Source organism: Streptomyces sp. NPDC017979 (assembly GCF_044328175.1).
Taxonomy (GTDB): Bacteria; Actinomycetota; Actinomycetes; order Streptomycetales; family Streptomycetaceae; genus Streptomyces.
Genome location: NZ_JBIRGU010000001.1, coordinates 1,255,517 through 1,310,718 on the forward strand (window position 1 = coordinate 1,255,517; position 55,202 = coordinate 1,310,718).

At 72.3% G+C, this 55,202-nt stretch carries 54 protein-coding genes (2 of these 54 running past the window's edge); 27 read left to right on the forward strand and 27 right to left on the reverse strand.

Annotated features, from left to right (window positions below; all coding sequences use genetic code 11):
* From mqnE to ACH4E8_RS05455, 6 genes are all read right to left on the reverse strand, one after another.
* Positions 1 to 1,013: the 5' portion of an aminofutalosine synthase MqnE gene (gene mqnE, locus ACH4E8_RS05430; RefSeq protein ID WP_398444511.1), read on the reverse strand. It extends 151 nt beyond the left edge of the window; 1,013 of the gene's 1,164 nt are visible here — the first part of the coding sequence; its start codon is at positions 1,011 to 1,013; the stop codon falls past the left edge of the window.
* 268 nt (positions 1,014 to 1,281) lie between these two features.
* Positions 1,282 to 1,737: an Lrp/AsnC family transcriptional regulator gene (locus ACH4E8_RS05435; protein WP_398444513.1), complete on the reverse strand. Its 456-nt coding sequence runs from the start codon at positions 1,735 to 1,737 to the stop codon at positions 1,282 to 1,284.
* 149 nt (positions 1,738 to 1,886) lie between these two features.
* Entirely contained in the window at positions 1,887 to 2,531 is a 645-nt protein-coding gene (locus ACH4E8_RS05440; protein ID WP_398444763.1) for a UbiX family flavin prenyltransferase, read from the reverse strand.
* Positions 2,532 to 2,711: 180 nt separating this feature from the next.
* The gene (locus ACH4E8_RS05445) at positions 2,712 to 3,272 is read right to left on the reverse strand and encodes a Uma2 family endonuclease (RefSeq protein WP_398444515.1); all 561 of its coding nucleotides are present in this window, start codon (positions 3,270 to 3,272) and stop codon (positions 2,712 to 2,714) included.
* A 44-nt stretch (positions 3,273 to 3,316) separates the two neighbouring features.
* A complete protein-coding gene (gene mqnP, locus ACH4E8_RS05450; protein ID WP_398444517.1) occupies positions 3,317 to 4,270 on the reverse strand; it encodes a menaquinone biosynthesis prenyltransferase MqnP in 954 nt (317 codons plus the stop codon).
* Positions 4,270 to 5,715 carry a menaquinone biosynthesis decarboxylase gene (locus tag ACH4E8_RS05455; RefSeq protein WP_398444519.1) on the reverse strand — a complete coding sequence of 482 codons (1,446 nt, stop codon included), beginning with the start codon at positions 5,713 to 5,715 and terminating at the stop codon, positions 4,270 to 4,272. The genes mqnP and ACH4E8_RS05455 overlap by 1 nt, the downstream gene beginning before the upstream one ends.
* 88 nt (positions 5,716 to 5,803) lie before the next feature.
* Between ACH4E8_RS05455 and ACH4E8_RS05460 the strand changes: the two genes are divergently transcribed.
* Complete coding sequence (locus tag ACH4E8_RS05460) at positions 5,804 to 6,169, forward strand: PLD nuclease N-terminal domain-containing protein (protein ID WP_398444521.1); 366 nt, start codon at positions 5,804 to 5,806, stop codon at positions 6,167 to 6,169.
* Between the two features lie 100 nt (positions 6,170 to 6,269).
* Here the strand turns inward: ACH4E8_RS05460 and ACH4E8_RS05465 are convergent, their stop codons facing one another.
* A complete protein-coding gene (locus tag ACH4E8_RS05465; protein WP_398444522.1) occupies positions 6,270 to 6,695 on the reverse strand; it encodes a hypothetical protein in 426 nt (141 codons plus the stop codon).
* Between the two features lie 297 nt (positions 6,696 to 6,992).
* On the opposite strand from ACH4E8_RS05465, the gene ACH4E8_RS05470 reads away from it, so the two are divergent.
* Both ACH4E8_RS05470 and ACH4E8_RS05475 read left to right on the forward strand, forming a co-directional pair.
* Complete coding sequence (locus ACH4E8_RS05470) at positions 6,993 to 7,961, forward strand: helix-turn-helix domain-containing protein (RefSeq protein ID WP_398444524.1); 969 nt, start codon at positions 6,993 to 6,995, stop codon at positions 7,959 to 7,961.
* Positions 7,962 to 7,970: 9 nt separating this feature from the next.
* On the forward strand, positions 7,971 to 8,537 hold the full coding sequence (locus tag ACH4E8_RS05475; RefSeq protein WP_398444526.1) for a DUF1707 domain-containing protein: 567 nt from the start codon (positions 7,971 to 7,973) through the stop codon (positions 8,535 to 8,537).
* 81 nt (positions 8,538 to 8,618) lie between these two features.
* Here ACH4E8_RS05475 and ccsB read toward each other — a convergent pair whose 3' ends face one another.
* The 7 genes from ccsB to hemL form a co-directional block, all read right to left on the reverse strand.
* A complete protein-coding gene (gene ccsB / locus ACH4E8_RS05480; RefSeq protein ID WP_398444528.1) occupies positions 8,619 to 9,701 on the reverse strand; it encodes a c-type cytochrome biogenesis protein CcsB in 1,083 nt (360 codons plus the stop codon).
* On the reverse strand, positions 9,698 to 11,632 hold the full coding sequence (locus ACH4E8_RS05485; RefSeq protein WP_398444765.1) for a cytochrome c biogenesis protein ResB: 1,935 nt from the start codon (positions 11,630 to 11,632) through the stop codon (positions 9,698 to 9,700). The genes ccsB and ACH4E8_RS05485 overlap by 4 nt, the downstream gene beginning before the upstream one ends.
* 13 nt (positions 11,633 to 11,645) lie before the next feature.
* Positions 11,646 to 12,401 carry a cytochrome c biogenesis CcdA family protein gene (locus tag ACH4E8_RS05490; protein ID WP_398444529.1) on the reverse strand — a complete coding sequence of 252 codons (756 nt, stop codon included), beginning with the start codon at positions 12,399 to 12,401 and terminating at the stop codon, positions 11,646 to 11,648.
* Positions 12,402 to 12,438: 37 nt separating this feature from the next.
* Positions 12,439 to 13,038, reverse strand: a complete 600-nt coding sequence (locus ACH4E8_RS05495; protein WP_398444531.1) for a TlpA family protein disulfide reductase — start codon at positions 13,036 to 13,038, stop codon at positions 12,439 to 12,441.
* Between the two features lie 87 nt (positions 13,039 to 13,125).
* Positions 13,126 to 14,382 (reverse strand): hypothetical protein, encoded by a 1,257-nt coding sequence (locus ACH4E8_RS05500; protein WP_398444533.1) that lies wholly within the window; start codon positions 14,380 to 14,382, stop codon positions 13,126 to 13,128.
* Positions 14,383 to 14,800: 418 nt separating this feature from the next.
* Positions 14,801 to 15,508: a histidine phosphatase family protein gene (locus ACH4E8_RS05505; RefSeq protein WP_398444535.1), complete on the reverse strand. Its 708-nt coding sequence runs from the start codon at positions 15,506 to 15,508 to the stop codon at positions 14,801 to 14,803.
* Complete coding sequence (hemL, locus tag ACH4E8_RS05510; RefSeq protein ID WP_398444536.1) at positions 15,505 to 16,821, reverse strand: glutamate-1-semialdehyde 2,1-aminomutase; 1,317 nt, start codon at positions 16,819 to 16,821, stop codon at positions 15,505 to 15,507. Before hemL ends, ACH4E8_RS05505 begins: the two co-directional genes overlap by 4 nt.
* 283 nt (positions 16,822 to 17,104) lie before the next feature.
* Here hemL and ACH4E8_RS05515 point away from each other — a divergent pair, with 283 nt between their 5' ends.
* From ACH4E8_RS05515 to fxsT, 5 genes are all read left to right on the forward strand, one after another.
* Complete coding sequence (locus tag ACH4E8_RS05515) at positions 17,105 to 17,704, forward strand: hypothetical protein (protein WP_398444538.1); 600 nt, start codon at positions 17,105 to 17,107, stop codon at positions 17,702 to 17,704.
* Positions 17,705 to 17,932: 228 nt separating this feature from the next.
* Entirely contained in the window at positions 17,933 to 18,937 is a 1,005-nt protein-coding gene (locus ACH4E8_RS05520; protein ID WP_398444540.1) for a trypsin-like peptidase domain-containing protein, read from the forward strand.
* On the forward strand, positions 18,934 to 20,550 hold the full coding sequence (locus ACH4E8_RS05525) for a hypothetical protein (protein ID WP_398444542.1): 1,617 nt from the start codon (positions 18,934 to 18,936) through the stop codon (positions 20,548 to 20,550). Before ACH4E8_RS05520 ends, ACH4E8_RS05525 begins: the two co-directional genes overlap by 4 nt.
* 45 nt (positions 20,551 to 20,595) lie before the next feature.
* The gene (locus ACH4E8_RS05530; RefSeq protein WP_398444544.1) at positions 20,596 to 21,825 is read left to right on the forward strand and encodes an AAA family ATPase; all 1,230 of its coding nucleotides are present in this window, start codon (positions 20,596 to 20,598) and stop codon (positions 21,823 to 21,825) included.
* Positions 21,822 to 26,681 (forward strand): FxSxx-COOH system tetratricopeptide repeat protein, encoded by a 4,860-nt coding sequence (fxsT, locus tag ACH4E8_RS05535; RefSeq protein ID WP_398444546.1) that lies wholly within the window; start codon positions 21,822 to 21,824, stop codon positions 26,679 to 26,681. Before ACH4E8_RS05530 ends, fxsT begins: the two co-directional genes overlap by 4 nt.
* A 949-nt stretch (positions 26,682 to 27,630) precedes the next feature.
* Here fxsT and ACH4E8_RS05540 read toward each other — a convergent pair.
* Together ACH4E8_RS05540 and ACH4E8_RS05545 are read right to left on the reverse strand one after the other, a co-directional pair.
* On the reverse strand, positions 27,631 to 29,523 hold the full coding sequence (locus tag ACH4E8_RS05540; RefSeq protein ID WP_398444548.1) for an aKG-HExxH-type peptide beta-hydroxylase: 1,893 nt from the start codon (positions 29,521 to 29,523) through the stop codon (positions 27,631 to 27,633).
* Positions 29,520 to 29,726 (reverse strand): hypothetical protein, encoded by a 207-nt coding sequence (locus ACH4E8_RS05545; protein ID WP_398444551.1) that lies wholly within the window; start codon positions 29,724 to 29,726, stop codon positions 29,520 to 29,522. Before ACH4E8_RS05545 ends, ACH4E8_RS05540 begins: the two co-directional genes overlap by 4 nt.
* Before the next feature lie 145 nt (positions 29,727 to 29,871).
* Here ACH4E8_RS05545 and ACH4E8_RS05550 point away from each other — a divergent pair, with 145 nt between their 5' ends.
* Entirely contained in the window at positions 29,872 to 30,204 is a 333-nt protein-coding gene (locus ACH4E8_RS05550) for a CU044_2847 family protein (RefSeq protein ID WP_398444553.1), read from the forward strand.
* Positions 30,205 to 30,316: 112 nt separating this feature from the next.
* Here ACH4E8_RS05550 and ACH4E8_RS05555 read toward each other — a convergent pair whose 3' ends face one another.
* Positions 30,317 to 31,342 carry a GlxA family transcriptional regulator gene (locus ACH4E8_RS05555; protein WP_398444555.1) on the reverse strand — a complete coding sequence of 342 codons (1,026 nt, stop codon included), beginning with the start codon at positions 31,340 to 31,342 and terminating at the stop codon, positions 30,317 to 30,319.
* Between the two features lie 176 nt (positions 31,343 to 31,518).
* On the opposite strand from ACH4E8_RS05555, the gene ACH4E8_RS05560 reads away from it, so the two are divergent.
* Positions 31,519 to 32,427, forward strand: coding sequence for an NAD(P)-dependent oxidoreductase (locus ACH4E8_RS05560; protein WP_398444767.1), 909 nt, complete (start codon positions 31,519 to 31,521; stop codon positions 32,425 to 32,427).
* Between the two features lie 231 nt (positions 32,428 to 32,658).
* Here the strand turns inward: ACH4E8_RS05560 and ACH4E8_RS05565 are convergent, their stop codons facing one another.
* Positions 32,659 to 32,874, reverse strand: coding sequence for a hypothetical protein (locus ACH4E8_RS05565; protein WP_398444557.1), 216 nt, complete (start codon positions 32,872 to 32,874; stop codon positions 32,659 to 32,661).
* Positions 32,871 to 33,128, reverse strand: coding sequence for a hypothetical protein (locus ACH4E8_RS05570; RefSeq protein ID WP_398444558.1), 258 nt, complete (start codon positions 33,126 to 33,128; stop codon positions 32,871 to 32,873). Before ACH4E8_RS05570 ends, ACH4E8_RS05565 begins: the two co-directional genes overlap by 4 nt.
* Positions 33,129 to 33,310: 182 nt before the next feature.
* Between ACH4E8_RS05570 and ACH4E8_RS05575 the strand changes: the two genes are divergently transcribed.
* The 4 genes from ACH4E8_RS05575 (at position 33,311) to ACH4E8_RS05590 (ending at position 36,143) form a co-directional block, all read left to right on the forward strand.
* On the forward strand, positions 33,311 to 33,838 hold the full coding sequence (locus ACH4E8_RS05575; protein WP_398444560.1) for a GNAT family N-acetyltransferase: 528 nt from the start codon (positions 33,311 to 33,313) through the stop codon (positions 33,836 to 33,838).
* A gap of 72 nt (positions 33,839 to 33,910) precedes the next feature.
* On the forward strand, positions 33,911 to 34,651 hold the full coding sequence (locus tag ACH4E8_RS05580) for a Mut7-C RNAse domain-containing protein (RefSeq protein WP_398444562.1): 741 nt from the start codon (positions 33,911 to 33,913) through the stop codon (positions 34,649 to 34,651).
* Positions 34,652 to 34,896: 245 nt separating this feature from the next.
* The gene (locus tag ACH4E8_RS05585; protein ID WP_361530773.1) at positions 34,897 to 35,232 is read left to right on the forward strand and encodes a YnfA family protein; all 336 of its coding nucleotides are present in this window, start codon (positions 34,897 to 34,899) and stop codon (positions 35,230 to 35,232) included.
* 137 nt (positions 35,233 to 35,369) lie between these two features.
* On the forward strand, positions 35,370 to 36,143 hold the full coding sequence (locus ACH4E8_RS05590) for an SDR family NAD(P)-dependent oxidoreductase (RefSeq protein ID WP_398444564.1): 774 nt from the start codon (positions 35,370 to 35,372) through the stop codon (positions 36,141 to 36,143).
* Positions 36,144 to 36,161: 18 nt separating this feature from the next.
* On the opposite strand, the gene ACH4E8_RS05595 is transcribed toward ACH4E8_RS05590, so the two are convergent.
* Entirely contained in the window at positions 36,162 to 37,367 is a 1,206-nt protein-coding gene (locus ACH4E8_RS05595; RefSeq protein ID WP_361956247.1) for an RtcB family protein, read from the reverse strand.
* Positions 37,368 to 37,548: 181 nt separating this feature from the next.
* On the opposite strand from ACH4E8_RS05595, the gene ACH4E8_RS05600 reads away from it, so the two are divergent.
* From ACH4E8_RS05600 to ACH4E8_RS05610, 3 genes are all read left to right on the forward strand, one after another.
* The gene (locus ACH4E8_RS05600; RefSeq protein ID WP_398444566.1) at positions 37,549 to 38,337 is read left to right on the forward strand and encodes a DUF3558 domain-containing protein; all 789 of its coding nucleotides are present in this window, start codon (positions 37,549 to 37,551) and stop codon (positions 38,335 to 38,337) included.
* A gap of 304 nt (positions 38,338 to 38,641) precedes the next feature.
* A complete protein-coding gene (locus ACH4E8_RS05605; protein WP_398444768.1) occupies positions 38,642 to 39,484 on the forward strand; it encodes a DUF3558 domain-containing protein in 843 nt (280 codons plus the stop codon).
* 171 nt (positions 39,485 to 39,655) lie between these two features.
* Positions 39,656 to 41,125: a DUF2637 domain-containing protein gene (locus ACH4E8_RS05610; RefSeq protein ID WP_398444770.1), complete on the forward strand. Its 1,470-nt coding sequence runs from the start codon at positions 39,656 to 39,658 to the stop codon at positions 41,123 to 41,125.
* Between the two features lie 77 nt (positions 41,126 to 41,202).
* On the opposite strand, the gene ACH4E8_RS05615 is transcribed toward ACH4E8_RS05610, so the two are convergent.
* Both ACH4E8_RS05615 and ACH4E8_RS05620 read right to left on the reverse strand, forming a co-directional pair.
* A complete protein-coding gene (locus tag ACH4E8_RS05615; protein WP_398444568.1) occupies positions 41,203 to 42,354 on the reverse strand; it encodes a trypsin-like serine peptidase in 1,152 nt (383 codons plus the stop codon).
* A 168-nt stretch (positions 42,355 to 42,522) separates the two neighbouring features.
* On the reverse strand, positions 42,523 to 42,726 hold the full coding sequence (locus ACH4E8_RS05620; RefSeq protein ID WP_398444570.1) for a hypothetical protein: 204 nt from the start codon (positions 42,724 to 42,726) through the stop codon (positions 42,523 to 42,525).
* Between the two features lie 133 nt (positions 42,727 to 42,859).
* Here ACH4E8_RS05620 and yhfZ point away from each other — a divergent pair, with 133 nt between their 5' ends.
* The 9 genes from yhfZ to ACH4E8_RS05665 all read left to right on the forward strand — a co-directional run bounded on the left by yhfZ (position 42,860) and on the right by ACH4E8_RS05665 (position 51,785).
* Entirely contained in the window at positions 42,860 to 43,807 is a 948-nt protein-coding gene (yhfZ, locus tag ACH4E8_RS05625; protein WP_398444572.1) for a GntR family transcriptional regulator YhfZ, read from the forward strand.
* A gap of 93 nt (positions 43,808 to 43,900) precedes the next feature.
* Positions 43,901 to 44,314: a transcriptional antiterminator gene (locus ACH4E8_RS05630; protein ID WP_398444574.1), complete on the forward strand. Its 414-nt coding sequence runs from the start codon at positions 43,901 to 43,903 to the stop codon at positions 44,312 to 44,314.
* On the forward strand, positions 44,311 to 44,670 hold the full coding sequence (locus ACH4E8_RS05635) for a DUF2620 domain-containing protein (RefSeq protein ID WP_398444577.1): 360 nt from the start codon (positions 44,311 to 44,313) through the stop codon (positions 44,668 to 44,670). The genes ACH4E8_RS05630 and ACH4E8_RS05635 overlap by 4 nt, the downstream gene beginning before the upstream one ends.
* Positions 44,671 to 45,229: 559 nt before the next feature.
* On the forward strand, positions 45,230 to 46,591 hold the full coding sequence (locus ACH4E8_RS05640) for a YhfT family protein (protein WP_398444578.1): 1,362 nt from the start codon (positions 45,230 to 45,232) through the stop codon (positions 46,589 to 46,591).
* 77 nt (positions 46,592 to 46,668) lie between these two features.
* Entirely contained in the window at positions 46,669 to 47,715 is a 1,047-nt protein-coding gene (locus ACH4E8_RS05645; protein WP_398444580.1) for a phosphotriesterase, read from the forward strand.
* Complete coding sequence (locus ACH4E8_RS05650; protein ID WP_398444582.1) at positions 47,712 to 48,839, forward strand: aminotransferase class V-fold PLP-dependent enzyme; 1,128 nt, start codon at positions 47,712 to 47,714, stop codon at positions 48,837 to 48,839. Before ACH4E8_RS05645 ends, ACH4E8_RS05650 begins: the two co-directional genes overlap by 4 nt.
* A gap of 3 nt (positions 48,840 to 48,842) precedes the next feature.
* Entirely contained in the window at positions 48,843 to 50,021 is a 1,179-nt protein-coding gene (locus tag ACH4E8_RS05655) for an alanine racemase (RefSeq protein WP_398444584.1), read from the forward strand.
* Positions 50,018 to 51,214, forward strand: coding sequence for a phosphopentomutase (locus ACH4E8_RS05660; protein WP_398444586.1), 1,197 nt, complete (start codon positions 50,018 to 50,020; stop codon positions 51,212 to 51,214). The genes ACH4E8_RS05655 and ACH4E8_RS05660 overlap by 4 nt, the downstream gene beginning before the upstream one ends.
* Positions 51,215 to 51,329: 115 nt before the next feature.
* The gene (locus ACH4E8_RS05665) at positions 51,330 to 51,785 is read left to right on the forward strand and encodes an NUDIX domain-containing protein (RefSeq protein WP_398444772.1); all 456 of its coding nucleotides are present in this window, start codon (positions 51,330 to 51,332) and stop codon (positions 51,783 to 51,785) included.
* A 55-nt stretch (positions 51,786 to 51,840) separates the two neighbouring features.
* Here ACH4E8_RS05665 and ACH4E8_RS05670 read toward each other — a convergent pair whose 3' ends face one another.
* Both ACH4E8_RS05670 and ACH4E8_RS05675 read right to left on the reverse strand, forming a co-directional pair.
* Entirely contained in the window at positions 51,841 to 52,110 is a 270-nt protein-coding gene (locus ACH4E8_RS05670; protein WP_398444588.1) for a DUF2087 domain-containing protein, read from the reverse strand.
* An 85-nt stretch (positions 52,111 to 52,195) separates the two neighbouring features.
* On the reverse strand, positions 52,196 to 52,519 hold the full coding sequence (locus ACH4E8_RS05675) for a hypothetical protein (protein WP_398444590.1): 324 nt from the start codon (positions 52,517 to 52,519) through the stop codon (positions 52,196 to 52,198).
* A gap of 299 nt (positions 52,520 to 52,818) precedes the next feature.
* Here ACH4E8_RS05675 and ACH4E8_RS05680 point away from each other — a divergent pair, with 299 nt between their 5' ends.
* Positions 52,819 to 53,379, forward strand: coding sequence for a GNAT family N-acetyltransferase (locus tag ACH4E8_RS05680; RefSeq protein ID WP_398444592.1), 561 nt, complete (start codon positions 52,819 to 52,821; stop codon positions 53,377 to 53,379).
* Between the two features lie 12 nt (positions 53,380 to 53,391).
* On the opposite strand, the gene ACH4E8_RS05685 is transcribed toward ACH4E8_RS05680, so the two are convergent.
* From ACH4E8_RS05685 to ACH4E8_RS05695, 3 genes are all read right to left on the reverse strand, one after another.
* A complete protein-coding gene (locus ACH4E8_RS05685; RefSeq protein WP_398444594.1) occupies positions 53,392 to 53,706 on the reverse strand; it encodes a hypothetical protein in 315 nt (104 codons plus the stop codon).
* Positions 53,707 to 53,828: 122 nt separating this feature from the next.
* On the reverse strand, positions 53,829 to 54,194 hold the full coding sequence (locus ACH4E8_RS05690) for a hypothetical protein (RefSeq protein WP_398444596.1): 366 nt from the start codon (positions 54,192 to 54,194) through the stop codon (positions 53,829 to 53,831).
* Positions 54,195 to 54,467: 273 nt separating this feature from the next.
* On the reverse strand, positions 54,468 to 55,202 hold the 3' portion of the coding sequence (locus ACH4E8_RS05695; protein ID WP_398444597.1) for a helix-turn-helix domain-containing protein. The gene runs 513 nt beyond the window's last position; 735 of the gene's 1,248 nt are visible here — the last part of the coding sequence; its start codon lies off the right edge, out of view; the stop codon is at positions 54,468 to 54,470.

A 55,202-nucleotide genomic window follows, 5' to 3' on the forward strand; every position in this document is an offset into this window, starting at 1 on the left:
GTGCCGTAGTTGTCCGCGTCGTGGGTGATCTTGTACTCGACGACCGAGCCGTCCATGTCGTCCGCGCCGTGCTGGAGCGCGAGCTGCGCGGTCTGGACGCCGTGCATCACCCAGAAGACCTTGACGTGCGGGACGTTGTCGAAGAGCAGCCGGGAGACCGCGAAGGTCTTCAGCGCCTCGGCTCCGGTGGCCATGGTGGTGCGGGCCTGGAGGCGGTTGCGGACCTTGCCGTCCTGCATGTCGACGAAGTCGTGCTGGTAGCGCAGCGGGATGAAGACCTGGAAGCCGCCCGTCTCGTCCTGGAGCTCGCGCAGCCGCAGCACGTGGTCGACGCGGTGCCGGGGCTCCTCGATGTGCCCGTACAGCATCGTGCAGGGGGTCTTCAGGCCCTTGCTGTGCGCCAGCCGGTGGATGCGCGACCAGTCCTCCCAGTGGGTCTTGTGGTCCACGATGTGCTGGCGGACCTCCCAGTCGAAGATCTCCGCGCCGCCGCCGGTCAGCGATTCGAGGCCGGCTTCGATCAGCTCGTCGAGGATGTCGGACGCCGACATGCCGGAGATCGTCTCGAAGTGGTGGATCTCGGTGGCGGTGAACGCCTTCAGGGAGACGTTCGGCAGGGCTTCCTTGAGGGCGGAGAGGGAGCGCGGGTAGTAGCGCCAGGGGAGGTTGGGGTGGAGGCCGTTGACGATGTGCAGCTCGGTGAGGTTCTCGTTCTCCATCGCCTTGGCGAGGCGGACGGCCTCCTCGATGCGCATCGTGTACGCGTCCTTCTCGCCCGGCTTGCGCTGGAAGGAGCAGTAGGCGCACGACGCGGTGCACACGTTCGTCATGTTCAGGTGACGGTTGACGTTGAAGTGGACGACGTCGCCGTTCTTGCGGGTGCGGACCTCGTGCGCGAGGCCGCCGAGCCAGGCCAGGTCGTCCGAGTCGTAGAGGGCGATGCCGTCCTCGCGGGTCAGCCGTTCGCCGGCCCTGACCTTCTCCTCCAGCTCGCGCTTGAGCCCAGCGTCCATGTGCCCGCCTCCCATTTTTCTCCGTCCATCGGGCTTAGGCGCTTCCGGTGGATCGTGCTGGGCTCGCGCGCCCTGGCACCATGCCTCTCCGCGGTGTCGTCAGTCGCCAATGCTCCGCATTGACGCCCTCCTCCGCCTTGAGGTCCACGGCACCGGACCCCGCTCACTGATCCAGCCTGAACCACCGGAAGCGCCCTCACCCACGGTACTTTGCCCGGCCGCGACGACCGGGGGTGCCCCCGCCCGCCGCACCGGGCGGGGCGTCCGGTCAGTCCTGCCCGGGCAGTTCGCCGACCCGGTTCTCCCACTTGGTGGAGAGCACGATGGTGGTGCGGGTGCGGGAGACCCCGCGGGTGCCGCTGAGCCGGCGGATGGTCTTCTCCAGGCCGTCGACGTCGCCGACGCGCACCTTGAGCATGAAGGAGTCGTCGCCCGCGATGAACCAGCAGTCCTCGATCTCCGCGAGGTCGCGCAGCCGGCGGGCCACGTCCTCGTGGTCGGCGGCGTCGGAGAGGGAGATGCCGATCAGGGCGGTGACGCCGAGGCCGAGGGAGGCCGCGTCGACGGTGGCGCGGTAGCCGGTGATGACGCCCGCGGCCTCCAGTCGGTTGATCCGGTCGGTGACGCTGGGGCCGGAGAGGCCCACCAGCCGTCCCAGCTCGGCGTAGGAGGCCCTGCCGTTCTCCCGAAGGGCCTGGATGAGCTGCCTGTCCACCGCGTCCATAAGCCTGGAGCCTTCCATTGTTCAGCAATCCAGCGAAGTATCAAAAAGAAACTAAGGCACGCAGGGCGAAACCCCTACGATTCTCCGAAAAGTTCTGGTGATCTGGAGCCGCACGGCCGCACGCCGGCACGGGGGCGGGGTCGGTGGCACTACGTCGTGCCCCGGTCGGCGCGGTACGCCGCCCCCAACTCCCCCTCCCAGCGGCGGTAGAGGGTGTGCGCCACCCCCACCGCGTCCAGCGCCCGCCCGGCGACGAAGTCGACCAGGTCCTGGATGTGGGTGGCCCCGGCGTAGAAGGCGGGCGACGCGGGCAGCACGACGGCCCCGGCGTCGTCCAGGGCGACCAGGTGGCGCAGCGTCTGCCCGTGCAGCGGGGTCTCGCGCACCGCGACGACCAGGGGGCGCCGCTCCTTGAGCGTCACGCTCGCCACCCGCTGGAGCAGGTCCTTCGACAGCCCGAGCGCCACGCCGGCGACGGCCGCGGTCGAAGCGGGCACGATCAGCATCCCCTTCGCGGGATACGACCCGGAGGACGGGCCGGCCGCGAGGTCCCCCGCGCTCCAGTGCCGCACCCCCGACACGTCCACGTCGAAGGTCCGCGGCTTGCCGTCGGCGCCGCGGGACAGCCACTGCCGCAGGTCGTCGCGCCAGTGCGCGTCCCGGAAGGAGATCCCCGTCTCGTCGAGCAGGGTCAGCCGCGACGCCCGCGAGACGACGAGGTCGACGTCCTCGCCGGCCTCGATCAGCCCCCGCAGCACGGCGGCGGCGTACGGCGTCCCCGACGCCCCCGACACCCCCACGACCCAGGGTCGCCGAACGCGCTCACGCGCCGCCCCGCGCACTTCCTCGGGCGCTTCCCCGGGCGCGGCCCCGTGCGCTTCACTCCGTGCTGACTCCACACCGCGAGCCTATCCGGGCCCGATGAGAGCGGCCCCACCGTCCCGGTCGGTCCCGGTAAGTCCCCCGCTCGGCCGTCACTCGCCGGGGTCGACCGGCAGCTTGGAGGTGTCGAAGGCCAGCTTGCCCAGCGACGTCTCCACCGTGACGTCGCCCCCGTAGGGGAAGGCGTCGCGGCCCCGGTACCCCTCGGGGCCGGGGTGCCAGCGGACCCCGACCTCGCCCTTGACCGGGTCGAAGATCAGGTAGTTGGCGATGCCCCGGGCCGCGTACTCGCGGTCCTTGACGACGTAGTCGTTGCGGACGCTGCTCGGGGAGACGACCTCGATGGCCAGTTCGATCAGGTCGGCGGGGTACGCGGAGAGATTGCGGTTCTTCTCGACGGCCGGCATGACGGCGAGGTCGGGGCAGAACTCGTTCGTCTCGCTGAAGACCATCGCCACATCGCTGACCAGGCCCCACTCCGCATCCAGCTGGGACTCCAACAGCATCCACAGGCGCATGATCGTCTCGTTGTGAAACGGCCGCAGCGGACTCATCACGATGTTGCCCTCGACAATCTCTGTCCGATAGCCGGGGAACATGTCCTCGAACCGGCTGAGCTGCGAGTGCAGGCGATCGGTCTGCGACGTCACCATGACAACCTCCCGTGTCCTGCCCTCGATGGTAGGCCGGAGGCTAACTACACGGTCAGACCACGCACCACCAGATCCAGCAGCGCACACACGAAAAGGGTAATTCCGATAAACCCATTGACCGTGAAGAACGCCCGGTTCAGCCGGGACAGGTCGTGCGGGCGCACGATGGTGTGTTCGTAGCCGAAGGCGCCGGCCACGATCACCAGGCCCACCCAGAAGAAGACCCCCGCGTCCGTCGCAAGACCGAACCAGACCAGCAGGGCCGTGGTCACGACGTGGCAGGCGCGGGCGCCGTGCAGCGCCGCGGGGACGCCGAAGCGGGCGGGGACCGACTTCACTCCCTCCACCCGGTCCGCCTCCACGTCCTGCGAGGCGAAGATCAGGTCGAAGCCGCCGATCCAGACGCCGACCGCGAGCCCGAGGATCACCGCGTCCCACGACCACGCGCCGGTGACCGCGAGCCACGCCCCGATCGGCCCGATCGCCTGCGCCAGGCCGAGGATCGCGTGCGGGTAGTTGGTGAACCGCTTGCCGTACGGATAGACCACCATCGGGACGACGGCGAGCGGCGCCAGCGCCAGACAGAGCGGGTTGAGCGCGGCGGCCGCGGCCAGGAAGACCGCGAGGGCGATCAGCGCGCCGGTCCAGGCGGAGCGCACGCTCACCGCGCCGGTGACCAACTCCCGGCCCGCGGTGCGCGGATTGCGGGCGTCGATCTCCCGGTCGATGATCCGGTTGCACGCCATCGCGAAGGTGCGCATCCCGACCATCGCGACCGTGACGAGCCCCAGCTCCGCCCAGTGGACGCGTTCGTCGGCCTGGAACATCGCGGTCAGGGCGGCGATGTACGCGAACGGCAGCGCGAAAACCGAGTGCTCGATCATCACCAGCCGCAGGAACGCCTTGACCTTGCTGCTGCCGGCCTTGTTGCTGCCGCTGCCGTCGTCGTCGGCCGGGCGGGCCGGCCCGGCGTCCGCCGCGTCGGCCGCCGCCGCCATCACAGCCCGTATTCCTTCCAGCGCCGGTCCACCAGCGCCGCCGTCGCCGGGTCGGACTCGACCATGTTCGGCCAGCCGCGGGTGTAGCCCTCCTCGGGCCACTTCGTGGTGGCGTCGATGCCGGCCTTGCCGCCCCAGAACTGCTGGTACGAGGCGTGGTCGAGGTGGTCGACCGGGCCCTCGACGACGGAGAGGTCCCGGGCGTAGTCGGTGTTCCCGAGCGCCCGCCAAGCGACCTCGTGCAGGTCGTGCACGTCGCAGTCCGAGTCCACGACGATGATCAGTTTCGTCAGGGACATCATGTGCGCGCCCCAGATCGCGGACATCACCTTCTGCGCGTGCTTCGGGTACTTCTTGTCGATCGAGACGATCGCGCAGTTGTGGAAGCCGCCCGCCTCGGGCAGGTGGTAGTCCACGATGTCCGGCACGATGATCTTCAGCAGCGGCAGGAAGAAGCGCTCCGTGGCCCGCCCCAGCGGCCCGTCCTCCGTCGGCGGCCGACCGACCACGATCGACTGGAGCAGCGGGCGCTTGCGCATCGTCACGCAGTCGATCTTCAGCGCGGGGAACGGCTCCTGCGGGGTGTAGAAGCCGGTGTGGTCGCCGAACGGCCCCTCCGGCAGCATCTCCCCCGGCTCCAGCCAGCCCTCGATCACGACCTCCGCCTGCGCCGGCACCTGGAGCGGCACCGTCTTGCAGTCGACCATCTCGATCCGCTTGCCCTGGACGAACCCGGCGAACAGGTACTCGTCGATGTCGCCCGGCAGCGGGGCGGTGGAGGAGTACGTCACGGCCGGCGGGCACCCGAAGGCGATCGCGACCGGCAGCCGCTCGCCGCGCCGGGCCGCGACCTGGTAGTGGTTGGCGCTGTCCTTGTGGATCTGCCAGTGCATGCCGATGGTGCGCTTGTCGTGGCGCTGGAGCCGGTAGAGACCGAGGTTGCGGATCCCGGTCTCCGGGTGCTTGGTGTGGGTCAGCCCCAGGTTGAAGAAGGAGCCGCCGTCCTCGGGCCAGGTGAAGAGCGCCGGGAGCTGGTCGAGGTCGACGTCGTCGCCCTGGAGGACCACCTCCTGAACGGGCGCCTCCTTCACCTTCTTCGGCGGTACGTGCACCATCGAGCCGAGCTTGCCGAACGCCTCGCGCACGCCGACGAAGCCGTGCGGCAACTCCGGCTTCAGCAGCCCGCCGATCTTGTCGCTGATGTCCGCGTAGGACTTCAGTCCGAGCGCCTTCAGCAGCCGGCGGTCGGTGCCGAACACGTTCATCGCGAGCGGCATCGACGCCCCGCGCACGTTCTCGAAGAGGAGCGCCGGGCCGCCCGACTTGTTCACCCGGTCGACGATCTCCCCGACCTCCAGGTGCGGATCGACTTCCACCTTGATGCGCTTGAGGTCGCCCTCGCGCTCCAGAGCCCTGAGCAGGGAGCGAAGATCGTCGTAAGCCATGGGCCCAGTATCCGGTACCGGATACCCTGGGGGAGTCACCGGGGCCCTCGCCGGCTCCGCCGCCTCATAGCTGGGGGACCGTACCGCCATGCTCAGGACTCTTCTGCCCCTCCTGGTCCTGGGGATGTGGATCTACGCCTTCATCGACGTGCTGAACACGCCGGAGAAGGAGGTCCGCAACCTCCCCAAGGTGGTCTGGGTGATCATCGTCCTCCTCTTCATGCCGCTGGGCCCGATCGCCTGGTTCATCGCCGGCCGCCCGCGCAAGTCGCCCGCGGGCGGCGGCCTCGCCGCGGCGTTCGGCGGCGCGGCCCGGGGTGGCCGGGGCGGCGGCTGGGTCGCCCCCGACGACAACCCGGACTTCCTGAAGTCGCTGGGCGACGAGGGCAAGAACCGGGGCCGCGAGAAGAAGGACGAGGGCGAGCCGGACGAGGCGAAGGGCGACGAGAAGTAGCAGTCGCGGCCGGGCCCGCTTTCGCCCGGCGTTCTGGCCGACGGGCCCGTCGGTCGCACCGACGGGCCCGCGGCAGAGGGTTGGTGCAGTGTGGCTCGGGTCAGCCGATGTTGGCCCAGGGGGACCAGGCGCTCGTGTGCGAGCCCGCAACGATGCGGATCCTGATCTTGCCGTTCTCACGGAAGTTGTAGTCGCAGAACTTGGACGTCCCTGAGCCGCCGGGGGCCGAGCACTGTCCGTCGGGGGCCCCGGGGTTGTAGTTGAGGTCGTACTGGACGCGGACGCCGCGGCCGTCGGCCCTGGAGTCCTTGACCCAGATCCTGTCGCCCTGGCTGTAGAAGGCGCCACGGCCGACTTCGTGGCCACCGACCTTGTAGATCATGCGTATGTCCTGGCCCGCGAGCGGCTGGACCACCGTCTCCTCGGCGGCCGGACGGGCGTTCCCGCTGTCCGCCTGCGCCGGCAGGGCCGTCGCGCCGACGGCCGCGAGCGCCGCGACCGAAACGGCCGCAGTCCTCAGCTTCATCACAGTTCCCCCATTGAGTGTTTGGGTTCTGGCTGGACAATCCGAACCCCGCAGTCACGGAGCGGAGTTCGGCTGCCCCGGACACGCATCACTCTCCCAAGCAGCCCACCGCCCCCTCCAGAGCGCTCAGTGCCGGATGGCCATGCGATCCGTGCCATGAACCGCGTGTCGTCGCGGACGGGCGTGGTGCGGGCGGGAATCCCGTTCGTACGGTGAATTCGTGGCTCCGTGGCGCGAGGACGCGTCGGACCAGCGGTGCCACAGACGTCATCTGCCAGAGACCGAGGGGGAACGGTCATGAGGACGGTCTTCAGCACGGAGGAACTCGAACCCCGGGAGCAGTTCGACAGTTGGTGTACGAGGATGTCCGAGAGCTTCGCGCCCGCCGAGACCTGGACCGAGAGCCCGGACGAGTTCCCGGCCACGCACAGGTTGCTCGACCTGGGGGCGCTGCGGATCTCCGCGCTCGGCAGCCCGCCCGTGCGGCTGCGGCGCACCCAGCGCCACGTGCGCCAGTCCGCGCCCGAACTCTTCCTCCTCGCCCACGCCAGGGCGGGGGGAGTCGCGATCGACCAGAACCGGTGCCAGGGCGTCCTGGAGCCGGGGCACCTGCTGCTCTACAGCTACTCGCAGACGCACGACGCGCAACTCGCACCCGACGGCCGGACGGACATCGTGGAGCTGACCGTCCCCCGGGCCCTCGTCCCGCTCGCCGCCCCGCAGCTCGATCGGCTCCTCGCCACCCCGCTGTCCACCGCGGACGGCCTGGGCGCGCTGCTGGTGGACGTCATGGAGCGGCTCGCCGACGAGACGGTGCCCGTCACCGCAACGACCGCGCCCCTGCTGGCGCAGGCGACGCTCGCGCTGACCACCGCCTTCCTCACCCACGCCAGCGATCCGCAGACGCCGCCGGAGGCCCATCCGCAGGCGCTCGCCCTGGAGATGCGCGCATTCGTCGACGAGCACCTGCGCGAGCCCGACCTCACGCCGGCGCTGATCGCCGCGGCGCACCACGTCTCCGTACGGACCGTGCACCGCTGCTTCGAGCCGTGCGGGACCACCCCCGCCGCCTACATCCGCGAACGCCGCCTCGAACAGGCGCGACGCGACCTCACCGACCCGCAGTTGCGGTGCACGCCGATCCACGCCATCGCGTCGGCGTGGGGGTTCCCGCGCCCGTCGGACTTCTCCCGGGTGTTCCGCGCCCGCTACGGGCGGCCGCCGAGCGAGTACCGGGCCATGACCGACGGGCGTCCCGCCGCTTAGGGTGAGGCGGTGACGCCCTTACCGGAAGACCCGTCGCAAGAAGACCCGTCGCGGCGGATCGGCGAAGCCGATCGGGACAGCGCCGTGGAGCGCCTGCAGCAGGCGTACGCCGAAGGGTTCATCCCGCACGAGGAGATGGACGTCCGGCTGCACCGGGCCCTGACCGCCGAGACCCACGGCGACCTCGCGTCGGCCCTGCGCTCGCTGCCCGCGCAGGAGCCGGCGCCGAAGTCCACGTCGACCATCGCCGCCGCCGGCGGGCGGATCAAGCGGCGCGGGGCCTGGCGGGTGCCGCGGACGCTGAAGGTCGAGTCGGCGTACGGAAGGGTGCACCTGGACCTGTCGAAGGCGGTCTTCGAGCACCCGGTGGTCGACATCGAGTTGGCCCTCGGCACCGGCCGGGCGAAGATCACGGTGCCCCGGGACGCGACCGTCGACCTGGACGGGCTCCAGACCGGGTGGAAGGACTCGCACTACGTGCCCCGCAGTGGTCGCGACGGTCGCGACGGCCCCACGATCCGGATCACCGGCGCGATGGGCTTCGGCCGGCTGAAGGTCCGCCACGCACGGCGCTGACGAGAGCGCGCCACGAAGACGAACGCCCCGCCGGTCAGCACGACCGAGCGGGGCGTTCGCCGTCGTACGACGGGCGGGGCGTCATGCGTACGAGTGCAGGCCCTGCACGAACATGTTCACGCCGTAGTAGTTCCACAGCCAGCACACGAAGGCGACCAGGCCCAGCACCGCCGCCTTGCGGCCCTTCCAGCCGGCCGTGGCGCGGGCGTGGAGGTAGGCGGCGTACACGACCCAGGTGATGAAGGACCAGACCTCCTTGGGGTCCCAGCCCCAGTAGCGGCCCCAGGCGGACTCCGCCCAGATCGCACCGGCGATGATCGCGAACGTCCACAGCGGGAAGACGGCCGCGTTCACCCGGTACGCGAACTTGTCGAGGGTCGCGGCGGACGGCAGGCGCCCCAGCACGGAGGCGGAGAAGTTGCTCGGCTTCTCGCCGCGGGCGAGCTTGGCCTCGTGGAAGTCGCGGAAGAGGTAGAGCATCGAGCCGACCGCGCCGATGTAGAAGACCGCGCCGCAGATGATGGCCGTGGAGACGTGGATGACCAGCCAGTACGAGTCGAGCGCCGGGACGAGCTGGTCGCTCTCGGTGTAGAAGACGGCGACGGCCAGGCCCAGGTCGGCGAGGATCGTCAGGATCAGCGGCAGGCCGAGCCAGCGGACGTTCTTCTTCGCGACGAGGAGGGTGAGGTACGCGCCGACCGCCACCGCGCCGAAGGTGATGGAGAACTCGTACATGTTCCCCCACGGCACCCGCTGCACGGAGATCGCGCGGGTGATGACGCCGCCCGCCTGGAGGATCCAGCCGAGGGCGGTGAGGGAGATGGCGATGCGGCCGTACAGGTCGCCCTTGAACGTGCCGCCGGCGGCGCCGGGGCCGTCGGGGACGTCGCGGGTGCCGGCCGCGGAGCGGGTGACCACCTTCGGCTTTTCGAGGACGGCGGTGGAGCCCTGCTGGCCGCGCACCTGGACGGTGACGGCGGACGGCCCGGTCGCGGCGGCTTCCGCCGTCAGCGCCGCGGCGGTGCGGCCGACCTTGCTGCGACTGCCGAAGATCCACTCGGCGATGTGCGCGAGGAAGGCGAGGGTGTAGACGGCCATCGCCGAGTAGATCAGGACGTTGCTGATCTCGGCGAAGGTCTCGTTGGTAGCGGCGGCGAGAGTCACTTCTCAGCCCCTTCGGCGGAAACTTCGGTGTGGTGAGGGTCGGCCTTGCCGGCGGATTCCGCGGGTTCGGCGGATGGTGCGGTGTCTGCTGGTGGTTGCGGTGGTGCGTCGGCGTCGGAGGACTCGGACGGTGCCGATGACGCGTCCGGCGCGGAGTCCGACTCTACGTCCGCACCGCCCGCCGACTTCGACCCGCCCTTGGGCTCGGCGTCGGGCTCGGCGCCCTGCTCGGGCTCCGGCTCGGGGTCCGCGGCCGGCGGCGCCTGCTCGTACAGCCGCAGGGCCAGTCCGCCCAGCTCCTCCGGCAGCTTCGGGGACTCGCTGCGGCCCAGGCCGGCCATCTCGACGACCGTGACGCCGTCCTTGCCGGTGGTGACCCGCACCCACACCCGGCGCCGCTGGACGAAGAGGGAGGCCGCGAGGCCGAAGATCGCGGCGACCGCGCCCGTCAGCGCCCAGCCGTTGCCCGGCTGCTCGGAGATCTGGAAGCTGGCCCACTCCTTGATGTCCTTCTCGAAGGTGATGGAGCCGGCGCCGTTCGGCAGCGTCATCGTCTCGCCGGGCAGCAGGAGCTGCTTGAAGATCTCGCCCTTGTCGTCCTTGAACTGCTCCAGCTTGGCGGTGTCGAGCTGGTAGACGTTCTGCGGGATGCCGGAGCCGCTGCTGATGGTGCCGCGGTAGGCGTTCAGCGCCAGGACGGGGAAGTCCAGCCCGGGGAACTGCGAGAACATCGAGCTGACCTCGTGCCCGCCGAAGGTCGGGACGAACCACGCCTTGAAGCCGAGCTGGTCCTTCTTGCCGTCCTTGTCGCGGTAGCCGTCGAGCACCTTGATCGCGCCGGACGAGGTGATCATGCCGTCGACCGGCAGCAGCGGGATCGGGCGCTTGTCGACGACGACCTTGCCCCGGCCGTCCCGGACGGTGACGACCGGCGCGTAGCCGTGGGCGAGCAGGTGGACCTTGGTGCCGTCGACGTCCAGCGGGTCGTTGACCTTGATGACGGCGTCCTGCTCCTTGCCGCCGGGCTTGCCCCAGCGCACGGACGCCTCGAAGGTGCGGGCGGTGCCCTTCTGCGGGCCGGAACGCTCGTAGGTGGCGTCGAAGCTCTTGAGGTCGAACCAGAACGGGTCCAGGTTGTCCTTGTCGTACAGGGCCCCGGAGCGGAAGTCGTCGTACTGGGTGAGCGTGTTGGCGAAGCCGTCGCCCTCTATGACCAGCTTGCCGCCCTCGGACTTGAAGAGCTGGCCGGCGGCGAACGCCAGCAGCATCACGATCAGCGAGACGTGGAAGATCAGGTTCCCGGCTTCGCGGAGGTAGCCCTTCTCCGCGGCGACCGCGTTGCCGACGACGTGCGCGCGGAAGCGGCGCTTCTTGAGGACGTCGAGCGCGGCCTCGCGGACCTGCTCGGGGTCGGCGTCGGTGCGCCAGGTCGTGTACGCGGGCATCCGGGTCAGCCGGCCGGGGGCGCCCGGCGGGCGGCTGCGGAGCTGGCCGACGAACTGCCAGGTGCGCGGCACGATGCAGCCGATGAGGGAGACGAAGAGCAGGATGTAGATCGCGGAGAACCACACCGAGCTGTAGACGTCGAAGAGCTGGAGCTTCTCGAAGATCGGCGCCCAGAACTCGTTCTTCTCCTTCCAGGTCTCGACCTTGAGGTCGTCGACCATGCGCTGGGGGATCAGCGAGCCCGGGATGGAGGCGAGGGAGAGCAGGAAGAGCAGGATCAGGGCGACCCGCATGGAGGTGAGCTGCCGCCAGAACCAGCGGAACCAGCCGATGACGCCGAGGGTGGGGCCGCCGGTGAGCTCCTCGCGGGGGGCGGTGGACAGCTGTGCGCCGGCCGCCTCCTCCTGCCGCGCGTCCGCCCGCTGCGCGTCGGCGTCGGTTGCTTCGTCGTTCTTCGCCGTCTCGGACTGCGCCGGCGTCGTCATCTTGCTCATCGGGTCAGATCCCTACCGTGAAGCCCGTGGACCAGACCTGCATCTGCTGCATCATGGCGTCCCAGACGCCGGTCAGCATGAGGAGTCCGGTCGCGATCATCATGATGCCGCCGGCGCGCATCACCCACACGTAGTGCTTCTTCACCCAGGCGAACGCGCCGAGCGCCTTGCGGAAGGCGATCGCGGTCAGCACGAACGGCAGGCCCATGCCGATGCAGTACGCGACCGTGAGCGTGGCCCCGCGGCCCGCGCTGCCCTGGTCGGCCGCGAGCGTCAGCACCGCGGCGAGCGTGGGGCCGATGCACGGGGTCCAGCCGACGCCGAAGAGCGCGCCGAGCACGGGCGCCCCCAGCAGGCCGGTGGTCGGCCGGGTGTGGAAGCGGAACTCGCGGCGGGTCATCCAGGGCATCGCGCCCATGAAGAAGGCCCCCATGAGCACCATCAGCACCCCGAGGATCTTCGTGAGGATCCCCTTCTCCTCCTGGAGGGTGGCGCCGAAGAAGCCGAAGAGCGCCCCGCCCGAGACGAAGACGACCGTGAAGCCGAGGACGAAGAGGGAGGCGCCGAGGGCCATCCGGCCGCGCTTGGCCTCCGCCAGGTCGGTGCCGCCGATGCCGGTGACGTACGAGAGGTAACCGGGGACGAGCGGCAGGACGCACGGGGAGAAGAAGGAGACCAGTCCGCCGAGGACCGCGATCGGTATGGCGACGACGAGGGCGCCGCCGAGCACGGTGGAGTTGATGTCTGTCGAGGCGAGCACGACTGCTGAACCGGCTGACTCCGCGTACGTCACGGGATCACTTCTCCGCGATCACGGGGTCGACCATCTTGCGCAGGTCCTTCTCGGAGATCGCCTTCAGCGAGCGCGCCGCGACCTTGCCGTCCCGGTCGAGGACGACCGTGGAGGGGATGGCCTGCGGGTGCAGCGTCCCCTTCGGGAAACCGCTGATGATCAGCTTGCCCGCGGGGTCGTAGAGGCTCTGGTACGGAACGCCGTACTCCTCCTCGAACTTGATCGCGTCGCCCTTGGTGGAGTCACGGGTGTTGAGCCCGACGAACTCCACGCCCTGCGCCTTGGTGTCCTTGGCGACCTTGGCGAAGGCGGGGGCCTCGGCGCGGCAGGGCTCGCACCACGAGCCCCAGACGTTCAGCACGACGACCTTGCCCTTGAGGTCCGCGACGTCCAGGGATTCGCCTTCGAGGGTCTCGCCGGCAACCTTCCCGATGGCCTTGCGGTCTTCCTTGGCGACGGTCGAGATGCCGCCGGTGTCGGTGACGAAGTTCGTCTGACCGCCGCCACCGGACGTTCCTCCGTCGGTGCAGGCGGACAGGGTGAGCGCCCCGGTCACCACGAGGGCGGCCGTGAGGGCAGCGCGATGCGCACGGCTGAGGCTCATGTGAAAAGTTTCGCATGGCTGATTCGGCGATCTTTGGGACCCCCCTCGATGCCCGCAAGGACCCCATTGGGCGGGCGGCGCCCCTTATCAAGAAGCCTTAAGAAAAGTGTTCCAACCACCTTCCGGCGCGCGGCCCACATCGAGGGTGCGGAGCTTGGCGAGCACGGCCGGGTCCTGGACGTCGAGCCAGTCGCAGAGCTGCCGGAAGGAGACGAGTCGTACGTCCTCCTTCCCCGCCATGCCGCGGATCGCCTCCTCCACCGCGTCCATGTATATGCCGCCGTTCCACTGTTCGAAGTGGTTGCCTATGAACAGCGGGGCGCGATTGGACTCGTACGCCCGACGGAAGCCCGCCAGGTACGCCCCGGCGGCCTGCTCGCGCCAGCCGGCGCGCTTGGCGACCGCGCCCTGGGTGGCGTTCCCGGACTGGTTGACCATGAAGTTGTAGTCCATCGAGAGCACTTCGAAGGAGCGGCCGGGGAAGGGCACCTGCTGGAGCGGGAAGTCCCACAGGCCGTTGCGCCGGCCGGGCCAGACCTGGCGGCCGCCGGGCGAGCTGGCGTCGTAGCGCCAGCCCAGCTTCTTCGCGGTGGGCAGCAGCCGGTCCTGGCCGAGCAGGCAGGGGGTGCGGCTGCCGACGAGTTCCCTGGCGTAGTCGAAGGGCAGCGGGTCGACGTCGGAGAAGCCGGTGTGCGTGCGCCACTTCGTGACGAAGGACACGGCCTGGTCTATCTCGTTCTCCCAGTCGGCCGGGGTCCAGCGGGCCACGGAACGCGCGCCCTCGCCGCAGAAATGGCCGTTGAAATGGGTCCCGATCTCATGGCCGGAAAGCCAGGCGCGGCGCACTTCGCCGAGTGTCTTCCTTATGTTCGCGTCGGTGAGGTAGCCGATGTCGGAAGCGCCGACGGGGTTGTTCGGCGGGCGGTAGAGGTCCTTCTTGGACTCCGGGAGGAGATAGAGGCCGGAGAGGAAGAAGGTCATTCCCGCATTGCACTCGTCGGCGACCTTGAGGAAGCGGGCGAAGAGCCCGCTGCCGGTCTCCCCCGCGCCGTCCCAGGAGAACACCACGAATTGCGGCGGGGCCTGGCCGGGGGCGAGCGGGGTGGGCGCCGGGGGCTGCCTCGGCTGCTTTCCGGTGTCGGCGGTGGAGCCGTCGCCGATGGGCTTCTCCGGGTCGGTGGGCGCCGGGGTGCGGCTGACGCCGCCGCCCTTCGTGCCGGCGTCCCCTCGACCGCTACCGCTGCCGCCGAGGGCTCCGCAGCCGACGAGTCCGGCGGCCGCGGCGGCCGCCAACCCCGCTCCGATCGCTTTGCGTCGGGTGATTCGCCCGGTGTCGTTGCACATTGCTGATCCCGTCCCCGTGGATTTCTCCGTGTACGGGGTGAGAGGTCACGGCAGAGCCACGGGTTCCGCAAATGCGATGTGTTTTACCCAATGGTGACGAAAGCCCGATCCGGGCACCGCGGCGGGTCACGCTCCCTCGCGCTCCCGCCGTGCGGCGCGCCGTATTGCAGCGCCTGCGGCCCGGTGGTGGGCTTGTCGCGCAGTTCCCCGCGCCCCTGTTTTTGCTCCCCCTGTCAGTCACCTGCGGGCAGGGAGTCTTTAGGGGGTGCCCCGTGCCCGCAGGGCACAGCGGGAGGAACTTGCGCGACGAGCCACCCACCGGGCCGCAGTCGCCATCACCGCACACCGTCGCGGCGGCACCGCGCCCGCCGGGGCAACGGCACGCCGCGACGGCGCGTGCGGGGCCGCCGGGCGCGGGCTACGCGCCGAAGGCTTTGGCCTTGCCCTTCACCGGCTTCGCGCCCGCGCGCAGGTGCGCCGGTACGAGGTCGATCGCCGGCTCCGTGTAGCCCACGGAGACGATCTTGTCGCCTTCGTAGGTGAACGAGGTCAGCGAGGCGAGGGTGCACTGCCGGCGGCGCGGGTCGTGCCACAGCCGGCGCCGCTCGACGTAGCTGCGGACGATCCAGATCGGCAGTTGGTGGCTGACGCAGACCGCCTCGTGGCCGCGGGCCGCGTCCCTGGCCGCGTCCAGCGCGCCCATCATCCGTACGACCTGGTCGATGTACGGCTCGCCCCAGGACGGGCGGAACGGGTTGGTCAGGTGCCGCCAGTTCCCCGGCTTGCGCAGGGCGCCGTCGCCGACGCCGAAGGTCTTGCCCTCGAAGACGTTCGCCGCCTCGATCAGGCGCTCGTCGGTGGCCACGACCAGGCCGTGGTTCTTGGCGACCGGGTCGGCGGTCTCCTGGGCGCGCTCCAGCGGGGAGGCCACGACGTGCGTGACGTCCCGGCCCGCCAGCGCATCGGCGACCTTGTCGGCCATCTGCCGGCCCAGCTCCGAGAGGTGGTACCCGGCGCGGCGGCCGTAGAGCACGCCGTCGGGGTTGTGCACCTCGCCGTGGCGCACCAGATGGACGACGGTCCGCTCGGCGCCCCCGCCCGCGCCCGGGCTCTGCTGCCCGCTCATGCGGTGGCCTCCGCTGCGGCGCGGGCGGCGGCGGGCAGCGCGGCGGCGACCTTCTCGATCGCGCGCTCGTCGTGGGCCGTGGAGACGAACCAGGACTCGAAGGCGGACGGCGGCAGGTAGACCCCGTCGGCCAGCAGGGAGTGGAAGAAGGCGTTGAAGCGGAAAGCTTCCTGCCGCTTCGCGTCCTCGTACGAGCGCACCTCGGCGTCCGTGAAGAAGACGGAGAACATGTTGCTCGCGCTCTGGAGCCGGTGGGCCACGCCCTCCTTGGTGAGCGCGTCCGTCACCAGGGCCTGGATCTGCGCGGAGACCGCGTCCACCCGCTCGTACGCGGCGTCGTCCAGCAGCCGTAGCTGCGCGAGGCCCGCGGCGGTGGCGATCGGGTTCCCGGAGAGGGTGCCGGCCTGGTAGACGGGGCCGGCGGGGGCGAGGTGGCCCATCACGTCCGCCCGGCCGCCGAAGGCCGCCGCGGGGAAGCCGCCGCCCATCACCTTGCCGAAGGTGATCAGGTCGGGCTCGACGCCCTCGACGCCGTACCAGCCGGCCTTGCTGGTGCGGAAGCCGGTCATGACCTCGTCGGAGACGAAGAGCGCCCCGTGCTCGCGGCACAGGTCCTTCAGCCCCTGGTTGAAGCCCGGCAGCGGCGGGACGACGCCCATGTTGCCCGGGGACGCCTCCGTGATCACACAGGCGATCTCACCGGGGTGCGCGGCGAAGGCGGCGCGCACCGCGTCCAGGTCGTTGTAGGGCAGCACGACGGTCTCCCCCGCCTGCGCCCCGGTGACGCCCGGGGTGTCGGGCAGCCCGAACGTGGCGACGCCCGAGCCGGCCGCGGCCAGCAGCGCGTCCACGTGCCCGTGGTAGCAGCCCGCGAACTTGATCACCTTCGCCCGGCCGGTGAAGCCGCGGGCCAGCCGGATGGCCGACATCGTGGCCTCGGTGCCGCTGGAGACCAGCCGCACCTGCTCGACGGGGGCGACCCGGGCCACGATCTCCTCGGCGAGAGCGACCTCGCCCTCGCCGGGCGTGCCGAAGGACGTCCCGCGGGCCACCGCGGCCTGCACGGCCGCCTGGACCTCCGGGTGGGAGTGGCCGAGGATCATCGGGCCCCACGAGCAGACGAGGTCGACGTACTCGCGTCCGTCGGCGTCGGTGAGGTAGGGGCCGCTGCCGGAGACCATGAACCGGGGCGTGCCGCCCACGGCTCGGAAGGCGCGCACGGGAGAGTTGACGCCGCCGGGCGTCACGACGGAGGCGCGGTCGAACAGCGCCTGCGAAACTGGGGCTTCGTATGGATACGACACTTTGGCCACTCTGTCCTGATCTGCGATTCGAGGGTGGGGCGGCCGGGGCCCGACGGACGGTGGATCTCGGCCACTGGTGAGTGCGGAGCGTGGACTGCTCCGTATTACGAAACGGCGTCAGCCTCCTCGCATCTGCGAAACTGGGGCCATACAGGGAAGACTCATGTAATCCATGGTGTCAGAGGCCCCGAGCGTTCCTCACGGACAGGTGTTTCACCCGTCGCCCGTGGGGGAGGTCACTGTCACGATGATCGGGTTGCGCGGCGGGGGCTGCGAGTGGTCGGGTGGAGATATGTATCGCGGTGGCGGACTGGGCGAAGGGACCGACGACCTGGGACCTGAGCCCACCGGGCGGGGCAGGCACCGGCGGGGCGACGCGGATGCGAACGCACGTGCACACGCGCATGCGGACGCGGAAGCGAACGCGAGCGCCTCGGGAGGCAGGAGCGCCCGCGTGGGGGTGACGTACAAGTACTTCGGCGCACCGGACGGCGCCACCGCGGCGAGAGTGCCGATCTCGATGCGCCCGGAGGAGCTGGGCGGCGACGAGCTCGGCATGGGCGGGCTCTTCACCAAGATCAAGCCCGAGACGATAGCCGCGATGGTCCTCACCGGCATAGAAGGCATGCCGCTGCACAAGGTCCCCCCGCTGGAGCTGGTCGTCCTCCACCCCGACTACGCCGTCGTGAAGCTGCCGACGACCGTGGTCGACCCGCTGCGCGGCGTGGGCGTGGAGTCCGTCGGCGCCGCGGCCTTCATCTGGTCGACGGTCCCGGACCGCGGGGGCCCGCGCGATGCGTTCAACGTCTACCAATTGCTGCACGAGTGGCAGGATTTCAGCCATCGCCTGCATGAGGCGGGCCACCAGCCGTACTGCCTGGTGTGGCCGTGAGCCGAGCGGGCGCGGCGTGAACACCCCGACGGCGCCCGGGCCCTGAGCAACGGCGCCGAACCCTGAGCAGCGGCGCCCTCGTCGGGCGGGGGTCGATGGTTCGCCCGGGGCGCAACCGGTAAAGCTCCGGGGTGCACGGAGCTTTACGTGCTTCGGATGCGCCCCGTTCGTACGCTGGCTACGCGGGTGGATGCGTCCGGGGCTGCCCACGGCGGGGGAAGGGACGTGGTGGCAGTGGACGAGGGGGAGCGGGCCGGAAGGTTGCGCGTGCTGTCGGCGGGTGGTGGCGTGTTGGGCGCCGGCATCCTGGTGGGGTCGGGGACGGTGCTGACCTGTGCGCACGTGGTGTCCGCCGACGGGAGCCGCGGGGCGGAGGCGGACCGGTCCTTACGGGTCGACGCCCCGGGCGGTCCGCGGGTCCCGAGCGGGGCGGCGCACGTGGTGCCGGGCGGGTGGTTCCCCGGGCCGTTGGCCGGTGGCGCGGGCGGGGACCTGGCCGTGTTGCGCACCGACTGGGTGCCGCCCGACGGGCTGGCGCCGGCGCGCCTGGGGCCGTGCGGCGAGCCGGACCGGCGCGAGGTCCAGGTGTACGGGCATCCGGCCGGCGCGGTCGACGGGCTGTGGGCGCAGGTGCGGCTGGCGGGGCGCGGCGGACCGCACCGGGAGTGGGTCCAGTTGGAGGGCAGTCAGGCCCACGGCGCCCGGATCGAGCACGGGTTCAGCGGCGCCGGGGTGTGGGACCCGGTGGCGCGGCGGGTGATCGGGATGGTCACCGCGGCGTACACGGACCGGCAGGCGAAGGTGGCGTGGATGCTGCCGATCGAGGCCGCGGCGCGGCTGTGGCCGGACCTGGCGCCGCTCTTGGCACCGCCCGACGGGATAGCCGGCGCGCCGCACCCGGCGCAACGCACGGCGCACCGGGCGCGGTTGCCGTCCGACCGGGACCAGTTCGCGCTGGCCGACGCCCTGTTGCGGGTGGACCAGGTCGAAGAGGACGGCGCGGCCGCGCTGCGCCGCTTGCTGCCGCCGCGCATCCGCGGCGCCATCCGCACCAGTTCCCGCCCGCGGCTCCAGGTCTTCTACCTGGTCCAGGGCTGCGTCGACCACCGGGACGGCAGACGGGCCCTGGTGGACGCCCTGCGGCTGCTGGACGACGCTTCGGCGCCGGCGCAGTGCGCCCTGGAGCTCTTCGACGAGTTGTGGCCGGCGGCTGCGGAAGGCGGGGCCCCGTGACGTCCGCCCGAGGTCCCGTGACGTCCGCCCGGAGATCCTGGGGGCCGCCGAAGATCCTCATCGACGCGCTGGAGGCCCTGCCGTGTCTGGAGGAGCCCGCGCTGCTCCACGAGTGCGCGCGTCAGGTCGGCCGGGCGCTGGGCGTCACGATCGCGGTGCCCGACAGCAGCCGCCGTCGGGTCGCGCTGCTGTTCCTGCTCAGGGAAGTGATGCCGTATCCCGACGGGTTCCAGGTGCTGGGGAGCGTGGTGTCGGCCCTGGAGGGCGAAACGCGCCACATGGCGCGGGTGCGCACCGCCATCGCGCTCGCCGAGGTGCCGGTCTTCCCGCCCGACAGTTGGGAGCGGCTGATGGAGCTGCTCGGCGGGCTGGAGGTGCTCGACATCGTCGGGGCGTTCCGGGCGGCGCTGGGCCTGCTGCCCGAAGACCTGCCGCAGCACTGCACGGAGCCCTGGTCGGCGGTGCTGTACGCGGCCACGCTCAACGCCCGGCCCGGTGAGCCCCTGCCGTGCGTGCTGCTGGTGGAGCTGTTCGCCCGGCTCGCCACGGGCCAACAGCAGAAGGACCTGCTCAACTGGGCGACGGAGCACCGCTTGCAGCCCGACGGCACGGGGCGGACCGTGCTGGCGGTCGGCGGCGACGGCCCGGCCGACGCACTGGTCCCGGTGCCCGCCGACGGCGGCAACGGGGCCGGGGTCGGCGGGACGCCGGACGGCGGTGCCCGCCACGGCGACCACCACGGCAGCACCCGTACGGCCGTCGCCCCGCCCCAGGTCGTGGCGCCCGCCGTGTGGGCCCCCGGCGCCTGTCTGCTGATCCGGCTCCGCCCGCTGCCGGACCCCGACCACGAGGGGGAACTGCTGCTGTCGTACTGGCGGCAGACGGGCGGCCCGGCCCCGTACCCGGTGCGCGGCGGTGATCTGCGGGTGGACGTGGCGGAGCTGCCCGAGCACGTGAAGACCCTGGTGGAGCAGGCGGAGACGGGCTGGGCGTACTTCTGGAAGGAAGACCTGACGCTGGAGTTCCTCTTCCCCCGCGACCTGCTGGACCTCCCGGTCGAGCAGTGGGAGAAGCGGGGCTTCCTGGACGCCAGCGGCACCCTCGGGGAGGACCACCCGGTGGTGCTGCGCAGCCTCGAAAGGATGGAGCGCGCCGACACGCACGGGCGCTGGGCCAAGCGCTGGGACGCACTGGTGGCCGACCGCGGGGGGCCGGTCCACTGGTTTCCGGCCGACGGCCGGGCCCGGCTGCTGACGGATCCACCGCCGGTGGTGGTGGTCCTCAGCGATCCGCCCGGCCGCCCGAAGGGCCACCGCTCCGGCGTCGATGAGCTGGGGGAGTCGCTGCGGGCCGGGGTCCCGATCGTGATCTGGGACCGGCGCGGCGGCATCGATCCCGCGTTCCGCGACGAGTTGCTGAAACTCACCGCTCGGCAAGGGATTCGACAATTACCCGACGCAGTCAGGTCGTTGCGCATTGAGGCCGGGGGCGAGGATCCTGAGGGCGGCTCCTCTATGCTCGGCCGGCACGCAGCACTGCTCTGGGACGACCCGTACCGCCTACCGGGCGAGCGGGGAGACGCGGCGGACACGTCCGCCCAGGGGGGAGGGTAGGACCAGATGCCTCCAGACGGCGGCGCACCCAGGGAGACGCGTCCGATGGGCGACTTACACGCGGCGGGCCCGCCGCCGCACCCGCGGGCGGGCGACGACGGCGGCGGCGGCGGATTCGGGGCGGCCCCGGCCGACCGCGGCACCGGTGACCAGCGCTGGTGGATCTACCGGGGCACGGGAGCGCCGCTGTACGACACCAGCCTGCGCGAACTCCTCCCGCCGCCGCCCCCGTGGCGCCGCTTCACCGGCGGGCCGGTGGTGCCACCGCCGCCGCCCGACGACGAGGAGGTCGAGCGCCGGCTCGGGCGGGTCCCGACCGCTTCCGCCGGCTCCGAACACCTGCGGCGCGAGGCCGACATGGTGAACGCGGCGCTGCTGCTGCGCCGTCCGCTGCTCGTCACCGGCCGGCCGGGCACCGGCAAGTCCTCCCTGGCGTACCGGATCAGCAGGGAGCTGCGGCTGGGACGGGTGCTGCGCTGGCACATCACCAGCCGCACCACCTTGCGCTCGGGGCTGTACGACTACGACGCCATCGGCCGGGTCCAGGACGCGGCGGCGCTGCGCACCCTCACCCCATCAAATGCGCAGCCCGCCCCGGGCGCCGCCGTCGACGCGACCGGCGCCGCTCCGCACGAGGACGAACTCCCCGGCATCGGCGACTACCTGCAACTCGGGCCGCTGGGAACGGCGTTGCTGCCGTACGAACTGCCGCGCGTCCTCCTCATCGACGAACTGGACAAGTGCGACCAGGACTTGGCGAACGACCTGCTCAGCGTCTTCGAGGAGGGGCAGTTCCCGGTGCCGGAGCTGGTGCGCGCCCGACGTCGGCACCCGCGGGTGACGGTGCTGACGGACGATCCGCAGCGCACCGCCGAGATCGTCGACGGGCAGGTCGCCTGCCGGGCGTTCCCCGTCGTGGTGATCACCTCCAACGGTGAGCGGGAGTTCCCCCCGGCCTTCCTCCGCCGCTGCCTGCGGTTGCAGATGCCGGACCCGAGCCGCCCCCAGCTCGTCGACATGGTCATGGCCCATCTGCGGGAGGCGGTGCAGGGGGCGCCGGACCCGACCCGCGCCGACGAGTTGGTGGACCGGTTCCTGCGCAACAGCAGGGAGCGCGGCGGCCTGGCCGTCGACCAACTGCTCAACGCCGTCTTCCTGGCGACCTCGGGACGCTTCCCCGGCGACGACGAGGACGGCAAGGAAACCCTGGAGGACCTGGTGGACGCGCTATGGCACCGGCTCGACGGAGCGGGGGCGGAAACGAGGCCAGGATGACGGCGCCGGCGTCGCCCGCGGAGCCCCCGCCCCCCGTCCACGGCGCGGGGCCGGAGGCGGGGCACGGGTCGGCCCCCGACCGGGAGTTGCCGACCTGGACGGAGCTGGCGGACGCGCTGTACCTGGCGGCCTGGCAGGACGCGGCCGTACCGCTGTTCGACGTGCCGGGGCGGGCGGCGCTCACGCGCGGCGAACGGCCCCGGCAGGACGGCCGTCCGAACGTCGCCCGCGCGCCCGTCGAGGCACGCCCCGAGCACCGGCCCGCCGCGCCCCGGCCGGACGCCACGGCTCCCCCTCCCCTTGATGAAGCCGACGAGGCCGAGCAGACCGAGCAGGTCGAACGGCCCGGGCCCGCCGGCGGCCCACCGCCCGACGACGAACGCCCCCCGGAAGCGTTCGCCGCACCGCAGAAGGCCCCCGCCCGCCCCGCCCCGCCCTCCGAACTCACCTGGGCGCGCGCGGCCCTGAGACGGCCACCCCTCCCCCGCCGCCCCGCCGACGACGCCCGCCGCCCCCTCCAACCCCGGCTCGCGGACGCCCTGGCGCTCGGCAGGGCGCTGCGCCCGCTGCGGCTGACGCGCACCTCGCCGCACGCCCAGGAACTGGACGAGGAGGCGACCGCGGAGCAAGCCGCGCTGACCGGCGTGTGGTCCCCGGTGTGCCGGACCTCACCCGAGCGCCGGCTCGACCTGCTCCTGCTGGTGGACGGCAGCGCGTCGATGGCCCTGTGGTCGCGCACGGCGCACCAGATCGCCGAACTGATGGAGCAGTTGGCGGCGTTCCGCACCGTACGGACGGTGCGCTGGGACCTCGACGACGACGCGGCGGGCACCGCGGCCGCAACCGAGGTCCACGGACGCGCGGGGCAGTTGCTGCTCGCCGTCACGGACGGCGGACACCGCGCCTGGCGCACCGGCCGGGCCGCCTCGCTGCTGCACCGGCTCGGCCGCTCCTCCCCCGTCGCCGTGCTCAGCCTGCTGCCCCAGCACCTGTGGGACCTGACCCTGCCCACGGCCACCCGCACCCGGCTGCGCGCCCCCTCGTCCGCCGCGCCCAACCGTGCGTACGAAGCGGACTGGAAGCACCCGCACGCGGACGCGCTGGGATCGGACCCGTCGGCCGCGGCCGCGGTCCCCGGTGACGGCGCGGCCCCCGTGCCCGTGCCCGTCGTCGAACTGCGGCCGGCGTCGCTGGGCCGGTGGGCCGGGCTGGTGGCGGCGGACGGCGGCGAGTGGCACGCGCTGGCGGCGCTGTGGACGGCCCCGGACGAGGACCTGCGCTCGGCCGTCGTCGGCCCGGTGCCCGCCGCGCTCCCGGACGTCGTGACCGCCCCGCAGGGCGAAGTGGGCGCCGGCGGACGGGCGGAGCCGTCGGCGGTCCAGCGGGCCAGACGGGCCGCGGCCACGGTGCGCCGCTTCCGCGCCGTGGCGTCCCCGACCGCGTACGCCCTGGCGCAGCGGCTCGCCGCGGCACCGCTCAATCTCCCCGTGATGCGCCTGCTCCAACAGGCCCTGCCCGGAGCCCAGTTCTGGAACCTCGCGGAAATCGTGCTGCTCGGCCTGGTGCACCGCAGCGACGAGTCGGCCGACGCCGAGGACGCCCACCGGGTCTCCTTCGACTTCCGGGCGGGCGTACGGGAGGAACTGCTCTCCCGCGGCAGCCGGGTGGAGACGGTGCGCGCCCTGCGCCAGATCGAGCAGCACCTCGGGCCGTGGCTCGACGCGGTGTGGGGGGCGGGCGGCAGTGCGCTGGTGGCGCCGGAGGGCGACCACCCCGACCCTCCGATGGCAGAGCACACCCGCCCGTTCGTGGCCCACCTGTACACCGCCCTGTGCGCGGTGTCCGGCCCGTATCTCGCCCGCGCCAACCAACTGGGACGTATGCTCCAGAGCACCGCTCCCGGGCCGCCTCCGCGACCGGGAGCCACCGGAGCTGCCCCCGCGGCCGAAGGCAACCGGCCATCGGGGTATTCATCCGGTGAAATGTCGTCAAAGCCGAAGAAACCTCCCTCGGACGCGCTAGATTACGGGCCCTGGACGCCTCTTGATCCACATCAGGCGAACACCCCGCGCTCCGCGGCGACTTCACCCCTGACGCCGTCGACCGCGGCCCTGCCCCCCGCCCCGCCGACGCACCTGTCTGTCACCGAACCGACGCCCCCGCCCGCGCAGCCGGAGCCGGCGTCCCCCCAGCCCACCCCGCCCGACCAGTCCTCCCGGTCCGCCGGCTCCCCCCAGTCGACACCGCCGACACCACCGACGCCGCCGACACCTTCCGCGTCCGCCCCGCCCAGCACCACGCCCGCACGTCCACGACAAGGAGGCATCGCCGTGTCTGCCGGTCAGCCCGTTGCCCAGGGGCCGCGAAGCCCGCACGATCCGCCCCGCATCTGGGGGAACGTACCGCAGCGGAACCGGAACTTCACGGGTCGAGAAGTGCTGCTGGACAGCCTGCGAGAACGGTTGGCCGGAGGCGTGGCCGCGGTCCTGCCGGAAGCGCTGCACGGCATGGGCGGCGTCGGCAAGTCCCAGATCGCCATCGAGTACGTGTACCGCAACAGCCGCGGCTACCGACTCGTCTGGTGGATCCCCGCCGAGCAGGAGAACCAGATCGTCCAGTCGTTGATCGAACTGGGCGAGGAGATGGGCCTCCAGGTGGGCTCCGAGCGGAGCGCGGTCCCCGCGGTGCTGGACGCCCTGCGCCGCGGCGAGCCGTACCGGGACTGGCTCCTGGTCTTCGACAACGCCGAGAACCCCAAAGTGGTCAGAAAATACTTCCCCAGCGACGGACCCGGACGGATCATCGTCACGTCCCGCAACTTCCAGTGGTCCACCGACGCCAGCTCGCTGGAGGTCGACGTCTTCACCCGCGAGGAGAGCGTCGCCCTGCTGCGCAGGCGCAGCCCCCAACTCCCCGACGAATCGGTCGACCACCTCGCCGCCGCGCTCGGCGACCTCCCCCTGGCGGTCGAACAGGCCGCCGTCTGGCTGGCCGAGACCGGCATGCCGGTCCAGCAGTACCTGGAGGTGTACGAGCGCAACTTCACCGAACTCATGCAGTCCGAACCGCCCGGGGACTACCCGCTGTCGGTGGCCGCGGCGTGGAACGTGTCGCTGGGCCGGCTGCGCGAGACCCGGCCGGACGCCCTGCACCTCCTCCAGGTCTGCGCCTTCTTCGCGCCCGAGCCCATCGAGTGGGACCTGTTCTCCGCGGTGCGCGGGATCTCCGTGCCGCCCGAGCTCCAGTCCGCGCTGGACGACCCGGTCAAGCTGGGCCGGGCGATCCGGGAGATCGGCCGTTACGCCCTGGCCCGCATCGACCACCGGCAGAACACGGTCCAGATGCACCGGCTGGTGCAGCGCGTGCTGATCGAGCAGATGAACGCGCAGGAACGCGCCACGATGCGGCACGCCGCGCACCAACTGCTCGCCCACGCCGACCCGAGGAACCCCCAGCGCGTCACCTACTGGCCGCGCTACTCCTCCCTCCTCTCCCACGTCCAGGCGTCCAACGCGGTCGAGTGCGAGGAGCCCTGGACCCGTCGGCTCGTCCTGAACGAGGTGTGGTTCCTGCGCGCCCGCGGCGACCACGGGGGCGCGCTGGAGTTGGGCGAGCGCGCCGCGGGGATCTGGCGCGAGCGCCTGGGCGACGACGACGAGGAGGTCATGGCGGTCGACCAGCAGATCGCCCAGGCGCTGCGCGACCAGGGCTCCGACCTCCGGCGCGCCTACGACATGCAGTCCGTGCTCGTCGAACGGTTCCGCCGGGTCTACGGCGATGCGCACGAGGACACCCTCCGGGCCCAGAGCTTCATGGCCGCCCACCACCGCAACCGGGGCGCCTTCAACGAGGCCCGGGAGATGGACCGGCAGGTCTACGAGTCCAGCCAGCGGGAGTTCGGCGCGGACGACCCCGCGACCCTCCTCGCCGCACACAACTACGCGGTGAGCCTGCGGCTGGCCGGCGACGCCGACAAGGCGCTGGACCTGGACTACGACACGTGGCAGCGCCGCATCGAGACGCTGGGCGAGGACCACCTCTACACGCTGACGACCCGGGACGCGTACCTGCTCGACCTCCAGGAACTCGGCCGCTACGAGGACGCGCTCGAAGGCTACGAGGTGCTGGCCGAGGAGGTCTCCGAGAAGCTGGGCGAGACGCACCCCTTCACCACCCTGGTGAACCGCAACCGGTGCGTGTCGCGGCGCAAGCGGGGCGACCACGAGGGCGCCTACGCGCTCTCCCGCCGGTACGTCGAGCTGACCAGCGAACTCTTCGGCACCGACAGCCGCAACTACCTGCTGCTGTCGGTCAGCCACGCCAACGACCTGCGCCAGATCGGCAAGCTCCAGGAGTCGCGCTGGCTGTGCGAGCAGACGTTGGAGACGCACCGCCTGCGGTACGGCAGGGAGCACCCGCACAGCTTCGCCTGCGCGATGAACCTGGCGGTGACCCTCAGGCTGCTCCAGCAGCCCGAGGCCGCGCTGGCACTCGACGAGGAGTCGGTCGAGGGCCTCAGCCGGTCGCTCGGCGCCACGCACCCGCGGACGCTGCTCGCCCGGATGAACCTCGCCAGCGACCACTTCGCCCTCGGCCGCCCGGAGGAGGCCCACGCCATCGACAAGGTCGTGGCCGAGGAGTCGGCCCGGCTGCGCGAGACCCACCCGGCGAACCTGGCGGTCCAACTCAACCTGAGCCACGATCTGAAGGCGCTGCGCCGGACGGAGGAGAGCGAGCACGTGTACGCGGCGGCGGTGAAGCGCTACCGCAGTGCGTTGGGGCCGTCGCACCCGGCGACGACGGACGCGGAGAACGGCCTCCGCGCCAACGCGGACATCGACCTGATCCTCCTGTAGCCCCCGCGCGGGCGCCCCGGGGCGCCCGCGCCCCGCACCCCGGTGCGGCTGACCCCTGCGACCCGGTGGTGGGTTGGCCGCGCAGTTCCGCCCCTATGCCCACAGGGCACGGGTCCAGCGCCCCCGGCCTACCCGCCGTAACCCTGCGGGCACGTTGCTCCCTGCGGCCCGGTGGGGCTTGTTCGCGCAGTTCCCCGCGCCCCTAAACCCCCGTCTACCTGCAGCCTGGTGGGGCTTGTTCGCGCAGTTCCGCCCCCTATGCCCAGAAGGCATGGGGGGACCCCCAGCGCCCCTGATGTGGTTGCCGCCGTCGTTCAACCACCGGTAGTGCGGCACCCCGCTACGCCCGAAGGGCGTGGGGGTTTCAGGAGCGCTGGAGTCCCCATGCCCTCTGGGCATAGGGGCGGAGTTGCGCGGCCGACCCGCCACCGGGCCGCAGGCATGCGATTGGGGGAGCGAATCAGGGGCGCTGGGGGTCCCCCCATGCCTTCTGGGCATAGGGGGCGGAACTGCGCGACCAGCCCACCACCGGGCCGCAGGGGCCAATGTGCCCGCAGGGTTACGGCGGGTAGGTCGGGGGCGCTGGGCCGTGCCCTGTGGGCAGAGGGGGCGGAACTGCGCGACCAGCCCACCACCGGGCCGCAGGGAGCAACGTGCCCGCAGGGTTACGGCGGGAGGGCAGGGCCTGGAGCGGAAGAACGTCGCGTTCGGGCCAGGTCGCACAGCGCCGGCAGGCACCGCGGGCGTGGGGGCTAGTGCCGTGACCGGCAATGTTTGCCCGTGAGGAGTGTCGTCCGGTGCGTGCGATCGCAAGGCGGCCGGAAGCTCTGGTAGCGGTGGGGGTACCTCCCGTGCCCGCAGGGCACAGGGGGCCTACCAGGGGTTTCGGCCAACGCGGCGAGGGCGCGTGCCGGACGGGACGACAGGGCAAAGCTTGCCGGGAGGGGCACTAGTTCGTGAGCCAGGTCGCGAGCTCAAGGGGGGTCGGCGTGGGGGCGCCGCGGGCCGTCAGGGCTCGGCGGACCGCGGCGATCAGGTCCGGGCGGGACAGGAGCGCCTCCGCCGCCGCCCCGCGCACCGGCAGGGCCAGCGCCGCGCCGATCCACGCCTCCGCGTCCTCCGGGGCCCGCGCCGCCCACGCCGCGTGGTGCAGCGCGGCGCGCTCGGCGTCCCCGGCGATCGTCGCGTACTCGGCCAGGCGCACCGGGTCCCCGGCCGCCTCCGCCTGCCGGTACCCACTGAAGAAACGTTTCGGTGAAGACAGCAGGTACCGGGCCGAAGGGCCGAAGGAGTCGAGCCGGATGCGGTCGGGCCGCGGGCGCAGCGTCACGGGCGGCAGGGGCGGCGCCGTGCGCCCCGCCGTCCAGGCCGCGGCGAACCCGTCCGCGACCGACCGTTCGACCTCCAGATGGCGCACCCGCCACACCGAACGTCGCAGCGCGCAGTAGTGCCGGGCCAGCCGACCCGCCTCCGCGTGCACGTCGTCGCCGAGCCAGCCCCGTACGTCCGCGACGACCGCCGCCACGAACAGCCGACCCGCCTCGGTCAGGTCGTCGTCCGACGCGAGCGCCCCGACGCCCTCCAGCACCTGTTCCCTGAGCAGCGCGAACTCGAAGTCCGCGCGCAGCGCCTCGGTCCCGGTCACCCGGGTGCGGTGGCGCCGCCAGAACCGCGCGACGCCGGCGAAGGCGAACACCCCGTGGAGCAGGCCGAGCACCGGTCGCGGATCGCTGCGCCACGGCGCGTAGTGCAGACGGGCCGCGGCCTCGCCCGGCCGGTCGCCCGCCGCCCGCACCAGCGGCACCAGGCCGAGCAGCGCGTTCAGTTGTTGGTGCCGGGCCTCGTGGACCAGGACGGCCGCCGTCTGCGTCGCGTCGTACGGCAGGGAGAGGGTGACCGCGCCGAAGGCATCCGCCGAGGAGGCGCTGGCGACCAGCCCGCCCCGCGCGGTCCGGAACGGCCGGGGCACGAGCACCTTGACCACCGTGGTGACCGCGCGGGCCTCGTCGGGGGACTCCCGCGCCAGCACGTCGTACGCCCGGGCCACCCGGTCCTGCCACAGCCGCAGTCCACGCTCCCCCATCCGACCGGGGGACTTCGGGTACCGGGTGAAGTCGCGGTACGGCGTCACGGTGTCCAACCGCACCACCGCCGCCGCGCCGTCGGTCGGGGCCGCGGCGGGTCCCGGCAGCGGTCGCACCCCGAGCAGCGGGCGCCACCCCGGGGCCGTCGCCGTGGCGGTGCGCGGGAGTCGTACGTCAGCGGTCTCCCCCCGGACGACGGCGCCCCGCCGCCCCACCCGCACCTCCGCCTCGCTCCAGCGGCGCCGGGCGACCGGGCCCGCGACGCCGGCTCCGGGCACCCAGACCATGCCGCGGTGCGCGGGCACCCGCACCACCACGGGCACCCCGGCGCGCAGCGCAGCCGCGGCGGCCAGTGCCTGGAACTGCCCGAGGTCGGCCCAGAGCGGCGCGGGGGCCTTCGCCGGTGGGGCAGATCCGGCCATTCTGCGCAGCAGGCGCAAGGACCAGGCCATGACGGCCGGATCGCTCAGTACCGCCTCGACCGCGTCGGGCGCCTCGCGCTCCACCCGGCACAGCAGGCGCCACGCCCGCTGCCCCGCGGATGCGCCGCCCGCGCTCCGGAGGCCGTGGTGCGCCCCGTCGACGCGCTCGACGTCGTCGAGGCGGTCGAGCAGCGTCCTGATGACCAGAAGGAGTTGGCTGCGCTGCCCGGAACACAGGAGCCGGAGGTCGTCGGCGTCCGCCCGTCCGGTGGCTATCGCGCCCAGCGACCGACGCGAGATCCGGTGCACGTCCAGCGGCCGGGCTCCTGCGGTCACCGCCGACCTGATCCCCGTCCGCGCAGGAACGTCATCTCCACCACGTTGGACTCGCCCTGGGTCCCGAACGCCAGGATGGCCAGGTGGTCGGCGGTTTTCAAGGCGCGCCGCAGCACGGGATCGTCGCTGGAGTGCAGCTCCGTCAAAGAGATTCCGGACAGATCGACGAGGTCGGAACAGAAGTCCTTCGCAGACTCTGCCATACCGTGGTTCCCCCTGAAGTGGTGGTCTGACGGCTCGGGGTGCGCTTCCATGGTGGCTGCATCGGCCCGGTAGCGGAAGACGGCCGCAGGTCATACAGCGAGGTGTCGAAACACGCACGGCGAACGGCTCTACGGAGGGGTGGGGATGACGCGGCTGTTGCGGTTCCAGACGGGTGAGGACGACGGTTCCGTGGTCGTGGAGGTGGCGGATGACGAGCCCGGGGTGGTCGAGGTGTCCCGGCTCGGGACGGCCGTCGCGGATGCCGCGACGTCGTTCGAGGAGGGCGTCGATCGCATCCGGAACGCGGCGGCAAGCGCCCTGGGAAGGCTGCGGTCCATGCCCAGCAGTCCTGATGAGATCAGCTTGGAGTTCGGCGTGCGGTTCAACGCGGAGTTGGGCGCGGTGATCGCCAAGACGCAGGGGGAGGCGCACCTCACGGTGACGATGACGTGGCGCGCGGCGGCGGCCGACGGCTGATCGGCCACGCGCCCGGTTGCCGCCCGCGGGCCGCGGCGGCGCCCCGTCCGCAGCGGCCGTCGGGAGCGCCCCGGACCGGGCGCGCCGGGGCACCGGATCCGGCCACGGCGCGTCAGAGGGGCCCGGCCGGGGAGGTCGGGCAGGTGCGGGGGAAGGCCCGGCGGTAGTCGCCGGGGGTGACTCCGACGTGGCGCAGGAAGTGGTGGCGCAGGTTGTTCGCGGTGCCGAGGCCACTGAGTTCGCCGATCTTCTCGACCGACAGGTCCGTGGTCTCCAGCAGCACCCTCGCCCGGCCCAGGCGTTGGTTGAGCAGCCATTGGAGGGGTGTGGTGCCGGTGGCGGCCTGGAGGCGGCGGTAGAAGGTGCGGGGGCTCATGGCGGCGCGGCGGGCCAGGTCGTGGACCGTCAGGGGGCGGTCGAGGCGGGCGCGGGCCCAGTCGAGCACGGGGGTGAGTCCCTCGTCGTCCTCCTCGGGCACGGACAGGTCGATGAACTGCGCCTGGCCGCCGGGCCGGTGGGCGGGGACCACCATCCGGCGGGCGAGTTGGTTGGCCACCCGGGCGCCGAGGTCGCGGCGGACCAGGTGGAGGCAGAGGTCGAGTCCGGCGGTGAGGCCGGCGCTGGTCAGGACGGAACCGTCGTCGACGTAGAGGACCGAGTCGTCGACCTCCACCTTCGGGTAGCGCCGGGCGAGTTGGGCGGTGTGCATCCAGTGGGCGGTGGCCCGGCGGCCGTCGAGCAGGCCGGCCTCGGCGAGCGCGAAGGCACCGGTGCACAGGGAGACCATGCGGGCGCCGGAGTCGGACGCGCGGCGCAGGGCGGTGATCAGTTCGGGCGGCAGCGGGCGGCCCTCCTCGACGCAGGGGTCGGGCACCGAGGGGACGATGACGGTGTCCGCGCCTTCCAGGCCGTCGAGCCCGTAGGGGGTGCGCAAGGTCAGGCCGACGCCGCTGACGTCCGCGACGCCGGGTTGGCCCACGCCGTCCCGGGTGCCGCACAGCCGCATCTCGTACCAGGGGTCGACCAGGTCGGGCTGGGGCTTGCCGAAGACCGTGCAGGGGATGCTCAGTTCGTACAGGTCCCAGGAGGGGAGCCCGATCTCCTCGGTGGCGACGACGGCGACCGTTCCAGCGCTCATGGTCGAAGGCTAAGCGCTCCCGGGAGGCGTGGCAGGAATTTGGTGGTCGGCGGCACCGGTGTCACTGTCGGCGCGCTTCCCGCGCTGCGATCTTGGTGCGCAGGTGGTCAACCGCCCCCAGATCAGCCGCCCGACGGAGGAGCAGAGCCATGAGTGCCGAAACGACGAGTTCCGAGATGACGACCGCGACTGCGGCCGCTGCTGCGACCGCGCCCGCGCCCGCGCGTCAGGCGGTGACCGTGCTGGGCCTGGGCTCGATGGGTACGGCGCTGGCCGGGGCGCTGCTGGCGGCGGGCCACCCGACGACCGTGTGGAACCGCACCCCCGAGAAGGCCGCGCCGCTGGTCGCCCGGGGCGCGGTGCTCGCCGGGAGCGTGCGGGAGGCGATCGAGGCGAGCCCGCTGGTGATCTCAGTGGTGCTGGACTACCCGGCGCTGTACTCGGCCCTCGCCCCCGCGCTCGACGCGCTGAAGGGCAGGTCGCTGGTCAACCTCTCCTCCGGTTCGCCGGAGCAGGCGTCGGCGGCGGTGGAGTGGGCGCGCCGGTACGACGTGGACTACCTGGACGGCGCGATCATGACGACGCCGCCGGGCGTCGGCAGCTCCGACGTCATGTTCCTGTTCAGCGGGGACCGTACGGTCTTCGACGCGCACCGCCCGGCGCTCGGGTCTCTGGGCGATCCCCTGTACCTCGGCACCGATCCGGGGCTCGCCGCCCTCTACGACACGGCCCTGCTCGGGCTGATGTGGGCGACGATGACGGGCTGGCTGCACGGCACGGCGGTGGTCACGGCGGAGGGGACGAAGGCGACGGACTTCACGGCGGTGGCGACGCGTTGGCTGGGCACGGTGAACAACTTCATCACCCGCTACGCCGGTCAGGTCGACGCCGGCGGCTACCCGGGCGACGACGCGACCCTCGACGTCCAGATCGCGACGATCGACCACCTGCTGCACGCGGCGGAGGCGCGGGGCGTCGACAACGCGCTCCCGCTGCTGCTGAAGTCGCTGATGGAGCGGGCGGCTGCGGCGGGGCACGGCTCGGACAGCTACGGCAGCGTGATCGAGGCCCTACGCACGAGGTGACCCGCGCGTCCCCCGCGCCCCGGGGCCCGGTTCGTCACCGCCGCCCAGTTCCCCGCGCCCCCGACGATACCCCCGCGGGAGCAATGGTCCCCGCGGGCCGGTGGGGGCAGTTCGCGCGGGGCAACGGCGGCTACGCCCAGAGGCGCAGGGAAGCGCGCAGGGCCTTCCGGACACGGCCCAGGGGAACCGCGAGGATGCCGGCCTCGCGTCGAGAGGGGCACGGGTGGCGGGCTAACCCGACGTCACCAGCCGTGCAGCGCCCGCGTCCACGCGTAGCATCGTGCAGATCTCGTAGAGGCTCGACTCGCTCGCGGCCTCCGGGACGTCGAACGTTCCCACCGCCGTGCCGGCCTCGGTCGCCACGGGGACGGGGTGGTCGTACCGACCCGTGTCCTCCACGGCCGCGAGGATCTTGCCGTCGGCGTCGTACAGTGCGGTCAGTCTCATGTGCCACTCACCCAAATCGCGCTGAACCGGTAGATGTTGCCCGACGAGACGCTGATGTCGAAGTGGTCCGTCTGCTGAAGGTTGTTGTCGGACGCAGTGAAGTGCCGGACGATCTCCGTGCCCGCCTCGTTCGCCTGGAACGGGCGCCAGGAGAAGGCCCAGAAGTGCTCGCGTTCGCCGATCGTCCAGGTCCAGTGATCCGTTCCCGGGGACTGGAAGACGTCGGACCAGCGGTGATCGATACCTGGGGACATGCCCTCACCCGACCTTCGTCGAGCCGTTCGCGCCTCGGCCCGGCAAGCGCCGGGCGCGGCGCACGGCGGTGAACAGGACCCCCTCGTTCATCGTCTCCCCGCCGCGGTCGTGATCGCGACTCGGCGGCGGGCGCGCCCGGCGCGGCCGGACGTTGTCAGACCCCGGTCGTAGCCTGCGGAGCATGGAGAGCAGAGCGACGGCGGTGCTGATCGAGCCCTGGTCCGAGGGGGACTTCGATCTGCTGCGGGCGACCAACGCACCCGGGATGATGGAGCACTTGGGCGGGCCGGAGACGGAGGAGAAGCTGCTGGACCGGCACCGGCGGTACGTCGCGCTGAGCGCGGCCGACTCCGGCGCGGGACGGATGTACCGGATCGTGGTGGCGGCCACCGGCGAAGCCGCGGGCACGATCGGCTTCTGGGAGCAGACCTCGACGTCCGAGGGCCTGCCGGTGTACGAGACGGGGTGGGGGGTCCTGGCCGAGTTCCAGGGCCGCGGCATGGCGTCCCGGGCCACGGCCCTGGTGGTGGAGGCCGCCCGCGCCGCCGGTCGGCACCGCTACCTCTTCGCCTACCCGAAGGTGGAGAACGCCGCGTCCAACGCCGTCTGCCGCAAGGTGGGCTTCGAACTGCTCGGGGAGGTCGCCATGGAGTACCCGCCGGGGCACCCGATCACGTCGAACGAATGGCGGCTGGACCTTCGGGCGTAGCGCATCCCCGAAGGGGCCCCGCGGCGGACAATCCGGATGCCGCGCGCGCCCCGGCGGTGCCATGCTGACGGCGTGAACGGACCGCAGATCCACCTCAGCGTCGCCCCCGAGCTGCGCCTTTTCGTCCCGTCGGAGCGCCGCCAGGGCCGTACGACGCTGGTGACCGACGGCTCGTCCTCGCTCGGGCACGTCATCGAGTCCCTGGGCGTGCCGCTCACCGAGGCCGGCCGGCTGGTGGTCGACGGGCGCCAGGTCCCGGTCTCGCACGTGCCGAGCGCGGGCGAGAGCGTCGAGGTGTACGGGGTGGAGCGCCCGCAACGCGTGCCGGGGGCGCCGCTGCGGTTCCTGCTGGACGTGCACCTCGGGACGTTGGCGCGGCGGCTGCGGCTGCTCGGCGTGGACGCGGCGTACGAGAGCGAGGACATCGGCGATCCGGCGCTGGCCGCGCTCTCCGCGCGGGAGCGGCGGGTGCTGCTCTCCCGGGACCGCGGGTTGCTGCGGCGGCGGGAGCTCTGGGCGGGGGCGTACGTCTACAGCGACCGCCCCGACGACCAGCTCCGCGACGTGCTCGGCCGCTTCGCCCCGCACCTCGCGCCGTGGACGCGCTGCACCGCGTGCAACGGGCCGCTGCGGGACGCCGACAAGGACTCGGTGCGCGGCCGGCTGGAGCACGGCACCGAGCGGACGTACGACGTGTTCGCGCAGTGCTCGCAGTGCGAGCGGGTGTACTGGCGCGGGGCGCACCACGCGCGGCTGGTGAAGATCGTGGACGACGCGGTACGGGAGTTCGGCGGCGCACCCGCCCCGCAGTGAGCGCGCGCAAGGCCCGGCCGGCGGCGGAAGGCGTACGGGTCGCCCGGCGCCGGCGCCGGCGCCTCGTGCCGGTCGTTGCGCGCGGGCGCCGCCGTTCCCGTGCGTGCCGACCGTCACGACGACCTCGTCCGGGGGCGCCGTGGGTCCGTGGCTCCAGGTCGGTGACGTGCGCCTCGGCACCGGCCCACACCGGCCCGGTCGCCCGCAGCGCCAGCCGGTCAGGGCTCCCGTGACACGCTGTGCCCATGCTGATCGCCCGTTCCGTCGCCCTGTTCGCCGTCGCCGCGCTCTTCGAGATCGGCGGCGCCTGGCTGGTCTGGCAGGGCGTGCGGGAACACCGCGGCTGGATCTGGATCGGCGCGGGCGTGATCGCGCTGGGCGCGTACGGTTTCTTCGCCACGCTCCAGCCCGACGGCGAGTTCGGCCGCATCCTCGCCGCGTACGGCGGCGTCTTCGTCGCCGGCTCCATCGCGTGGGGCATGGTCGCGGACGGCTACCGCCCCGACCGCTGGGACGTGATCGGCGCGCTGATCTGCCTGGTGGGCATGGCCGTGATCATGTACGCGCCCCGGGCGCGCTGACCCCGCCGGAAAAACCGCAGGCCGGGCCCGCCTGCCGCCGCCTTCGCGCACCCGCCTATCCTGGCCGCGCCCGACGCCCGCCACCTGCAACCCGACGCTTGGCGCCCCACGCCCGCTGACGTACGAGGAGAGCCCGCATGCCCACCCCCGCCGACCGCACCGCCCCCGTCGCCGTCGTCACCGGGGCCAGCAGCGGCATCGGCGCGGCCACCGCCCGCCGGCTCGCCGCCGAGGGCTACCACGTCGTGCTGGCCGCGCGCCGCGGCGAGCGCATCGACGCCCTCGCCGCGGAGCTGACAGCCGCCGGCCTCAGCGCCGCCGCCCACCCCCTGGACGTCACCGACCGGGCCGCCGTCGACGCGCTGGCCGCCGCGCTCGACCGCTGCGACGTGCTCGTCAACAACGCCGGCGGCGCACTCGGCGCGGACCCGGTGTCCACCGGCGACCCCGCCGAGTGGCGCTGGATGTACGAGGTGAACGTGCTCGGCACCCTCAACACCACCCAGGCCCTGCTGCCCGCCCTGACCGCCAGCGGCAACGGCACCGTCGTCGTCCTGACCTCCACCGCGGGCCACGCCACCTACGAGGGCGGCGCCGGCTACGTCGCCGCCAAGCACGCCGAACACGTGCTCGCCGAGACCCTGCGCCTGGAGATCGTCGGCACCCCGGTGCGGGTGATCGAGGTCGCCCCCGGCATGGTGCGCACCGACGAGTTCGCCACCACCCGCTTCCGCGGCGACGCGGCGAAGGCCGCGAGCGTGTACGACGGCGTGGGCGCGCCGCTGACCGCGGACGACGTCGCCGACACCGTCGCCTGGGCGGTCACCCGCCCGCCGCACGTCAACGTCGACCTGCTGGTGGTCCGCCCCCGCGCCCAGGCGTCCAACACCAAGGTCCACCGGGAGCGGTGACCCGTGCCGGCAAGTGCGTCAGCCCTTCACGCAGACGACCTGCTTGAGCTTGGCGACCACCTGCACCAGGTCCGTCTGCCGCTCGATGACCTGCTCGATCGGCTTGTACGCGGCGGGGATCTCGTCCACCACTCCGCTGTCCTTGCGGCACTCCACGCCCCGCGTCTGCTCCGCCAGGTCCCGCTCGGAGAACCGCTTCTTCGCCTGGTTCCGGCTCATCCGGCGCCCGGCGCCGTGGGACGCCGAGTTGAAGGACTTCTCGTTGCCGAGCCCGCGCACGATGTACGAGCCGGTGCCCATGGACCCCGGGATGATCCCCAGGTCCCCCGCGCCGGCCCGGATCGCGCCCTTGCGGGTGACCAGCAGCTCGACCCCGTCGTACGTCTCCTCCGCCACGTAGTTGTGGTGGCAGGAGATCACCGGGTCGAAGCCGACCGTGGCCCGGCGGAACTCCCCGCGCAGCACCTCCTGGAGCAGGCCCATCATCACGGCGCGGTTGTAGCGCGCGTACTCCTGCGCCCAGAACAGGTCGTTGCGGTACGCCGCCATCTCCGGCGTCCCGGCGAGGAAGACCGCGAGGTCCCGGTCGACCAGGCCCTGGTTGTGCGCGAGCTGCTGCGCCGCGCCGATGTGGTGGTCGGCCAGCTCCTTGCCGATGTTGCGCGAGCCGGAGTGCAGCATCAGCCAGACCGCGCCCTCGTCGTCGAGGCAGACCTCGACGAAGTGGTTGCCCGAGCCGAGGGTGCCCATCTGCTGGAGCGCCCGCTCGCGGCGGAACTTCACCGCGTCCGCCACCAGCTCGAAGCGGTCCCAGAAGTCGCGCAGCCGCGCCGGCGACGCGGAGTCGCCGAAGCCGTACACCCCGTCGGCGTCCACCGGCTCCGCGTGCATTCCGCGGCCCACCGGGATGGCCTGCTCGATCCGGCTGCGCAGCCGGGACAGGTCGCCCGGCAGGTCGTTCGCGGTGAGCGAGGTGCGGACCGCGGACATCCCGCAGCCGATGTCGACGCCGACCGCGGCCGGGCAGACGGCGTCCTTCATCGCGATCACGGAACCGACCGTGGCGCCCTTGCCGTAGTGAACGTCGGGCATCACCGCGAGCCCCTTGATCCACGGGAGGGTGGCGACGTTCTGGAGCTGGCGCATCGCGACGTCCTCGACGCCCGCGGGCTCCGCCCACATGCGGATGGGCACCTTCGCGCCCGGTACCTCTACATACGACATGGTTCCCCATTCCCCCGAAAGGCCCTCAAGATCAGTGAAGCGCAAAACTGGAACAAATGCCCGCGAAAGCCCCAGCGGGCCGGCGTTCCCTGCTGCGCGTGCGATACACATTGTTTCCGTCGGCCGTCGTGGTGCGGCAATTGCTTTTCCCCTGGACCCCGTCCGGAAGGAGCCCGGAACCGTGCGACGCAGGACGTACGCCGCCCGCCTCACGGCGGCGACCACCGCGGTGACGGCGCTCTTCGCCGCCGGCTGCACGAGCGACGGCGCCGGGGCGACCGGCGCCGTGGACACCAAGGCGGGCGCCGGCACGACCGCAGCGGCCCAGCCGGGGAAGTACCGCACCCTCCCCGAGCCGTGCGGCTCCGTCGCGGGCTCCACGCTCAAGGACCTGCTGCCGGGCGTGACGGAGCTGGCCGAGGAGCAGCAGAAGCAACTGCTGCGCGGGCAGCCCGTGAGCACGTACGACACGGACCGTCGGGTGGGCTGCGGCTGGGAGGCGAAGTCGCCGGACGCCGTGCACTCGCTGAGCCTGGACTTCGAGCGCGTCGTCTCGTACGACCGGGCCGTCAGCGACGACGACCGCGCGCAGCAGGTCTTCGAGAAGAAGCAGACGGCGGCCGGGGTGCCGCTGGAGTCCGCGGCCGGCGGCCAGGCGTCGAAGCCGACCACGACGTCGTCGGGGCCCCCGGCGAGCGCTTCGGGCGCGACGGACGCAACGGCGCTGGAGCCGCGCGTGCTCGGCGGCCTCGGCGACGCCGCGTTCCTCGACGACGCCGTCGCCACCGCGGGCGCCGGCTCGAACGCCCAGCGCCGCACCGTCAGCGTGGTGTTCCGCACATCGAACGTCGTCGTCACGGTCGTCTACGTGGCCCAGCCGGGCGCCGCCGCGGAGCCGCCGGACGGCAAGGAACTCCAGGAAAAGGCCCAGAGCGTGGCGCGCGACCTGGTCGACGAGTTCGGCCGCTGAGGACGCCGGGCGACCGGCCGCGCGGGGCCGCCGGCAGGCCGGGAGCGGCCCCCGGCAACGCCCGTTGCGCGTACGGTGGCCTCGTCGGCCACTAGAGCGCGACCGTACGAATGTGCGATACGAACGTTGCCCGACCACTGAAGGAACCATGCACCGAACTAGGCCCTTCCTTTCGGATCTTGCTGGGCTCGCGCGCCCTGGCACCGCACCTCGCCGCGTTGTCGTCGGTCGCCAACGCTCCGCGTTGACTTCCTCCTCCGCCTTGCGATCCACGGCACCAGACCCCGCTCCCTCACCCAGCCTGATCCGAAAGGAAGGACCTGGCCCGCGACTCACCCGCATACTCGCCTGCGCCGCCCTTCCGCTCGCCCTCGTCCTCGCCGGCTGCTCGTCGGACTCCGGCGACGGCGACGGCGACAAGAAGGCCAAGGACGACAAGGACAAGAGCGCGTCGTCGTCGGCTTCGCCGGGCGGCGACTCGGCGGGCTCAGGCTCGGGCGTGGAGCAGCCGCAGAACGTGGAGGCGGCCAGGTTCGCGAAGCTGCCGGACGCCTGCGGGTCCGTGTCGAAGCGGACGGTGGGCAACCTGCTGCCGGCCGCCAAGCCGAAGAACGGCACCGCCGGCAAGTCCTCCGACCTGCTGGCCCGGGCCAACTGCTCGTGGAACAGCCTGGACGACAACGGCGTGAAGGGCTCGCAGTACCGCTGGATGGACGTCTCCTACCTGCGGTTCGACTCCGAGCAGGCGCTGAACCTCAGCGGTGAGCAGCGGGCCAAGGACAGCTTCGGCAAGGAACTCGCCAAGGCGCAGGCGACCGAGGGCGCCACTGACGTGAAGACCTCGGCGGCGAGCGGCGTCGGCGACGAGGCGCAGGCGGTGGTCTACAAGCTGCGCAAGACGGACGCGGACTTCTCGTACGCCACGGTCGTCGCGCGCACCGGGAACGTCGTGATCACGCTGACGTACAACGGCACCGGCTACGCGGGCGCGAAGAACCCGACGGTCGAGGAGATCACCAAGGGCGCGGTCGAAGCGACGAAGAACGCCGTGGCGTCGGTGGCCGCGGTCAACAAGGACGCGGGCACCGTGCCCGGCAAGGGCGAGAGCCCCAAGCCGTCAACGTCCGCCGGCACCAAGGCGAGTTGATCGACCGGCGCGCCCGACGCTGAGGCGCGTCCGACCCCCCATGCGGAGCCCGTGGTCCCCCGAGGGACACGGGCTCCGCAGTCATGTGCCACGCTGTGCCCCTGGCCCAACCGGTAGTCGTGTTCAGGCCAATGCCTTGGGTCCAAGGGAAGGAGACCGTGGGTGGCCGCGATGCAGCTGACACGGACGCACCGCATACTCATCGGCCTGGTCGTGGCCGGTGCGGTGGTCATCGCCGGCATCGGTTTCGCCGGCTCGTACGCCGCGGTGCGCGACCTGGCGGAGCGCAAGGGCTTCGGCGACTTCGCGCTGGTCTTCCCGATCGGCATCGACGCCGGCATCTGCGTGTTGCTCGCGCTCGACCTGCTGTTGACGTGGATGCGGATCCCGTTCCCGATGCTGCGCCAGACGGCGTGGCTGCTGACCGTCGCCACGATCGCCTTCAACGGCGCGGCGTCCTGGCCGGATCCGCTCGGTGTCGGGATGCATGCGGTGATCCCGGTGCTGTTCGTGGTGACGGTGGAGGCGGCGCGGCACGCGATCGGGCGGATCGCCGACATCACGGCCGACAAGCACATGGAGGGCGTGCGGCTGACGCGTTGGCTGTTGTCGCCGGTGCCGACGTTCAAGCTGTGGCGGCGGATGAAGCTGTGGGAGCTGCGGAGTTACGAGCAGGTCATCAAGCTTGAGCAGGAACGTTTGATCTATCAGGCGCGGCTCCAGGCCCGGTACGGGCGGGCCTGGCGGCGCAAGGCGCCGGTGGAGTCGTTGATGCCGCTGCGGCTGGCGAAGTACGGCGTACCGCTGGCGGAGACCGCGCCGGCGGGGTTGGCGGCGGCCGGCGTCGATCCGGTGCTGCTGCCGCCGGCGCCGCAGGTCGACGTCGCCGTCGAGGCACCGGCGCCCGCGCCGGCCGCGGTGCCGGTGGTGCTGGAGAAGCGCCAGTTGACGCAGGGACCGCAGCCGCAGCCCCGGCCGGAACCGAAGGCGGCGGAGCAGGAGCAGGAGCCGCAGGCGCGTGCCGCGTCCGCGGAGTCCGCCGAACCCCAGCCGGACGAACCGGAGTACGAGCCGGAGTACGAGGCCGACGAGCGGCAGCGCTACGAGGAGTACCAGCGCTTCCTGGAGTACCAGCGGAACGCCCAAGAGGGCCCCGAGACCAACCCCTGGTTCCGCCAGGGCGCACAGCGCGCTGCGTACGAGGGCGGGTACGACCCGCAGCAGGCGCCGCAACAGGCACCGCAGCAAGTGCCCGTGCAGACGCCCGTCCAGGAGCCGGAGGCGGAGCCGATCCTCATCCCCGCCGGCGCCGGCGGCCGCACCCGCATCCTCGGCGACCCGGACCACGAGCGCCCGGAGGGCCACGTGGAAGAGGAGCCGGTGGAACGGCCGTTGGAGCGGCTGGTCGAGCCGCCCGTGGGCGAGTCGTCGGACGTGGACGCCTTCTACGACCGGGCGTATCCCGTGTACGTCGCGTACGCACACGAGCACGGCGACTACCCGAAGGCCGACGTCCTCGACATACACCTCGGTGACGTCCACGGCATCACCCACCCACGCAGCGCCAGCCTCCTGCGCCAGATCATGCCCACCTTCCGCCAGCGCATGGAGGCGGAGATCGAGGCCGAGCACATCGCGTGACGCGTACGCCCGCGCACCCGTACGGGCCCCGGGCGGCAGTCGCCCGGGGCCCGTACGTCATCGCTGATGAGCAGGCGTCAGGCGCCGGCGTTCACCGCGTCGATCACGTTCGCCGCGCGCACCCCGTGCTCGGACGACAGCAGGTCGTCGTTGATGCGCTGGTTGGTGGTGGCGTCCGCCAGGTAGTGCGAGTTCGCCCCGATGATCTGGATGCCGCTGGTGCTGGACTGGACGGCCATCGGGCCCCCGGACGAGCCCTTGCCCATGTCGCAGTCCATCTTGATGCGGTTGTCGAAGGGGTTGAAGTTGGCGTTGTCCTCGGCGTTGCCGTAGCACGCCATCATGCGCTCGGCGTCGAGGTCGGTCCGCTTGTAGCCCTCGCCGGGGTAGCCGGCGGTGACCGCTTCGGGGTGGTCGGCCGAGCCGAAGGAGTAGCCGAAGCCGCCCATGGCGTCCACGATCTTGCCGTAGGGGGCCAGCGGCGCCAGCTCGGCGGCGGCGAAGTCGGACTCCAGGCTGTCGCCCTGCTCGGTGTAGCCGACGGGCGCGTACTTGGCCGTCACCGTCCAGTCGCCCCAGGGCGTCTGGCCCTTGTTGTACGCCGGCCGGAACATCAGCTTCTTGTGGAACCCGGCCTGGCCGCTGTTGTCGCCCTTGTGGACGCAGTGCGCGGCCGTCCAGATGGTGCTCTTGGTCCGGGTGTTGATGACGGCGGCGGAGCAGGTGGAGAGTTCCTTGCCCTGCTCGTCGTAGATGAACAGCTTGCCGACCAGGTTCATCGGATAGACGCTGGTCATCGGGACGGGCTGGGAAACCGCGATGTCCGCGGCGGCCTTGTTCGCCACCGCCGTCGCGGCGTCGCCGAACGCGGCCCGGGTCGCCCCCGGCCCGCCGGCCGCGGGCCCGACCGCCGGCGCGGACGCCACGATCTCGTTCGCGCCCTTGCGGGACGCGTCGCCGGACGCCTTCGCGGGCGCCGCGGCGGCAGCGGTGGGCGGCGTCATCGGGTTGTCGAGCGCCTTCTGGACCCGCTCCGGGGTCCAGAACGCGCGGATCTCCTCCGGCGTGGAGGTCTCCCGGGAGACCGAGACGCCCAGCTCGCGCGCCGTGGATTCGGCCGGCTCCTGAGCGGACGCGGCGGGGACGAGGGTCCCGGCGCAGACGACGGCGGCGGCGCTGACGGCCAGGGCGCAGCGGCGACCGGCGCGTATGAAAGCGGATCTGTTCAAAGGATGCTCCCCGAGGCGTAAGGCATGAACCTGCCAAACTCTCGCTCAGGGCACCCTTATCACTGAATCGATAATTTCAGCCCCTCCGCACCCCCGGCGACCCCTCCCCACCTCCGGCGATCCCTTCACGTCATGACCGAAAAGTGGACGTCCGGTGCCGCCGGGAGGTCAGGACTTGCGGCGCTTGAGCGCCTCGACGGGGAGCGCGATCGCCAGGCCGACGACCATGATCGCGAGGTACGCGGGCACCGACAGGTCCCACCACCGGTGGAGCAGCCCCCAGGGTTCCTCGCCCCAGATCAGGCCGCCCGCACCCACGCCGCCCTGGACGGCGGTGACCCATCCGACGATCAACAGCACTTCGTTCTTCATGCCTCAACGGTCCCGCGCGCCGGGGTCGCACGCGTCGTGCTCACGACGGAACGGCGGGTCCGTCGAAAGATGCAGTTCCGCTCTCCCGACGTCGACCCTTGTCAGTATCCAGAATCCTGGTTACTGTCCAGGCGTGAACCGTTTTGACGAGCGCTTCCTCACCCGGAACGGCCTCGCCGCCCGACAGCTCGCCGTCCTGTTGCTCCACCAGGAGGCGGACGCCCGACTGCCGCGCGTGCGCGACTTCGCCGAGAAGCTGGGGTGCGGGAACGGCACCGTACAAGCGGCCCTCCAACTCCTGGAGGAGGCCGGTGCGATCGAGACGACCGCCCGCGGCCACCTCGGCACCTTCCTGGTGCGCTCGGACCGCGCCGCGCTCTGGCGCCTGTCCGGCCTCGGCACCCTGCTGGCCGCGATGCCGCTGCCGTACTCGCGGCGGTACGAGGGCCTGGCCACCGGGTTGCGCGGGGCCTTCGAGGCGGCCGGCGCGCCCTTCGCCATCACCTTCATGCGGGGCGCCGGCGCCCGGACCGCGGCGCTGCTCGAAGGCAAGGTGGACCTGGTGGTGCTCTCCCGGTTCGCCGCCGACCGACTGCTGGAGGACCACGCCGCCGGCTCCGTCGAGCTGGTGGCCGACTTCGGCCCCGCGACGTACGTCGGCGCCCACGGCGTCCTGCTGCGCGAGGGCGCGTCGCTGTCGGCGCCCGGGCTGCGGGTGGCGGTCGACCCGTCGTCGGACGACCAACGGATACTCACCGAGCGGGCGTTCGCCGGTCGCGACGACGTCCGGTGGGTGGAGTCCTCGTACATGCAACTGCGCGACCTGCTCGCGCAGGACCGGGCGGACGCGACCGTGTGGAACCTCGACGAGGTGGCGGGCCTGATCGGGCCGGGCGTCGAGGTGCTGCCGCTGGGGGACGAGGTCACCCGCGACCTGGCCCTGCGCAACTCCAGCGCCGCGCTCATCGGCCGTGCCGGCGGCGCGACGGCGCTGGACGCGGTGCGCGACCGGCTGGACCTGTCGCTGGTGACCTCCCGACAGGCCGAGGTGGTACGGGGCGAACGCCTGCCGTCCTACTGACGCCGCCCCGACCAACCGTCAAAGGCCGTATGGAACAGACCAACTGACGGGTCAAAAATACAGAATCCTGTTTACTGTCGAATGAGAGGCCGCATGGACGACCAACTCGCCCGCCGCATCGCCCTCTTCCGGGAAGGCGGTGCCGTACGGCCCGAGGTGGCCGACTTCGTCACCGTCGAGCTGGACACGCTCGCCGCCGAGGGCCGGACCGTCACCGAGGCCACCGCCGGCATGCTGACCAGCCATCTGATCATGGCGCTCACCCGGCTCCTGGACGGCGAGGCCATCGCCGCGTCCCCGACGGACGCGGCGGTCGCCGCCGAACTCGTCGACCACCCGGAGGCCGTGGGCCGCGCCCGGGCCGTCGCCGCCCGCGCCCACCGCGAACTGGGCGCGACCCTCCCCGACTCCGAGGTGAACTTCCTCGGCATGCACCTGGCCGTCCTCGCCGGCCGGCCCGCAGCAGTGCACGACACGGCAGCAACCGACAAGGAGCAGCAGTCATGAGCAGAATCCTCACCGGCGGCGTCGGCAAGGTCGAAGTCGCCGACACGGTCAAGCAGCTCGCGCTGGACGGCGTCGAGGTCACCGTCTCCAGCGACATGGACGCGGCGATGAAGCTCCGCGCCGGCCAGGCCGACTACTACCTCGGCACCTGCCACACCGGCGCCGGCGCGTCCCTCGGCGTCCTCGTCGGGCTGCTGGGCAAGGACGCCTGTCACACCTTCGGCCGCTCCGTCCCGGGCGTCGACCAGGTGGTCGCGCTGCTCGACGACGGCAAGAAGGTCTTCGGCTTCGCGCTCGACCAGATCGACGCCGTCACCCCCGTGCTCACCCGCGCGATCGCCGCGCGCGCGGCGTAGCCCGCCGACGACGCGGTCTCGCCGTGCGGCGCGTTGTGTTGTCTCACCTGCGGGCCGCCTGTGCTGCTCGAACAGGTCCGCCCCCTACGCCCGGAGAGGACCTGGGGGAACCCAGCGCCCCTGACGTATCCGCCGTACCCCTGGAGGAGCGTTGGTCCCTACAGACGCACTGTGGTTACTCGCGCAGTTCCTCGCGCCCCTGACATACCCGCCGTAACCCGGAGGAGCGTTGGTCCCTGCAGGAGCACTGTGGCTGTTCGCGCAGTTCCTCCCCCTGTGCCCTGCGGGCACGGGGGCACCCCCACCTACGCCCAAGGGACGTGGGGGGGGACCCCAGCGCCCCTAAAACACCTGCCCCGCAGGTGACCACAAGGGGAGCGAAACAGGGGCGCGGGGAACTGCGCGACAAGCCACAGACGGCCCGCAGAGACCAACGCTGCCGCGGAGCAACGGCGGATACGTCACACGCGCCGCACCCGCAACGGCGGGACACCGCGCCGCACCCGCACCCGCGGGACACCGCAACCGCACGCGCAGCACCCGCACGAAGGAGTGACCCGTGAGCACCATCCTCGCCGCCGCCCCGGCGAACGCCGGCAGCCTGGACTTCTCGCTGGCGCAGCAGTTGACCGTCATCGCGCTGTGTGCGCTGACCGCCTTCATCTCCCATCTGGCCCTCGCCGTCTTCAACGACGGCGTGCGTCCCTTCCTCCTCGACTTCATCCAGGGGCGCACCACCCGCAGCGCCACCACCGCCGTCTCCTTCGGGCTCTCCGCCGGCTTCATCTTCGGCCTGGGCGCCCCGATGGCCCTGTCCACCGGGGTGCTCAACCCCTGGCTGCTCTTCCTGCCCACGGACATCCTCGGTCTGCTGTCGCCGAAGAAGTGGCTCGCGCCGATCCTGGGCGGCGCGTGGGGCGCGGTCGTCGTCTTCGGGCTGAACGGCGCGAACGACGTCGCGGGCGACCTGCCGGTGGACTTCCTCACGGCGATGCAGCAGATGTCGACGCCGATCCTGTTCCTCTTCACGCTCTTCCCGGTGCTGGCGATCACCAAGCAGTTCGGGCGCGGGTGGGGCGCGGTCGCCGGCGTCGTCGAACTCGCCCTCGTCGTGCTGACGATGAAGGTCTGGCCGAACATGTTCGCCGGGGCGCTGGCGATGGCGGTCGGCGTGCTGATGCTGATCGCGCTCGCCGTCTCCAAGGACCTCAAGCAGCGCAAGCTCGACAAGGAAGCGTCCGCCCACACCCCGCCCGTCGACCCGGCGGTCGCCGCCGACGACCCGATGGCGTCCCTCTTCAGCGCCAGCGCGGCCCGGCTCCGCCGCCATCTGCCGCTGTTCATGCTGTTGGGCGCGGGCGTCGCCGTCCTCGCGCAGAGCCACATATTCGGCGGCGGCGAGGCCACCAGCTTCCTGATCGCCAAGGGCGACTACGCGGAGGCGGCACAGGTCGACTTCTACCGGGTGTTCGGCTTCATCCCGCTGATCGCGACGACGGCGCTGGCGTCCGGGGCGTACGGCATCGCCGGGTTCACCTTCGTGTACCCCATCGGCTACCTGATGCCGAACCCGTACGTCGCAGCGCTCGCCGGCGCCGCGGTCTTCGCGGTCGAGGTGCTGGCGCTGTCGTACATCGGCCGGCTGCTCGGCCGGCTGCCGACGGTGCGGGACTCCTCCGAGCACCTGCGGAGCGCGATCACCGACACGCTCCAACTCGCGATCCTCTTCGGCTCGTTGATGGCCGCGAACGCCATGGGCGGCGGCCTCGGGATCCTCGTCGTCGGCGGGCTGTACCTGCTGAACGAGGCGATGGGGCGGCCGGTGGTGCGGATGGCCGCGGCGCCCGCCGCGGTACTGGTCGGCGGGGTGGTGCTGAACGTCCTGTACTGGCTGGACCTGTTCACCCCGATCAAGAGCTGACGGACGGCCGGCGCGCGCCCCCGCCGGCGCGCGCCGCCCCCGTCCCAGCGGAAGCGGAACAGGAAGGACCCCCGCCCATGCGGCCCCCACCACGAACCGAGCGGCCCGCGCTCCTCCCCCACCTCCAGACCGTCACCGGCCCGCTCCCCCACCACGCGGTCACCGGCCCCGTGCTCCCCCACGAACACCTCGTCCTCGACCTCGACCTGGCCGGCGACCGCGCCGCCGTCCTCGACGCCGAGCACCACGGCCCGGCCGTCGTCACCGAACTCGCCCACCTGCGCGACGAGTACGGCCTCGGCCTGGTCGTCGAGCTGACCTGCCGCGGCATGGGCCGGGACGCCGCCGCCCTGGCCCGCATCTCGCGCGCCGCCGGCGTCCCCGTCGTCGCGGCCACCGGCTGGTACTACGAGCCCTTCCACACCCCCGACGTCGTCGCCAGCAGCGTGGAGCACCTGACCGGCGTCCTCGTGCGGGAGATCTCCGAAGGGATCGCCGGCACCGGCGTGCGCCCCGGCGTGATCGGCGAGGTCGGCAGCCACGGCGAGCGCCCCAGCGAGCCGGAGGCCCGAGTGCTGCGCGCCGCGGCCCGCGCCGCCGTCACCACCGGCCTGTCGGTGGCCACCCACGCCCACCTCGGGCGCGGCGGCCCGGCGCAGCTCGACGTCCTCACCCGCGAGGGCCTGCCGCCGGAGCGGATCAGCATCGGGCACCAGGACCTGCTGGACGACCCGCGCACGCACCGGGAGTTGGCGGCCGGCGGTGCGTACGTCGCCTTCGACACCGTCGGCAAGGAGGGCTACCAGCCGGACGCGACCCGGCTGCGCCTGCTGCTCGCCCTGCTGGAGGCCGGCCACGCCGACCGGGCGCTGCTGAGCTGCGACGTCTCCCGCCACGGCTATCTGCGCACCGCGGGCGGCCGGGGTTACGGCCACCTCTTCGCCGGCTTCCTGCCGGCGCTGCGGGCCGCCGGCGCCGACGACGACCTGCTGGACCTGCTGCTGCGCCGCAACCCCGTGCGCTTCCTCACGGGCGGCGCCGAGCCCCCGCCGAGGCCGTACGACGTCGAGTCCCCGCCCGGACGGTACGGCGACGCCCCACTCCCCACGGAGACCACCCCATGACCACCACCCCCACCCTCCCCCGTACCCACCCGCTGCCGACCGTCGCGCTGCCCGACGCCGTCCAGCGCCAGTTCCGACTGCTGGAGTGCACCGCCGCCCACTTCCGGGGCACGGAGCTGTTCCGCACGGACGCCGGCGTCGTGCCCGGCCTCGGCCGGCCGCGGACCACCGCCCGCGTCGAGGCCGTCCTCGCGGACTTCTTCGGCGCCGAGGACGCCGCCCTGGTGCAGGGCGCCGGCACCGGCGCCATCCGCGCCGTGCTCCAGGCCGCCGACGCGGGCGCCGGGCCGCTGCTGATCCACCGCGCGCCCGTCTACCGCACCACCGCCGTCACGCTGCGCGCCCTGCGCGTCGAGACCGTCGAGGTGGACTTCAACGATCCGGCCGCGCTCGGCGCCGCGCTCGCCACCGGCCGGTTCCGCTGGGCGTACGTCCAGCACACCCGGCAGCGGCTGACCGACTCGTACGACCCCGCCGAAGTCATCGCCGCCTGTGCCGCGGCCGGGGTCCGCACGGTCGTGGACGACAACTACGCCGTGCTGCGCGTGCCGGCCTGCGGCGTCGAACTCGGCGCCGACGCCTCCGCGTTCTCCCTCTTCAAGCTGCACGGCCCGGAAGGCGTCGGGATCGTCGTCGGCGCCCGCGACCTGGTGAAGCGCGTCCGTGACGACAACTACTCCGGCGGCGGCCAGGTCCAGGGCCACCAGGCGCTGGACGCCCTGCGGGCGCTGACCCACGTGCCCGTCATGTGGGCCATCCAGTCGCAGGTCGGCACCGAGGTCGCCGAACGCCTCGCGGCCGGCGAGGTCCCCGGCGTCGCCGAGGTCCGGATCGCGAACGTGCAGGACCGCTGCCTGCTGGTGCGCCTGGACCGGCCGGTGGCGCGCGAACTACCCGATGCCGCAGCGCCGTTGGGCGCCGCGCCCCATCCCGTCGGCTCCAACTCCCGCTACGAGATCGCCCCGCTGGTGTACCGGATGTCCAGCTCCACCCTGGACGACGCGCCCGAGCTCGCCGACTGGACCGTGCGCGTGAACCCCATGCGCGCGGGCGCGGACCAGGTGATCGACCTGCTGCGCCGCGCCGTCGGCCGACTGTCCGACCCCCCGCACTCCAAGGACTGACCCGTGTTCCTCGACACCGTCATCGCCCGCAACCCCGAGCTGGTCGACGTAGCGGCCGCCCTCCACGAACGGGGCGCGATCCCGCCCGACACCTACGTCGTCGACCGCGACGCCGTCGAAGCGAACGCCGCGCTGCTGGCCGCCGAGGCGGAGCGGCTCGACCTGACCCTCTGGTTCGTCGTCAAGCAGCTCGGCCGCAACCCGGAGCTGATCCGCGCCGTCGCCGACCACATCCCCGCGTACGCCGCCATCGACACCGGCGAGGCCCGCACCCTGCACGCCACCGGCGCCGCCCGCCCCGGCAACCTCGGTCACCTGGTGCAGATCCCGCGCCGCGCCCTGCCCGAACTCCTGGCCTGGCGCCCGGAGGCGGTCACCGTGTACGACGCGGCCAACGCCCGCGCCGTGTCGGAAGCGGCCGCGGACCTCGGGCTCGTCCAGGACGTCCTCGTCCGCATCGAGAGCGCGCCCGGCGCCGGCTACCCCGGACAGGACGGCGGCGTGCCGCTCGACGGCTTGGCCGCCTTCGCGCACGCGGTGGAGGCCCTGCCCGGCGTGCGCATCGCGGGCGTCACCGCCTTCCCCTGCCTGCTGTGCGACCCGACGACCGGCGCCCCGCGCCCCACCCCCAATCTGACCCTCGCCGTCCGGGCCCGGCAGGCGCTGGCCGCCCGCGGCCACCACGGGCTGAAGCTCAGCGCCCCCAGCGCCACGTCCGTCGCCGCCCTGCCGCTGCTCGCCGAACACGGCGTCACGCACGCCGAACCGGGCCATGCCCTGACCGGCACCACCCCGCTGCACGCCGTCGATCCGCACCAGCCGGAGAAGCCGGCGTACGTGTACGTCACCGAGGTCGCCCACACCCTCGCCGACGGCCGCCCCGCGGTCTTCGGCGGCGGCTTCTACCCGCGGGCCCGCATCGACAGCGCGCTGCTGCCGCGCACCGGCCAACGGCTGCCGGTCGCCGACGCACCCGCCGAGAACATCGACTACTACCGGCTGCTGGACGCTCCGCCGCCCGGCGCGCCCGCGCCGCGGATCGGCGACACCGCGGTGCTCTCCTTCCGCACCCAGATCTTCGTCACCCGCTCCACGGTCGCCGTCGTCGCCGGCCTGTCGTCCGGCACACCGCGCCTGACCGGCCTGTACGACGCGCAGGGCCGCGCCCTGGAGCCGGCATGAGCGCCCGTGCCGGCCGTACGGTCATCGTGCTGGTCGTCGACGGCTTCGGCATCGGCGCGATGCCGGACGCCGGCGCCCTGCGCCCCGGCGACGTCCACGCCGACACCTGCGGCCACGTCCTGGACTCCCGCCCGCTGCGGCTGCCGGCGTTCGGCGCGCTCGGCCTCGGGCTGCTGTGCCCGCACCCCTCGCTGACGTCGGCCGCCCCGCTCGGCGTCCGCGCGGGCCGCGTGGCCCTGGGCTACGCCGGCGCCGACACGTACGCCGGTCACCAGACCATGATGGGCGCGGACTTCGGCCGCGTCGTGCTCGCCCGGCTCGCGGACCACGTGCCGCAGGTCACCGCGGCGCTCACGGCCGCCGGCCACGAGGTCACCGAGCCCCGCCCCGGCGTCCTCCTCGTCGACGGCCGCGTCCTGGTCCACGACAACCTGGAAGCGGACCCGGGCGTGAACTGGAACGCGTCCGGCCGGCTCGCGGACGTCTCCTTCGACGGCGTGCTGTCCGTGGCCCGTACGGTGCGCGCGATCGCCCCCGTCGCCCGGGTCATCGCCGTCGCCGGCCACTCCGCCTCGCCGCTCACCGCGTACGTACGTCCCGGTGACGGCGGCACCGTCGGCCTGGACACCCCCGCGTCCGGCCTCTACCGCGGCGACGACCTCGCCGTGCGCCACCTCGGCGCCCCCCTCGACCACACCCGCCAACTACCCGACGTGGCCGCCCGCGCGGGCGTCCCCGTCACCCTGATCGGCAAGGCCGCGGACATCCTCGCCTGCGACGCGGCCGTACGGCGCCCCGCGGTGGCGACCGCCGACGTCCTCGCCCACACGGCGAAGGCCGCCCGTGAAGGCGGCCTCATCGTCACCAACGTCCAGGAGACCGACCTCGCCGGCCACCAACAGGACACCGCCCGCTACGCCCGCCTCCTCGAACAGATCGACGCGGGCCTCGCCGAACTGATCCCGATGCTGTCCCCCGGCGACCGGCTGATCGTCACCGGCGACCACGGCAACGACCCCACGATCGGCCACGCGTACCACACGCGCGAGTACGTTCCCGTCCTCGTCCACGCCCCCGAGTCCCGCGAGGTCGAACTCCTCCCGGACGCACCGTCGCTGGCGGACGTGGGCGCAACGGCAGCGGTCGCCCTCGGCCTAAACCCGGATGCCCTGGCCGCGGGCCGCGCGCTGTGAGGGCGCGTGCGAGTCTGCGCCCGCCACCAGGGCCGAAGCACCCCGGCCGGCCCGATGAGGCTCCACATCGCCTCAGGCGGCTAGGTTCCATGCCGTGAACGAGCACCAGGCGAAGATGGCCCACCCTCGGATGGCAGCCGGCGTCCTCTTCTTCGACGACGTCGATCGTGTCCTACTCGTCGAACCTTCCTACAAGGACTACCGCGACATTCCAGGTGGATATGTCGAAAAAGGCGAATCGCCCCTGCAAGCCTGCGTGCGCGAGGTCCAAGAGGAACTGGGCATCGAGCCCCACATCGGCCGCCTGCTCGTCGTGGACTGGGCACCGAATCCGGGCGAGGGAGACAAGGTCCTCTACCTCTTCGACGGCGGCCTCCTCAGCACAGACCGCCGCCAGCAGATCACGCTGCAAGCCGACGAACTCCGCAGCTACGACTTCCACCCGGCCGAACGGCTGCCAGAGCTCACCATCCCCCGTCTCGCGCGCCGCATCACCGCCGGCATCCAGGCCCGTGCGAGTGGCGTGACCGTCTACCTGGAGCACGGCAACTCTCCAGAAGCAGGTTCATAGGCAGCCGCAGCCGTCTCCCGTCACGTGCCGCATCGCTCACGGACCCGCCGTGGCGTCACGCGGCGCGCCAGTACGTGCACCCGTCCCGGTGCCGCCGCAGCTTCCCGGCCTCCACCAGGTCCCGCCGCAGCAGCGCGTAGTCGTCGTACACGGCCGACAGCCGCTCGTTGACCTCCGGTTCGCCGTACTCGGCGTCCGCCTCGAACAGCGTCTCTGCGAGGTGCGTCAGCAACTGCTCCCGCCGGGCCGCCTTCCGCGGCATGGTGACCAGCCGCCCGCCGGAGAACAGGTCCTGCACGTCGCGTCGTCGTGGTGTCTCGTCCATCCGGCGACCCTCCCCCGCCCGCGGCGGTCAGGGCAACGCGTTTTCGGAGCCGCCCGCCCGTCGGCCGGGCGGCTCCGCCCTCACCTCAGGGAAGGACCCGCACCGACTGCGGCCCTCCGCCGTAGGCCAACGCACGGCCCGGCGCCAGGTCAGTGACCCGGGTGTTGCAGTTCGTACCGAGGTACACGCGCACCGTCTTGTTCGTCTCGTTGGACACCAGGCTGGCCCGGATCTGGAGGGTGAGGCAGACGTTGTCGGGCGGGTTGTCGATCCGGAACTCGTCACCGGCGAGGTTGAAGTAGCGAATCGCTCCGGTGGCGGCCTCAGCGCTGCCGGACAGTCCGGTGACCAACACGGCGGCCATGCCGACGGCGAGTCCGACCTTGCGCAGGCGGGCGAGTACGGGCATGGGAAGACCCCTTTCCTTCGCGGGAGCCCCGCGACGTGGCGCGGGCGCCTTGTCCGCAGAGTCCTCCCGCCCCGGCCACCCCCAGAAGTGGTGCGGCACGCGATTACCTCGGGTGGGTGAAGTAGTCACGCAATCGCATTTCCCCGCATGCGCCCCACGCCACGGCGCGCGTGCGACGCGGAGCGGCGCGCAGCCGCCGCGCGGGGTCAGGCCAGCTGGCGCCCACTTACATCGTCGAGTTGCTGTCACAGGCCCCCGCTCGGCTGGCTGTGCGACGCTCCGTGGGTAGGGTCCCGAGCATGCATCCCGTTCACCGCACCGGACCGCGCCTCGCCCTTCGTGAGCTCGAACCCGGCGATGTGGACGGGGTGTTCGCGATCTACGGCAGCCCCGAGGCCACCCACCACCTCAGTTTCGAGCCCCGTACCCACGACCAGGTCGCGGCGATCGTGGCGCGGTCCATCACGTCGGCCCTCGCGGACCCGCGCTCCGAGTACGCACTGGCCGTCGTCGAACGGGAGGGCGGCGGGCTCGTCGGCTTCGGACGGCTCGCCACCGACCCGCACCAGCAGCGCGCCGCCACCTTCGGCTTCGCGCTTCGTCCGGACGTCTGGGGCAGGGGATACGGGGTCGAGACCGTACGGCTTCTCCTCGGCATCGGGTTCGACGAATTGGGGCTGCACCGGGTCTGGGGTGCCCGTTCACCACTGAACGAAGCGTCCGCCGCGACCATGGCCGCCGCCGGGATGGTGGAGGAGGGTCGGATCCGCGAGCACGTCCACAAGGCCGGTAGCTGGCGGGACTCCGTCGTCCACGCCATGCTCGACCGCGAGTGGCGGGCCACGGGTCGGATGCGGTGAGCGCGGCCGGGTCTACACCGGGGGTACGCCGGGGGTGGGTGCCGGTGCCGGTCGTGGTGGGTGTGGTCCCGGGTCCGGTGGCATCTGTGGGGTCGGCTTCCCGTGCTTGCCCGCTTCCAGCCGACGTTCGGTGAGGCCGTAGACCCCAAGCGGCGGGAACAGTTCAACGCGTACTGGATTGCCCTCGGTGGCGCAGGTGTCGCACAACAGGTCGCGAACGCCAGCCGCGCTGCGGATCACGGTGACGGGTTGCCGCCAGCACGCCTCGCACGTCGTGACGTCGGACGCGGTCAGCTTGGCGGCGCTGACGGGGATCAGGGTCCACATGCCGTTCTCCTCCGAGTGGGAGGCCCCGGCCCTGTCGCGGGGGATCGGAAGTCAGGGCCGGGGCCGGTGGGACCCGTGTGCCAGCGCGATGGCCCCTTGCCCGGGGCGCCGGCACACGGAGATCAAGCGCTGTGCCGCGGCTTGCGCGAGGTGTACATGAGCAGCGTCCTGACGTACTCCGCCAAGAGCAGCAGTTCCTCATCGATCCGAATGCCAGGCTCGACCCCGCCCGCGGCCTTCCGCGCACTCGCAACACAGGTCAGCACGTGCTGCCCGTACCACTCCCCGCTCAGGCTGCGCCCGTACTCCTCGGCAGGCTCGGCCAGCATCGTGATGTGGGCCCGCAACCGATCCCGGAGCGCATCAACAGCAGCGTTCGGCGGCTGAGTCAGGCACACCGCGCCCGCGAGACGCACGTCCCGGGTCACGTCCACCAAGCTCACACGCGGGCTCACCGAGTCCCCCGCGCACAGCGCGGGCAGGAACACGGAGGGAACTTCATCGGCTCAGCCGGCACGTCCTTCGCCGCGACGACACTGACCTCCCGCTCCACCGGCCACCGCGTCCCATCCGCACCGACGCGGTACACCCGCATCGTCATCGCGGGCGCAGACGTCACTTGCGGCTGCTGACGCAGGGCGCCTTCCTGCGGGTACTGCTCGTGATCGGCCATGCTCTACCCCACGCTCGTCGTCGACTGGGCCGACAGCAAGCGTGAGGTAGGTGGAGGACGACCAGGGGCACAGTTTGTGCCCCCTCGCTCAGGCAGCCAAGAGACCTAGTTTCACCGCGAGTTCGGCGGCCCGTTGACGTCGCTGTGGGACCTTGCTCTCGGACTCTTCCAGAACGATCATCTTGGCGTAGCCGTTGTACCGGATCGTCTCGGACGCAGCTTCGTGGGCTTGGGACAGGGTCGCCAAAGCTACGTCCGGCTGGCCGTCCAGGTGGTACGCGCGGGCCTCCTCGATGCGGTGGCGGGCGCGGCGCGGGCGGGAGCGGATGGTCGTCGCGTCCGACGCCGCCGACTGTCGTACCGACTCACCGCCGTGCCGCAGTTCGACCGCGACCGTCACCGCGTGCGCGCCCATGATCGCGCGGCCGAAGCTCGTGACCGGGTGGAAGTACTCGGACGGGAGGCGGTCAGCGAGCCTGCCCGCCTCGTCCCAGTACCGCCACGCGGTCCCGGTGTCCGCCCGCCGCGCCGCCGTGTACCCCGCCTCGAACGTCAAGGCACCGGTGATCGCCACCACGTCGTCAGACGCGTCCGGCAACATCGGCTTCAGATAGGCCAACGCCGCCGAAGTGACCGCGTCGGCGGCATCGAAGTGCCCGGGCCCGGCGTCCCGGTGGGCCTGGGCCGACAGCCACGCCGTGACGCCGATGGTGTGGGGGTCCTCCGACTCCTGGGCCGCGACCATGCCGCGCTCGGCGACCCGCCACAGCAAGGAAGCATCCGGCTGGTAGGCGATGAAGAACTGCGAGAGCGAGTAGACCTC

What these genes read in the sequence shown, in the direction of transcription:
- ACH4E8_RS05435 (WP_398444513.1), bottom strand. Translation starts at nt 1,737, where the DNA reads ATGGACGCGGTGGACAGGCAGCTCATCCAGGCCCTTCGGGAGAACGGC.
- ACH4E8_RS05445 (WP_398444515.1), bottom strand. Translation starts at nt 3,272, where the DNA reads ATGGTGACGTCGCAGACCGATCGCCTGCACTCGCAGCTCAGCCGGTTC.
- mqnP (WP_398444517.1), bottom strand. Translation starts at nt 4,270, where the DNA reads ATGGCGGCGGCGGCCGACGCGGCGGACGCCGGGCCGGCCCGCCCGGCC.
- ACH4E8_RS05455 (WP_398444519.1), bottom strand. Translation starts at nt 5,715, where the DNA reads ATGGCTTACGACGATCTTCGCTCCCTGCTCAGGGCTCTGGAGCGCGAG.
- ACH4E8_RS05460 (WP_398444521.1), top strand. Translation starts at nt 5,804, where the DNA reads ATGCTCAGGACTCTTCTGCCCCTCCTGGTCCTGGGGATGTGGATCTAC.
- ACH4E8_RS05465 (WP_398444522.1), bottom strand. Translation starts at nt 6,695, where the DNA reads ATGAAGCTGAGGACTGCGGCCGTTTCGGTCGCGGCGCTCGCGGCCGTC.
- ACH4E8_RS05470 (WP_398444524.1), top strand. Translation starts at nt 6,993, where the DNA reads ATGAGGACGGTCTTCAGCACGGAGGAACTCGAACCCCGGGAGCAGTTC.
- ACH4E8_RS05485 (WP_398444765.1), bottom strand. Translation starts at nt 11,632, where the DNA reads ATGACGACGCCGGCGCAGTCCGAGACGGCGAAGAACGACGAAGCAACC.
- ACH4E8_RS05495 (WP_398444531.1), bottom strand. Translation starts at nt 13,038, where the DNA reads ATGAGCCTCAGCCGTGCGCATCGCGCTGCCCTCACGGCCGCCCTCGTG.
- ACH4E8_RS05500 (WP_398444533.1), bottom strand. Translation starts at nt 14,382, where the DNA reads ATGTGCAACGACACCGGGCGAATCACCCGACGCAAAGCGATCGGAGCG.
- ACH4E8_RS05505 (WP_398444535.1), bottom strand. Translation starts at nt 15,508, where the DNA reads ATGAGCGGGCAGCAGAGCCCGGGCGCGGGCGGGGGCGCCGAGCGGACC.
- ACH4E8_RS05515 (WP_398444538.1), top strand. Translation starts at nt 17,105, where the DNA reads ATGTATCGCGGTGGCGGACTGGGCGAAGGGACCGACGACCTGGGACCT.
- ACH4E8_RS05530 (WP_398444544.1), top strand. Translation starts at nt 20,596, where the DNA reads ATGGGCGACTTACACGCGGCGGGCCCGCCGCCGCACCCGCGGGCGGGC.
- fxsT (WP_398444546.1), top strand. Translation starts at nt 21,822, where the DNA reads ATGACGGCGCCGGCGTCGCCCGCGGAGCCCCCGCCCCCCGTCCACGGC.
- ACH4E8_RS05545 (WP_398444551.1), bottom strand. Translation starts at nt 29,726, where the DNA reads ATGGCAGAGTCTGCGAAGGACTTCTGTTCCGACCTCGTCGATCTGTCC.
- ACH4E8_RS05550 (WP_398444553.1), top strand. Translation starts at nt 29,872, where the DNA reads ATGACGCGGCTGTTGCGGTTCCAGACGGGTGAGGACGACGGTTCCGTG.
- ACH4E8_RS05555 (WP_398444555.1), bottom strand. Translation starts at nt 31,342, where the DNA reads ATGAGCGCTGGAACGGTCGCCGTCGTCGCCACCGAGGAGATCGGGCTC.
- ACH4E8_RS05560 (WP_398444767.1), top strand. Translation starts at nt 31,519, where the DNA reads ATGACGACCGCGACTGCGGCCGCTGCTGCGACCGCGCCCGCGCCCGCG.
- ACH4E8_RS05565 (WP_398444557.1), bottom strand. Translation starts at nt 32,874, where the DNA reads ATGAGACTGACCGCACTGTACGACGCCGACGGCAAGATCCTCGCGGCC.
- ACH4E8_RS05570 (WP_398444558.1), bottom strand. Translation starts at nt 33,128, where the DNA reads ATGTCCCCAGGTATCGATCACCGCTGGTCCGACGTCTTCCAGTCCCCG.
- ACH4E8_RS05575 (WP_398444560.1), top strand. Translation starts at nt 33,311, where the DNA reads ATGGAGAGCAGAGCGACGGCGGTGCTGATCGAGCCCTGGTCCGAGGGG.
- ACH4E8_RS05585 (WP_361530773.1), top strand. Translation starts at nt 34,897, where the DNA reads ATGCTGATCGCCCGTTCCGTCGCCCTGTTCGCCGTCGCCGCGCTCTTC.
- ACH4E8_RS05590 (WP_398444564.1), top strand. Translation starts at nt 35,370, where the DNA reads ATGCCCACCCCCGCCGACCGCACCGCCCCCGTCGCCGTCGTCACCGGG.
- ACH4E8_RS05595 (WP_361956247.1), bottom strand. Translation starts at nt 37,367, where the DNA reads ATGTCGTATGTAGAGGTACCGGGCGCGAAGGTGCCCATCCGCATGTGG.
- ACH4E8_RS05610 (WP_398444770.1), top strand. Translation starts at nt 39,656, where the DNA reads ATGCAGCTGACACGGACGCACCGCATACTCATCGGCCTGGTCGTGGCC.
- ACH4E8_RS05620 (WP_398444570.1), bottom strand. Translation starts at nt 42,726, where the DNA reads ATGAAGAACGAAGTGCTGTTGATCGTCGGATGGGTCACCGCCGTCCAG.
- ACH4E8_RS05630 (WP_398444574.1), top strand. Translation starts at nt 43,901, where the DNA reads ATGGACGACCAACTCGCCCGCCGCATCGCCCTCTTCCGGGAAGGCGGT.
- ACH4E8_RS05635 (WP_398444577.1), top strand. Translation starts at nt 44,311, where the DNA reads ATGAGCAGAATCCTCACCGGCGGCGTCGGCAAGGTCGAAGTCGCCGAC.
- ACH4E8_RS05645 (WP_398444580.1), top strand. Translation starts at nt 46,669, where the DNA reads ATGCGGCCCCCACCACGAACCGAGCGGCCCGCGCTCCTCCCCCACCTC.
- ACH4E8_RS05650 (WP_398444582.1), top strand. Translation starts at nt 47,712, where the DNA reads ATGACCACCACCCCCACCCTCCCCCGTACCCACCCGCTGCCGACCGTC.
- ACH4E8_RS05660 (WP_398444586.1), top strand. Translation starts at nt 50,018, where the DNA reads ATGAGCGCCCGTGCCGGCCGTACGGTCATCGTGCTGGTCGTCGACGGC.
- ACH4E8_RS05665 (WP_398444772.1), top strand. Translation starts at nt 51,330, where the DNA reads ATGGCCCACCCTCGGATGGCAGCCGGCGTCCTCTTCTTCGACGACGTC.
- ACH4E8_RS05670 (WP_398444588.1), bottom strand. Translation starts at nt 52,110, where the DNA reads ATGGACGAGACACCACGACGACGCGACGTGCAGGACCTGTTCTCCGGC.
- ACH4E8_RS05675 (WP_398444590.1), bottom strand. Translation starts at nt 52,519, where the DNA reads ATGCCCGTACTCGCCCGCCTGCGCAAGGTCGGACTCGCCGTCGGCATG.
- ACH4E8_RS05680 (WP_398444592.1), top strand. Translation starts at nt 52,819, where the DNA reads ATGCATCCCGTTCACCGCACCGGACCGCGCCTCGCCCTTCGTGAGCTC.
- ACH4E8_RS05685 (WP_398444594.1), bottom strand. Translation starts at nt 53,706, where the DNA reads ATGTGGACCCTGATCCCCGTCAGCGCCGCCAAGCTGACCGCGTCCGAC.